Raw genomic sequence first — 57671 nt, forward strand, 5'->3', positions numbered from 1 at the left:
CCAAGAATGTGCTTGTTGAGCAGGATGTAGGCAAAGATCACAGCGATAAAGGCCATGGCAACGCCCCAATGCAGTCCCGTACCTGCGAGGATTTCAGCGTTGTGGCCGCTGGGGTAGTCCTGGAAGTTGCGGCTGCCGGGGAAACCATGCCCCTCTGGATTTCTAAGCAATCCTAGTGACATAGAGGCCAAAAGTTGTTCGGCCACGTAAACCAGCATCAACGACACAAGGATTTCATTGGTGCCGAATTTGACTTTCAACAGTGCTGGGATCATCGACCAAAGCATGCCTCCGAGGAGACCAGCGAGGATCATCAGAGGGAAGATAAAAACGCTTTCACTCGGATAGAATGCAAGGCCGACAGCTGCGCCGCAGATGGCTCCAAGGATGTATTGCCCTTCAGCGCCGATGTTCCAGATCCCTGCACGGAAGCCGAGGCTCAGACCAATTGCGATCAGGATCAGTGGGCCGCCTTTCACCAAAAGCTGTGGGCGGTAGTAGAAGGAGAACTCGCCAAAAAGCGGGTCATAGAAGATCGTGCGGATTGCTTCGAGAGGGTTTTTGCCAAGAGCTGCGAACAACAATCCACCGGCAATCATGGTCACGACCACGGCGATCACCGGCGTGAATAGCGACCAGAATTGGCTGGGTTGTGGGCGTTTTTCCAGGTGGATCATGCGCTTGCCTCCTGAATATGAGCCACTTCCATGCCGTGGCTCCCGCCCATCATCAGGCCGATTTCATCAATGGTGAGACCCGCTGTCGGGCGCAGATCTGAGAGCCGGCCTTCGTTCAGAGCACCGAAGCGGTCTGAGATTTCCATAAGCTCATCAAGGTCTTGGCTGATCACAACGATGGCAGCGCCGTTGGCTGCAAGGTCCATGAGAGACTGCCGGATCGCAGCCGCAGCGGCCGCATCGACGCCCCATGTGGGTTGGTTCACGATCAGGACGTCTGGTTCCTGCAAGACCTCTCGACCAATTACGAACTTCTGCAAGTTACCGCCAGAAAGCGCGCGCGCGGCGCGGTCTGATCCCGGTGTACGTACGTCAAATTCGCTGATGATCTGATCCGCGAACTCCGTTGCACCTTTCCAATTCACAAACCCGTTGTTTGTCAGCTCTTGCCGGATGGCCCCGGTCAGAAGCGCGTTTTCAACAAGGCTCATGTTGGGCGCAGCCGCATGGCCCAGCCGTTCTTCTGGCGCGGCAAGAGTGCCGATGCCGCGGCGCTGGTTCGGGCCGAGATTGCCCACAGCCTCACCGCGGATTTGCACGGTTTCAGCGCTTGTCAGCAGCTCACCTGACAGGGCTGCAAGGAGTTCATCCTGCCCATTTCCTGCAACGCCACCAAGGCCGAGAATTTCACCCGAGCGGACTGAAAAACTGATGTCTTTCAACGATGTGCCAAAAGGATTGCCTGAGGCCGCCGTCAGGTTTTCAACCCGCAAAACCTCTTCGCCACCATCCTGAGCGGTGCGGGTGGGTGTTTGCAGCGTGTCGCCCACCATCAGCTCAGCCATCTGACGTGCAGAGGTTTCCGCGGGCACGCATTCTCCGACATTCTTACCAAGCCGCAGGATAGTTGCATGATCACAAAGCGCACGAATTTCTTCGAGTTTATGGGAGATGTAGAGGATCGAAGTACCTTCGGATTTCAGCTTCCGAAGCGTTTCAAACAGGATCTCGACCTCTTGCGGCGTCAGAACTGAAGTCGGTTCGTCCATGATCAGCAGCTTGGGGTCCTGCAACAGGCAACGGATGATCTCTACGCGCTGGCGCTCACCTGCAGAGAGGTCACCGACTGTGCGTTCTGGATCAAGGGGCAGACCGTAGGTCTCGCTGACTTCCCGAATACGGCGCGCCAGATCGCGCATCTTCGGAGGGTTCTCCATGCCCAAGGCGACATTCTCTGCAACGTTCAAGGCATCAAATAGCGAGAAATGCTGAAACACCATCGCCACGCCACTTGCGCGGGCCACGCGAGGCTCCGCAGGCGCGAAAGCCTTCCCTCGCCAGGTCATCGCCCCACTATCTGGTTTCACCAGCCCATAGATCATTTTGACCAGGGTAGATTTGCCAGCGCCGTTTTCGCCCAAAAGAGCGTGAACCTCTCCCTCCGCGATGTCAAAAGACACGTCATCATTGGCAATGACACCCGGATAGGCTTTGGTCAGCCCCTGAATCGAAAGTAGCGGTGACGTCATGCGGTCCTGTCCCTCCGGGCCGAATAAACTTGCTGTTTGTTCAATAGCTTGGCTGCGACACCAATTGCAATCTCTTGAGGGTGTTTCCCAAGACTTGGATCGCCAATTGGGCAAGTGATCTGTGATATCTGATCAGGGGAGTGACCTAATTCTGATAACCGTTTCTGAAAGCGTGCCCATTTTGTCTTAGAGCCAATAAGACCGATCTCAGAATATCCCTGATGAAGCAATGCATGACATAGGGAGAGGTCCAGGCTGTGAGAGAAGGTTAAAATCAAGTGCTCAGAGTTCGGAGGCGCGTGATTGACAAGATCATTCGGAACAGTCGCGGCAACCCAGTCCACTCCGTCGGCAATTTTCGCTGGAAATCGATCTTTATGGGTATCGATCCAAGTAATCGAAAACACTGGGAGCGGTGCCAAAACATCGACGATTGCGCGGCCCACATGCCCAGCTCCCCAAACCCATAGCTTGCGCGGAGCTTGGTGAATGGGTTCAATCAACCATCCGTCGGTTAGTCTGGCCCTCAAGGCGCATCCCTCTGATCGCGCCTTGGCAATATCTCGCGTGATTGCGAAAGGTTTGTCGGCTGTTCCTTCAACGCGTCTGAGATGGAAGGGGTTCTGAGACAGAGCATCTATATAATCCTGATCGATGCACTCACTCACCAAAGTAACTGCACCGCCACAACATTGACCAAGCTCAGGACCTAAAGGGTGGCGGCTGACCTTGATCGCGATGTCTGATCGGAGTTGTTTGAGTGCCGCCTTTGAGGCCTCAAATTCTAATGTTCCCCCACCGATAGTGCCTTGCTGGGCATCGTTTGCGACTAGCATTGCAGCGCCGATCTCTCGAGGCGTGGACCCTTGCACATCGGCTGTCACCACCCTGATGTAGGGACCATGATCACGCAGGAAGTTTTGCAGTAGCTCTAAATCAAGCATTATGCACCCTCTGAACCGCTTTTAGGACACTTTCGGGTGTCGCAGGTGCTTGCAAGTTCGGGTAGGTCTGGCCGCAGGCAGCAATGGCATCTGAAAGAGCCATAAAGGCCGAAATGCCCAACATAAAAGGTGGCTCGCCGACCGCTTTGGAACGATAAATCGTCTCTTCCGCGTTGCTATTTTCATAAAGCGCGACATTGAAAATATCTGGCCGATCCGAGCAGGCAGGAATCTTATATGTGCTCGGCGCGTGCGTTTGCAGGCGACCAGCATCATCCCAGACAAGTTCTTCAGTTGTCAGCCAACCTGCACCTTGAACATAGGCGCCTTCAACTTGGCCAATATCAAGCGCTGGGTTCAGGGAGCTCCCAGCATCATGCAAAATATCGGCACGCAGAATGCGGTTCTCACCTGTGAGAGTGTCGATCACAACTTCGGTGACGGCCGCGCCGTAGGCAAAGTAATAGAAAGGGCGGCCACGACCTTGGATGCGATCCCACTCCAGGTTTGGCGTCTTGTAAAAGCCGGTTGCTGAAAGGCTGATCCGGTTTTCGTAGCAGAGCTTGGCTGCCTGAGCGAAAGTCATGACATTATCGCCTGCGTGCAGCAGACCTCCTGCGAATGTCACGTCTTCAGGCCGGCACTGATGGTATCCGCCTATGAAATCAGCCATGCGTGCTTTGATCAGGTCGCAGGCATTGCGGACAGCCATGCCGTTGAGATCACTGCCAGAGCTGGCGGCGGTTGCAGATGTGTTCGGGACTTTGTCAGTATCGGTTGCTGTGATGCGCACGGCGGACATAGTGACCCCAAAACGGCTCGCTGCGACCTGAGCGACTTTTTGATTGAGACCTTGACCCATTTCAGTGCCGCCGTGGTTCATGCGGATCGAACCGTCTTGGTATACATGCACCAAAGCCCCAGCCTGATTAAGGTGGGTCAGCGTGAAGGAGATACCGAATTTGACCGGCGTGAAGGCAATTCCCTTTTTCAAAACCGCATTCGCGGCGTTCCACTCTCGGACGGCGTTGCGTCGGGCCTCATAGTCGCACTCTTTGATCAGACGTTCTGTGAGATCGTTTAAGACGAAATCTGTGACCTCTTGACCGTAGGGCGTTTCGTTTGTCTTCTCAAAAGCTTGCCCGCTTTGCTCTGCATAGTAATTAACAAGCCGGACGTCCAATGGGTCCTTGCCAAGGTGATGCGCAATGTGGTCCATGACCCGTTCGACGCCCAACATCCCCTGTGGCCCGCCAAACCCACGGAATGCAGTGGCTGATTGCGTGTTTGTCTTAAGGCGATGGCTTTCAATGCGGATGTTTTCGATCAGGTAAGCGTTGTCTGAGTGCAGCATCGCGCGATCGGCAACGGGCAGGGAGAGGTCTTGTGCCCATCCACAGCGCGCCAGTTGTAGAAAGTCGATGCCAAGTATGCGGCCCTGATCGTCAAATCCAACGTCATATTTGATCCTGAAATCATGCCGTTTGCCGGTGATCACCATGTCATCATCGCGATCATAACGCATCTTGCATGCGCGTCCTGTGATCGAAGCAGCGATTGCACAGGCGACCGCCAAAGCATTGCCTTGGCTCTCTTTCCCGCCAAATCCACCACCCATGCGACGCGTTTCTACGCGAACCGCATGCATGGATTGCCCTATGGCATCTGCGACCTTGTGTTGGATTTCAGTTGGGTGCTGCGTAGAGCTGCGCACCAGCATGTCGCCATTGTCCTGCGGTTGAACCAGCGCCGCCTGACCTTCCAGATAGAAGTGCTCTTGCCCGCCCATTTCAAAGATTTCAACAAGACGGTGCGGCGCGTTTTCAATCGCAGCGGCAGCATTACCCTTGTTCCAAATCCGTGGGCCGTCTTCAAAATGGCTTCCGGCTGCCATGGCGTCGTCGATCGTCAGCAGGGGGCGTGTTTCAGAATAGCTGATTTCCCCAAGTCGTGCGGCTTTGCGCGCGGCCTCATGGCTGTCTGCGACGACCACAAAGAGCGGTTGGCCCATATAATGGACGTTTCCGTCACTCAGCAGGGGTTCGTCATGGATTGAAGGGCTGACGTCGTTTTCAAACGGCAAGTCTTCAGCTGTGAGCACCATTACAACACCTGCCGCATCGCGAACGGGCTGTAGATCCATATTGGTGATTTCACCGCGTGCAATCGTCGAAACACCAAAGGCGAGGTGCAAAGTGCCTGACGGCGTTGGAATGTCATCGACGTATTGCGCCTGCCCGGTGACGTGCAGCTCTGCGCTGTCGTGAGGGAGAGGGTTTGAAACGCTCATGGACTGACCTCCAGAACAGAGGTCGCCGCGCCGAGATCTTCCAAGAAGTAGCGTGTCAACATATTGCGCGCGGCATCTAGGCGATAGTCGGCAGATGCGCGCATATCGCTGAGCGGCGTGAAATCCTGCTCCCAGGCTGACCAAGCCGCGGCAATGGTCTCTTCGTTCCAAACCTGACCAATCAGGGCTTGCTCAACATTAAGCGCACGTTTTGGGATGCCCGCCAAGCCTCCAAAAGCTATACGGGCTGATGTTACGCGATCCTTTTCGATGGCGAGATTGAAAGCGCCAAGGACGGCAGAGATATCTTGATCAAACCGTTTTGAAAGCTTGTAGACACGCAAACGATCGGTCTGACGTGGGATCGAAATACGTTCTAAAAATTCACCCGCGCGCCGGTCTTGTTTGCCGTATTCAATGAAGAATTCTTCTAAGGGGATTGTCCGCCGGTCCTTTCCGCGACGCAGATGCAACTGAGCATTTAGCGCTATCAAGGCAGGTGGCGTGTCTCCTATCGGTGAGCCATTGGCAATATTGCCGCCCAAGGTCGCGCTGTTGCGAATTTGGGTGGAGGCAAATCGGCGCAGCATCTCAGCAAAACTTGGGAAATGGTTCTGAAGAACGCCCCGAAGTTTGGTCAGCGAGACCATTGCTCCCACATCGATATGGGATTTGGTGACATCAATGGTGTCCAAATCTTTGCAACCATCCAAGAACACCACTGGTGAGATGTCTTTTAGACCTTTGGTCACCCAGAGGCCTACGTCGGTTGCGCCTGCCACCAAAGTCGCATGGGGCTCTCCTGCGTAAATGTCAGCGAGTTCATCCGCCGACTGCGGTCGGTATGACTCTGTTGCCAGATCGCTCAAGTCGGGCAGCTCGTCAAAAAGCCACGACGGTTTTGGCGCAGCTGACGCATCTTCAGCAGCGCGAATGATTGGCGCGTAGCCCGTGCAGCGGCAGAGATTGCCCGCCAGTTGGTCATCCCAATCCGTTGCATCGTTCTGATGTGCGGCGACCATGGTTGTAATAAATCCGGGCGTACAGAATCCACATTGGCTGCCGTGATGTCGGATCATGGCCTCCTGAACCGGGTGCAGGGTGCCATCTCGCGACGACATTCCTTCAACGGTGCGCACAGCCTTGCCGTGAAGTTGTGGCAGAAACAAAATACATGCATTGCGGGCGGTCATTCCATTGGCGTCAGTGACAACAACAGAGCAGGCACCGCAATCGCCTTCGTTGCAGCCTTCTTTCGTCCCTTTCAGGTGTTTCTCTTCGCGCAGCCATTGCAAAAGCGTTGTGGTTGGGGCCACGTCGCCGAGGTCCACGGTCTCTCCATTCAGAAGAAACGTGATGTCCATTCAGAAAACCCGTCGCCTTACCGATATATTGTGCCGTGATGCGCTTCTTCGATGCGACGTAGAAAAAACGCGGCTCCCCATTGTTCTGGGTAAGAAGGATAGGGAGCGAAAACGCGATCTGGCAAGGAAAACTTGGGCAGATGTTATGCGATCAAATAAGGAAGGCCTAATTGTTGAGCGATGCCAGACCTTCTTTAAGGTGCTGTAAGTAAAAAGTATTACGTTGATCTATTGGTAAAAATTGAAAGTCTTCAAGGCGTCCCCGACATTATTCAAACCGGGAACGCCAATGACGTACAAAGCTTATTGCTTTGGACGGAAAGGTTCTAGAACCAAGACGTCTACTTTCTTCACACGTGCAAATCGCTCCGAGACGTCGTTTTCAACAATCCACGTATGTTGAGTTTTGGCGACCAAGTGGGTGCCATCGGGCAACAAGCCTGCCCAGTCAAAGATCATAACCGTCTGCCAGTTGTCATCTTCGGTTTTTGTAACCTCAAGGTCATCGATAATATGAGTGCTCGCGGACACCTGGCTTCCCGGACCAGCCAGCCAATTTGCGAGGCCTTCGTAGTCTTTGATCAAGCCTGAAGAGAAGTTGATCTCTGGGTTTTCAGCAAGGATTTCTTTGAAAGGTTCAGGATTTCGGGAAGGATCTTCAATAATCGTGAGCCAGCGATGCACGAGACTCCGTACGCGGTTCTCCGGATACGCATCGTAGTAGTTTTCAGCCACACCCTGAGAAGCGTTTGAAATTTCGACTTTGGCCAGTTTCGGCAAGGTCTCAGGTGTGCCATCAAAGGCCACAGCATAGGAAAGCTCGGCTTGACCAATCACCCCTTCCGGGCCGGCGCCGATGTTTTGATAGGTCACGTCGGCTGTGAGCGAAACTGAGCCAGCGTCGTTAATCTCAACATCAACTGAATTGATCTTGTGACTGTTCTTCCACGTGGTGGGCAGGCTTTCAACGCGCGCTTTGTAGTCGTCTTGTCCATTGGCTTCACCCAAAGTGGACTTCACATAGATGTCCTCTGCGAGGATATCGAGTGCATTTTCGAGGCCGCCCTCGGGACGCTCATAGTACTGGAACCAGCGATAGAACTGGGTCAGCGCCGCGTTGGCTTTATAGCCATCTTTGATGTCTTGAACGGTCATTTCAGCTGTGGCTGTAGTTGCTATCATCAGTGTTGCCCCGCTCACGGCGAGGGCCGAGAGGCAGTTCAGAATTGAGTTGCGCATTTTTGCTCCGAGAATAAATGAGTCAAAGCTCATTTATCAATGGCAGCCACCGAACGCCAACACATTTCTTGGATTTCTTCGAGTAGGTCGGATTCTTGCTGAGCGCCGCCCAATGCAGCCCGTCGCGCAGTATGAATGAGCGGTGAAAGCAACATGATTGCGATCGCAGATGGTGAGGCTGGCTGGAGCGTGCCATCTTTCAGTCCTGAATTGACGAGGGCATAAAGATCGGCATCGATTTGGGCCACGGTCTGGTGATCTTCGGCCGTTAAAATCGAAGAGTTTGCGACCGCTTCCATTAAAATCACATCTCTTGGGTATTCCAGAAGATGTGCTGCGAACCCTTTGAGAGCGCAGCGAATTTTGTGTTCAGAGGTGTCGCTCACTTTGGATGCGCCAAGCATCTCCTCGCTAAGACCGGCTTTGAGACGCAGATAGGCATCGCGATAGATTGCATCTTTATTCGCATAGTAGCGATAGAGCGTCCCCACCGAGAGACCAGCGCGCTGGGCGATCCGGTTAACAGATGCCGAAGCAAGCCCGTACTCAGCCAGTTCATCCACGGCGGCTTTGCGCAATTCTGCGCCTTTATCTCCGGATTTTGTGCGTGCCACGCGGCCTTACTTTCTTCAGGTGACAATTGCTGATTTTCAATCCGATATCAGATTGCCCAAGATGTGTCATTCCATCATCCGGTCTGCTGGGTTAGCTTGTGGCCATGAGCAGCCAAGCACGATTCATTCATCTCCGCGTACACACCGAATATTCTCTGTTGGAAGGGGCCGTTCGGGTCAAAAAGCTTCCTGGCATCTGCGCAGATATGGATATGCCCGCCGTCGCGATCACAGACACAAACAATATGTTTGCCGCGTTGGAGTTTTCGGTAGGGGCTCAGGGCGCAGGCATCCAGCCGATTGTGGGATGTCAAGTCGATCTACAAATGCCGCATGATGATCCGACTGGTCGGACGCAAGCGCCCCCACCTGCGCCCATTGTGCTGCTGAGCCAGCGTGAAGAGGGTTACGAGAACCTGATGAAGCTCAGCTCGTGCCTCTATGTGGCGCATCCTGGACAGGTGCCGCAGGTGACGATGGAAGAGCTGCGCGCGCACTCTGAAGGGCTGATTTGTCTGACAGGTGGTCCCGACGGCCCCATGGGCCGCATGTTGCGTCAAGGTCAGCGCCCAGCTGCTGAAGTGATGATGCGCGAATTCAAAGACATTTTTGCGGACCGCCTATATGTTGAACTGCAACGTCACCCCGGCGAAGGCGGTCAGCCAGAAGCAGAACGCCTGTCCGAACGAGGGTTCGTCGAAATGGCCTATGCTATGGACATTCCGTTGGTGGCGACCAATGACGTCTATTTCCCTAAGTCTGACATGTACGAAGCCCATGACGCGCTGATTTGCGTGGCAGAGGGGGCCTATGTTGATCAAAGCGAAGGGCGACGCCGCCTAACGGCACAGCACTATCTTAAGTCGCCGCAAGAGATGATCACGCTTTTTGCTGACCTGCCGGAAGCCATTGAGAACACGGTGGAAATTGCGCAGCGCTGTGCCTTTGGCGCCTATCTGCGCGACCCAATCCTGCCGAAATTTGCGGATGATGAGGTCGCAGAACTGCGCCGAATTGCAAACGAAGGCCTGCAAGCGCGACTTGCCGTGATCCCGCATGCGGTTTCCGTGGAAGAATACCAAGAACGGCTCGATTTTGAGCTGGGCATCATCGAAGGCATGGGATTTCCCGGCTACTTCCTGATCGTTGCCGACTTTATTCAATGGGGCAAAGATCAAGGCATCCCGGTGGGGCCGGGTCGGGGGTCCGGTGCGGGCTCCTTGGTGGCTTACGCGCTGACCATCACTGACCTTGATCCGCTGCGGTATTCGTTGCTGTTTGAACGATTCTTGAACCCAGAACGGGTTTCCATGCCCGACTTTGACATCGACTTCTGCATGGACCGCCGCGAAGAGGTAATTCGCTACGTTCAGGAGAAATATGGCCGCGACCGGGTGGGGCAGATCATTACATTCGGTGCGCTTCTCTCTAAAGCAGCCGTACGCGACATTGGGCGGGTCCTGCAGATGCCTTATGGGCAGGTGGATCGCTTGTCCAAGATGATCCCGGTTGAAGGCGTCAAACCAGTTTCGATTGAAAAGGCTCTCAAAGATGAACCGCGTCTGCGGGATGAAGCGAAATCCGAACCCGTTGTTGATCGCCTACTGAATTACGGCATGCAGGTCGAAGGATTGCTGCGGAACGCCTCAACCCACGCCGCGGGTGTTGTGATTGGCGACCGGCCCCTGGATGCGCTGGTGCCGCTTTACCAAGACCCGCGTTCTGATATGCCTGCGACTCAGTTCAATATGAAATGGGTTGAACAGGCAGGTCTGGTGAAGTTCGACTTCTTGGGTCTGAAAACGCTGACGGTTGTCCAAAACGCTGTGAACTTAATCAAAGGCGAAGGGCGGGACATCCATTTCAAAGCGGATGGTACCAAGCTTTATGATCCGCCTGAAGGCGCAGTGAATGAAATCAACGCCATTCCTTTGGATGACGAACCAACCTATAAGCTCTACGCCGCCGCCAAAACCGTTGCCGTGTTCCAAGTGGAATCCACCGGCATGATGGATGCGCTGAAGCGCATGAAGCCGACCTGTATCGAGGATATCGTTGCGCTTGTGGCGCTTTATCGTCCGGGTCCGATGGAGAACATTCCGACCTATTGTGAGGTCAAAAACGGACTGCGCGAGATTGAATCCGTTCACCCATTGATCGACCATATCCTTGCGGAAACGCAAGGGATTATCGTTTATCAGGAACAGGTTATGCAGATCGCCCAGGTCATGGCAGGCTATAGCCTTGGCGGCGCGGACCTGCTGCGCCGGGCGATGGGTAAAAAGATCAAAGAGGCGATGGATGCTGAGCGTCCCAAGTTTGAAAAAGGCGCTGCGGAAAATGGCGTGCCTGCCAAAAAAGCCTCGGAAGTATTTGACCTTCTTGAGAAGTTCGCGAACTACGGCTTCAACAAATCCCACGCAGCGGCCTATGCCGTGGTGTCTTATTACACGGCCTGGCTAAAGGCGAACCACCCGGTGGAGTTCATGGGCGGTGTCATGAACTGCGATATCCATCTGACGGATAAGCTGGCGGTCTATTTCGAGGAAGTTAAAAAGGCACTGAAGCTGCCTTACATTCCGCCTTGTGTGAACCGTTCCGAAGCGACCTTTACAGTCCGCAAGGGGCATTTGGTCTACGCGCTGGGCGCTTTGAAAAATGTAGGTGTTGAGGCGATGACCTTGGTCACCGAAGGCCGCAAAGTGGATGGCGCAGAGAAGCCCTTCACCAATCTTTTTGATTTCGCGCGTCGGGTGAACCTGAAAAGGGTCGGCAAACGGCCACTTGAAATGCTGGCGCGGTCCGGGGCCTTTGATGAGCTCGATAAAAACCGCCGCAAGGTTTTCGAAAGCCTTGAAGGTTTGGTGAATTATTCAGCTGCGATTCACGAACAACGGGAAAGCAATCAGGTGTCTCTCTTTGGGGATGCCGGAGACGATTTACCCGAACCGCGGTTGAGCAAAGTGGCCGATTGGTTGCCGGCAGAAAAGCTTGACGAAGAAGCCCGCGCAATTGGCTTCTTTCTGTCAGGTCACCCGCTGGAAGACTACATGCCTGCGCTCAAGCGTAAGAAAATCCTGACTTTGGATGAGTTGACCGACAAGGCGCGGTCCGGACCGTGTGTGGCAAAATTGGCAGGGCGCGTGTCAGGGCGCCAAGAGCGGAAATCCGCGCGTGGCAATCGCTTTGCTTTTGCGCAGCTTTCGGACCCAACGGGAGCTTATGAGGTCACGATTTTCTCAGAAACGCTGGAGAAATGCCGCGAGCATCTGGAAACGGGTTCAAAGGTTGTTGTCACGGTGGAGGCCAATATGGAGGCTGATCAGTTGAAGCTGCTCGCCAAGTCCATCGGGCCAATTGATACGGTTGTCGCTGATGCCGGTTCTGCTGGATTGCGGATTTTTGTTGAGAACTCCGAGGCGGTGCCAAATGTTGCCAGCGTTCTAAACGGCGCGCGGGACGCTGTGAAAACTGGTCCAAAAGGACCTGTGATGTTCAACCTGATGGACCCGGACTTACCGGGGGAGGTTGAAATTGATGTGGGCATTGAGTTCCCAGTAAACCCGCAGATCAAAGGTGCGATTAAATCGCTGCCAGGTGTAATGGCGGTCGAGGACTTTTGATCTCAGTTTTTGGAAACGCATTTTCCAATATTCACCATTGCCGCTGCGCTGGTCTTTGGAAAATGGAACGTTAGGCGTGTTGTTTCGTCGCCAAAGATTGTCAGGAAACCGGTTGAGCCGTTCACCGGTTCGGTCAATACGGTGACTATGCCCAGCTTGCGCTCAAAGCGAAGCACTCCAACTGGGAAACTCTGGCCGGGTGTGCGGAGCAATTTTTCATCAACATCAATGCTTAGTCGGCGTTGGCTACACGGCATTGTTTCTAGGCAAACCGTATCAAAAGAACACGCCCAATTGGCCTTTAAGTCCGATGCTTCTGCTTTGAAGCCGAATATTGCAAACAATGCGATTGCCGCGAGTTTGTTGAATGTTCCCACTAGTCTGAGCCAAGTATAGAAAATCAATAATGCGGTGGCCGTTCATCCCCGATGACAACCCCGCCGCCGCCAGCGGATTCTCGGTCCGCTTCGCGCTCTAAAAGCATCTGCACGCGTCTCTGCAACAATGCGATGTCTGTGTCTTGACGCGCAACCACGTCTGACAGCTCTTCGACGGTTTTCGTTAGATGGGCGATTTGTTCTTCGAGTTTGTCCATCTCTTCGGCCTATGCCCAGTTTGGGCGCGGGTCAAGGGAGGGGCATTGCCCCCGAGTGAACTGCGTTCCTCTCCCCCAGAGTATTTTTAGAAAGGAGGAGGGGTGGCCGGATTGAATAGGTTGGGTTGCTTGCAGGGGTGGGCTGAGGTAAGTGCGGGCCACGTAAATTTACCACCCCAATTGCTAGGGACACATCAGCGATGGCAAAAGTAAAAAAAGCCCCGCGCCCTAAGGCGGTCACGCCGAAGGGATTTCGCGATTATTTCGGTTCTGAAGTCACAGAACGCACCGAAATGCTGCATCAGATTGCAGGGGTTTACCATCGCTATGGCTTTGAGGCTTTGGAAAGTGCTGCGGTTGAAACTGTCGAGGCGCTTGGGAAGTTTCTGCCTGATGTGGATCGCCCAAATGAGGGTGTGTTCGCGTGGCAGGAAGCTGATGACGACGGAAAAGGCGACTGGATGGCCCTGCGCTATGACCTGACTGCGCCATTGGCCCGCGTCTATGCACAGCACAGAAATGACCTGCCGACACCCTATCGCCGCTATGCGATGGGACCTGTGTGGCGCAATGAAAAGCCAGGGCCTGGGCGCTATCGCCAGTTTTACCAATGTGATGCGGATACCGTTGGAACAGCGAGCATGGCCGCGGATGCTGAAATCTGCGCGATGCTGTCTGATACTTTGGAAACCGTCGGCATACCGCGCGGCGACTATCTGGTGCGCGTGAACAACCGCAAGGTTCTCAACGGTGTGTTGGAAGCCATGGGGTTGGGCGATGACCAGGCCGCAAAGGACAACGTGCTGCGCACCATCGACAAATTTGACAAGGTCGGTGAAAGCGGTGTGCGTGAACTCTTGGGCAAAGGACGTCTGGATGCGTCTGGCGCCTACATTGATGGTGTCGGCCTGTCTGATGATCAAGCGGAGCCGGTACTGGCCTTTCTGACCTCGAAAGCGGATGACGTTGCCAAGACATTTGCCAACCTGCGTGAGGCTGTTGGCACCTCGCAAGTTGGCGCGGAAGGTATAGCTGAACTGGAGCAGATCGGCGATTTGCTGGCTGCGGGCGGTTACGGCGCAGATCGGATTGAGATCGATCCTTCGGTTGTCCGTGGCTTGGGCTATTACACCGGACCAGTGTTTGAAGCTGAGCTGACCTTTGAAATCTTTGATGACAAGGGACGCAAGCGTCAGTTTGGCTCTGTCTCTGGCGGTGGTCGCTATGATGACCTAGTGAAGCGTTTCACAGGCCAAGCCGTGCCAGCGACCGGTGTCTCCATTGGCGTTGATCGCCTCTTGGCTGCTCTTCGTGAGAAAGGCCGTATCGGCGGCGTCGCAGCGGGGCCGGTTGTGGTGACTGTCATGGATCGTGACCGGATGGCCGATTATCAGGCCATGGTGGCGGAGCTGCGTAATGCAGGCATCCGGGCCGAAGTCTATCTGGGCAATCCAAAGAACTTCGGTAACCAATTAAAGTATGCTGACAAACGTCAGTCGCCCATCGCGATCATCGAAGGTGGGGACGAAAAGGCGAATGGTGTCATTCAGATCAAAGACTTGATCCTGGGTGCCAAAATCGCCGAAAGCGCCACTTTGGAAGAGTGGAAAGAACGCCCAAGCCAGTTTGAAGTGCCCCGTGGTGATCTTGTTGCCAAGGTGCGGGAAATCCTCGCGAGCCAATCGGAAGGGCAGGGCTGATGCCACAAAAAGCATTGATCCGCGCCCGCGCCGCAGAGCTGCGTGCGCGCTTTGAAGAGGCTGGTGCGTCAGTTGCAGAAACGCCTGTTTTGCAACCCGCCGAAGTCCTGCTTGATCTCTATGGCGAGGACATTCGTGCGCGCGCTTACGTCACTAGCGACAGCCTGCTGGGTGAGCAAATGCTGCGCCCGGATTTCACAGTGCCAGTTGTGCAGATGCATATGGAACATGGAGCAGAGCCTGCGCGCTACACCTATTCAGGTGAAGTCTTCCGTCGTCAGGAAGACGATTCAACCCGCGCAAATGAATACACGCAGGTTGGATATGAGGTCTTTGATCGCAGCAACCCTGCGGTTGCAGATGCCGAGGTTTTTAATCTCGTTTCGCAATCTCTTGCGCATTTGGATTTGCGTGCTGCGACCGGGGATATTGGCCTTTTGGCTGCGGCTGTTCAGGGGCTTGAGACCACGGAGCGCCGGAAGGCTGCTTTGACGCGTCATATCTGGCGTCCGCGCCGTTTCCGGGCGTTGCTCGATCGCTATTCAGGCCGAACACCGGTGCCACCTTCTCGCGAAGCATTGCTTGCTCAGGACGCGCCTATGCAATCAGGTGTGCCATTTATTGGCTTGCGAACACCTGCTGAAGTTTCAGCGCGGATTGAAGCGCTGCATGAAGATGTGAACGCAATGCCAATTTCATCGGCGCAGGTAGAAATGCTGGATGCGCTCTTGGACGTCCGAGAGACCTTGCCATTCGCGCTTGAGCAACTGCGCGATATTGCAGTCGACATGCCTGCGATCACGGATGCTGTGTTTAGCCTTCGTGAACGCATAGAGGCGTTGGATGCCAAGGGTGTCGATGTGGCCAACATCGATTTCGAAGGCAGTTTCGGGCGCACCAACCTTGAATATTATGACGGCTTTGTCTTTGGCTTCTTTGCAGACAATCGTGCTGATCTTCCCGCTGTGGCGACAGGTGGGCGCTACGATGCGCTGACGCGTGTCCTTGGTGGGGGCAATGAAATCCCAGCAGTTGGGGCCATTATCCGCCCGGAAGTGGTTCTGGAACTGGAGGCAGCGGCATGACCATCAAACTCGGAGTGCCTTCAAAGGGCCGCCTTATGGAAAAGACCTTTGACTGGTTTGGTGCACGTGGAGTTTCCTTGGCGCGCACCGGATCAGATCGGGAATATGCCGGTAAGGTCGAAGGTGTCGATGGTGTTGAGCTGGTGCTATTGAGCGCCGGAGAAATCCCGCGTGAGCTGAAGGCTGGGCGCATCCATCTGGGTGTGACAGGTACTGATCTTGTTCAAGAAAAGCTGGGCCTATGGGAGCAGCAAGTCGAAACACTGGCTGAGCTTGGATTTGGTCGTGCTGATTTGATCATCGCCGTTCCGCGGTGTTGGGTGGATGTTGATTTGCTTGAGGACCTCGACGCGGCGGCAGCTGCGTTTCGAAAGGAACATGGGTTCCGCTTAAGGATTGCAACAAAGTTCCACCGCCTGGTGCGTGAGTTCCTACGCGAACACGGTGTTGCGGACTATCAGCTTGTCGATAGTCAGGGCGCGACGGAAGGCACTGTTAAAAATATGACAGCAGAAGCGGTGGCGGATATCACCTCTTCTGGTGATACATTGAGGGCGAACCATTTGAAAATCCTGTCTGATGGTTTGATTTTAAAATCCCAAGCCACATTGTTCCGGTCTCGCAATGCGAAATTGGATCAAGATCAGAAGAAGATTCTGAATGATCTGTTGGATCAGTTGAACTTCTGATTCTTGAGCTGATCTTCGCGGCTTTTATATCCAGAATGTACAGCCTCCACCGCCTCGGTGGGGGCTTTCTATTTGGAGCGCCGTTCAGTGATCAGGTTAGAGAGCGACAGAGGCATCTTCTAGAATTTTGCCCCACGTGAAGATTTCAAACGTCCGGAATTGCTCTTCAAAGAAAGGATCGGCACGGACAAGAGCTTCAACCTCTGACCGCGACTCTGCTTCGACAATCCAAAGTGCACCACAAAACTGCGCGTCTTCTTCGGGTTTCAGCCCGCCTCCAATCAGCAGCTCCGGGTGGGCCTTGGCATATGCGACATGAGCGTCTCTACGCGCTTTGTCTGCCCGAATTTTTAGCATTTCAGGTGTATCTTTGAAAATTACAGCCCAGCGAACCATCAGAAATCTCCTCTCATTGGATGAATGATTGGCAGCGGAAGATGCGGCAACATAGGGCCAGAATTCACATGGATAGACATCCACATGCAGCTTGATTGGTCTCTCACATTCGAACGGTGCTTCGTGAAAGCTGATTGCGAGGTTACTCGGATGCATAGAAAAAGCCCCCGCAGAAATCTGCGAGGGCTTTGAAACAAGGTTATTATCTGTTTACCAGCAGCTCACCAAAACAGTGACTTCACCGGCTAAAGTTGTCAGATCTTCAGGGGCGATGCTTACGGAAGCATTTCCGCCAACCGTGGTGATACCTTCCTCGTTCAACACCGAGCGGATCACATCGCCACTTGCCGCAAAACTTACATCCGGTGGGAGTTGACGACCCGTGCCGCTTGGCGCTGGAAGCAGCATGCCAACAACTGATCCGCCCGTGTCAAAGACAGGGCCACCAGCGTCTCCGGGCAGCGGGGCCAGAGCAAGGCGTGTCATCTCTTCTTCACCCTGAAGACCGGTGAGGTCAGCCAAGGTGCCGTAGGTCACTGTGGGGGCACCCAGGATACCTTCAAAAGAGTAACCGGAAACGGCCACTTCTGATTTCAGGCGAGGGGAGATTTCGCTAAAGGTCGCCACCGACATGGGCGCAAGACCACCTGCCGGACGCAGGACCGCAACACCAAGTTGCTCATTCACGCCAACCAGCTCGGCGTCATACTCACCTTCCAAAGTGATGCGCTGGCAGGAGCCAACCACTTCGGCAGTTGTGACAACTGTACCTTTGTCATTGATATAGAAGCCTGAACGAGACAGTTTTGGACGGCGAATTTCCAATCCCGACAACAGATCGAGATCCTGCAGAGCCTCTGCACCAACGGCCGGGTCCATCACGCCATCGATGCGGGTGAAGGACTTGCGCATTTCGCTGAGAACACGGCGACGACGTTCTTCATCACCAGCCGGCCAAACCAAGGTGAAGCCTTTGATTTCGCCCTTTTTCAGGCTGACTTCGGTGTGGCTAATATGAGCGGCATCTTCACCAACAAGAACAAAACTATCATCGCGACGTTCGCGTGGGCCTTCCAGCGGAACCAATTCGAGCGTTTGCATGATGTCGTACAGGCCAAACAAGGTGGATTGATCGCCTGCCTGACTGATCAGCACAACCTGCGCGTCAACATCACCGGTTGGGGCAAAGTTCACGAACGGGTATTCGGCTGACTTTTTGGCGACAATGCCTGTCGGGATCAGGATCTCGATACCCGCATCCAGACTGGTGTAGGCCTGCAGGTCCAGCCCTTCCAGTACCGCATTATATTGGTCTTTGAGCTGCGCGCGTTGCGCTGTGGTCAAAACACCGGTGGTCTCATGTCCGTTTGCGGATTGCCAAGCGGACATGGATGCGCGTGTGCCGCGGCCAAAGGCACCATCGATTGAGCTGTTGTAGAAACCTGCCCACTGAAGCCAGACCTGCAGCTCTTTCTTTTCATCTCGTGTCAGGCGCGCTTCACTGGCACGTGCTTCGCGAGGCGTCTCATCAGGAAGGGCAACTTCAAGTGTCGGAGTTGTGGACACCTCTGTCACTTCTGGCGTTGGGGTCACATCTGAAGGCGCCACGCGCACATTCAAAAGATTCGCGCCAACAGGCCAGAATTGGCTTTGAAATGTTGAAGTGAAGGTGATGTAGGCATCGCGCGGGATCAGGCCCTGGCGACGATATGCGCTGAGAACCGTTTCAGCATCATCGCGAGTGTAGGGCCCCAAGGCGATCCCATACCAGCCTCCGCCGAGTGTGAAACCGTTCACATCCTCCAACTGGTTCGCATACTTACGAATTTCAGTGTTGGCTTGGGTGAGGCTCGGCTGGGCTTCGATTTGAACCCAGACAACGTCTTCTTGGGCAAATGCCGGGCGGGACAAAATAAAAACCGCACAGAGAACAGACAAAAACAGACGCGACATCGTGACTTGGGCCCTTTGATCGTAAAAAATTTCCTATTCGCTCGCTCTTTTACCAATTCTGCGGCCACATGCACCCTTATTTTGGGGCTGCGTGCAATTGACCCGCCAAGCTGTTGCGCATAGGTACAACGCGCGTTTGAAAAGGGCAGAGCCATGACGAATACGGACAGCAAACCGCGCTCCTTCCAGGAGATCATTCTTCGCCTCCAGAATTACTGGGCGGGTAAGGGTTGCGCGATCCTGCAACCTTACGACATGGAAGTTGGGGCGGGGACATTTCACCCGGCAACGACTCTGCGTTCTTTGGGTCAAAAACCATGGGCTGCTGCCTATGTTCAGCCGTCACGTCGTCCGACCGATGGTCGTTATGGTGAGAACCCAAACCGTTTGCAGCACTACTACCAATATCAGGTGCTGATCAAACCAAGCCCGCCGGATTTGCAGGCTTTGTATCTGGGCTCTCTTGAAGCCATCGGCATCGATATGGAGATGCACGATATCCGCTTTGTCGAAGACGACTGGGAAAGCCCAACGCTTGGCGCTTGGGGTCTTGGCTGGGAAGTTTGGTGTGACGGTATGGAAGTCAGCCAGTTCACATACTTCCAGCAGGTTGGCGGTCATGACTGTCATCCGGTCTCCGGCGAACTGACCTACGGCCTGGAACGTCTGGCGATGTACGTGCTTGGTGTGGATCACGTGATGGATATGCCATTTAACGATCCACAATCTCCGATTGCGCTGACCTACGGTGATGTTTTCAAACAGACCGAAGAAGAATACGCGCGTTGGAACTTTGACGTCGCGAATACCGAAGTCTTGTTGCGCCACTTTGAAGAGGCGGAAGCGGAATGCGAAGCCATTTTGGCTCAGGAACACGTTGATCCGAAAACCGGCAAAACCATCATTATGGCTCACCCGGCCTATGACCAGTGCATCAAAGCCAGCCATATTTTCAATCTGCTCGATGCGCGTGGTGTGATCTCTGTCACTGAACGCCAGGCCTACATTGGCCGCGTCCGTGCTCTGGCGAAACAATGCGCGGATGCCTTCGTGCAAACCCGCGCCGCCACCGGAGAAGCCGCGTGACCGGGAAAATCCTTGCAGGAGTTCTTGTCTTGTCAGCTATCGCGATGGGCATCGGCCTCTGGTACACCCAGATCTACGCCTTTTACGAGCCGGTGAATGCCACTGGCTCTGACGATGTGCAGATGACTTTGCTGGCAACCGGCGAGCCAGAAGTTGTTCTTTATGAAGACTTCGAAGCCATCGACGCGGGCAGCTCCCCAATCCGCTATCGCGCATGTTTCACGACCTCCATGTCATTGCCGTTGATGACGGAAACCTATCAACCGGTTGAAAAGGCGACGCCTCTGAACGCTCCGGGTTGGTTTGACTGTTTCAACGCCGCTGAAATTGGCGGGGCCCTCAAAAGCGGTGAAGCGCTTGCCTTCATGGGCACCGAAAATATCGAATATGGGATCGACCGCATTATTGCTGTTATGCCCGACGGCCGGGGTTTCGCCTGGCACGAAATCAATGAATGCGGAAAGCTCGCCTTTGATGGCGAAGACCTGCCCGCCACCTGTCCGCCCAAACCGGAAGGCCAATAACCCATGCCTGATCTGCTGATTGAACTCTTTTCCGAAGAAATCCCTGCGCGCATGCAAGCGCGTGCGGCGGAAGATCTGAAAAAGCGCGTGACCGATGGGCTGGTGGCCGCGGGTCTGACCTATACGCATGCTTCCAGCTTCTCTACCCCGCGGCGCCTGACCCTCGCGCTTGAGGGGATGTTGGCCGAAAGCCCGACCGTACGCGAAGAACGCAAAGGCCCGAAAGTCGGCGCGCCTGAGAAAGCCATCGAAGGCTTCCTACGTGGTGCTGGCTTGACCATGGATCAGCTGGAAGAGCGTGACACCCCAAAGGGTGCAGTCTATTTCGCGAGCATTGAGAAACCGGGTCGCCCGGCGGCTGAGATTGTCGCTGAGGTTCTGGAAGATACCATCCGCAACTTCCCTTGGCCAAAATCCATGCGCTGGGGCGCGGGTCCACTGCGTTGGGTGCGTCCGCTGCATTCCATTCTCTGCATCATGACAGATGAGGCTGGTACAACAGTTGTGCCGATGGATATTGATGGCATCGCGTCTGACGACACCACCGAAGGCCACCGTTTTATGGGGGCAGGGCGCTTCGCGGTCACCGGTTTTGAAGACTATGCTGCCAAGCTGAAACGCGACCATGTGATCCTTTCAGCAGATGAGCGCGCCGAAGCGATCTGGGCGGATGCAAAGAACCTGGCCTTTGCACAGGGGCTTGAAGTTGTTGACGACAAGGGCTTGCTTGCTGAAGTCGCGGGTCTGGTTGAATGGCCAGTCACTTTGATGGGGGATATCGCAGAGGACTTCCTGAATCTGCCGCCGGAAGTTCTGCAGACTTCGATGAAAGAGCACCAGAAGTTCTTCTCGGTCAAAAACCCAAATACGGGCCGCATCGAGAAGTTCATTACGGTCGCCAACCGCGAAACTAAGGATAATGGCGCGACCATTCTGGCGGGGAACCAGAAGGTTCTCTTTGCGCGTCTATCTGATGCGAAATTCTTCTGGGAAAACGATGTTCGTACAGCGAAAGCTGGGGCATCAGAATGGATTGAGAAACTGTCCAATGTGACCTTCCACAACAAGTTGGGGTCTCAGGCGCAACGTATTGATCGTATAGCAGCACTTGCGCGTGAGATTGCGCCGATTGTAGGAGCTGATGCCGATCTGGCAGAGAAAGCCGCGCGATGGGCGAAGGCTGATCTGTCCTCTGAGATGGTCTATGAATTCCCCGAATTGCAGGGTCTGATGGGGCGCTACTATGCGGAGTTCGCAGGTCATCCTGCGGAAGTTGCTGAATCTGCGACAGAGCATTATTCGCCGCTGGGTCCGTCTGATGATGTGCCAACTGCGCCGGTTTCGGTGGCGGTAGCGCTGGCGGATAAACTGGACCTGCTGACAGGGTTCTGGGCGATTGATGAAAAACCAACAGGGTCGAAAGACCCGTTTGCTCTGCGCCGTGCGGCATTGGGTGTGATCCGTTTGGTGCTTGAGAACAATGCGCGAGCGAATCTCAGATCAATCGTTGATAAAAAGTTGCTGGGCTACAAGTTACAAGAAGCATATGACAACCTGGCTGGTGACGAACCTGAAGTCTTCACCCTGGAAAGCACTTTGAAAGAAATCGCGCACCACGGTGTTTTTGGTGCAGCCTTTGAAACCGTTGTTGAATCCATCAATAAAGATGAGAGCAAGCCGTTTTCGCCGGATATCTCTGAAGGTTCCTTCCTTTCAAAAACAAGAAGTGAGATTGAGGATCGATCTGTCGATCTCCTCTCCTTCTTCCACGACCGCCTCAAAGTCTTCCTGCGCGACCAGGGCATTCGCCACGATGTGATCGACGCCTGCATCGAGATGGACGGCAATGATGACATCGCGCTCTTGGTCAATCGCGCCAAAGCGCTGCAAGCCTTCCTCTCAACAGATGATGGAGAGAACCTGCTTCAAGGGTTCAAACGCGCCAACAACATTCTTTCTCAAGCGGAAGAAAAAGACGGCGTCGAATATTCATTTGGTGCTGACATCAAATACGCTGAGGATGACAGCGAAAAAGCTCTCTTTGCAGCGCTTGAGAAGTTTGAAGAACCAATTGCTGAAGCCATCCGTGGAGAGGATTTTGCCGCAGCAATGGCTGGCCTTGCTGGTCTGCGCGCGCCGATAGATGCTTTCTTTGAGGCGGTGCAGGTCAACAGCGACAACGAGGTTGTGCGCCGCAATCGCCTGAATCTCTTGGCGCAGATACGTAAACTCTGCGCGTCGGTTGCTGATCTTACTAAGGTTGAAGGCTGACACCGACTTTTCGATTTTCTTTTTGGTTTAAATATCTAGCAGACCGGATTTTCCTTGAAAATCCGGTCTCTGTCGTTGCGACAAAGGCAACGGCTTTTGGGTAAGCTTTTCCTTGCCTCAATTCGTCTGGTGCGTATGCTGCACGCCACAGGAGGATGCCGCAGTGCAGAAAAATAACCCGTTTATCACTCTCGTGACCCCTGAGGCGCCAATTACGGTGCAATCTCACGGTGGGCGCGCGAAGTGTCTGCAGCGGCTTGTCCGCCTTGATCTGCCGGTTCCGACAACGGTTGCGCTATCATTCAACGCCGTGCATCGCCTTGCGGGGGGCGACATGCCGGATTTAGATCGATTGATGGAGCCTTTCGCTCAGGATCAACTCCTTTGTGTGCGACCAAGTTCCGAAGATCCTGACTGGGGTGGTCCGGGGGCGGTGCTAAATATTGGTATCAACGATGCGCGCCATGAAGAACTCAGCAAATCCATCGGAAAACCCGCCGCGGATGAGCTGTATCTGCGCTTTATCCAATCCTATTCAGAACATGTCGCTCGGCTTGATCCCGACATGTTTGATGATATCGATCTGTCTGGCCCGAGTGCACTGAAAGAGGCGCTTGAGGCTTATGAAGATGAGGCGGAAGAGCCGTTTCCTCAGGATGTGACAACGCAGTTAGGTGGCGTTTTGCGCTCCATGGCGCGCGCTTGGGAAGGCACCTCCGCGCGGCTATTGCGCATGGCCAAAGGCGCACCAGCTGATGCGGGGCTAGGACTTGTTGTGCAAGCCATGGTGCTTGGTCTGGGGCAGGGTGAAAGCGGCTCGGGTGTATTACAGCTCGTGGATGGCGCAACGGGACACCCTCTGGTGAAGGGGCGCTATCTCTCACAGTCGCAAGGCCGAGATGCCTTGGAAGCAGGTGCGAGCTCTCTCTTTCTTACCAAAGACGAACGCGGTCCATCCCTAGAGGAGGAACTGCCAGAAGCATTTGATCACTTGCTGACCCACGCGCGTCTGATGCGCAATCGCTTGCGTGAAGAGATGCAGGTGGAATTCACTGTAGAAGATGGCACGGTTCATATATTGGATGGCGTCCGCATTCAGCGCAGTGCTCAGGCTGCTGTTCGCATTGCTGTCGCGCTGGCAGAAGAAGGCATCATTAGCCACGAAGAAGCACTGATGCGCATTGAACCGCGGGCATTGAATGAACTTCTCCACCGTCAAGTTGATCCAAATGCCACGCGGGATGTGATTGGATCAGGCGTTGCTGCAAGCCCGGGGGCGGCGAGTGGGAAAATCGTGTTTACCGAAGCTGCCGCGCAAGCCTCTGATGCACGCGGGGAAGCCTGTATTCTTGTGCGCCGCGAAACCAGCCCGGAAGACGTGCGCGGCATGCACGCCGCGGCGGCTGTACTGACAGAGCGCGGTGGCGTCACAAGCCATGCGGCGGTGATCGCGCGCGGTCTGGGCTTGCCTTGCGTGGTAGGTGCCAACAACATCCGCTTTCAGACCAAAGTCAAACAGCTTACTGCTCCCGATGGGCGAGTGTTCAAAGAAGGCGATGTGCTGACAATCGACGGGACAAACGGTGATGTATTGTTTGGCGAGCCGGAAATGTTGGAAGCCAATCTGGACGATAGCTTCAAGCAGTTGATGATATGGGCGGATGAAATCCGCGATATTGATGTGCGCGCCAATGCGGATACACCAACCGATGCGCTGACAGCTGAGAACTTCAAAGCGCAGGGCATAGGTCTCTGCCGCACGGAGCATATGTTCTTTGATGAAGACCGCTTAACGGTCATGCGTGAGATGATCTTTGCGGATGACCCCGAAGATCGCCGCGCTGCTTTGGAACGCCTGCTGCCTATTCAGAGAGCGGACTTTGTTGATCTCTTCAAGATCATGAGCGGCAAACCGGTGTGCATACGCCTGTTTGATCCACCGCTGCATGAATTCTTGCCTGGCAATCGGGCTGGTATGCGTGATTTGGCGGAAGCGCTGGACCTGCCTTTGTCACGTGTGGAACGGCGGATTGAAGCGCTGAGTGAATATAACCCAATGCTCGGTATGCGGGGTGTACGCCTCGGGATCACCGTGCCCGAAATTTACGACATGCAGGCGCGGGCCATTTTCGAAGCCACGATTGATGCGTCAAAAGACGGCGAAGCAGTCGTTCCAGAAATCATGATCCCGCTGGTCAGCGCGAAGCGTGAAGTTGAACTTGTAAAAACACGTATCGATGCGGTCGCGGCAGCGGTGCGCACTGAACGTGGGGCAGATTTTGATTTTCGTTTGGGTGTCATGGTTGAAACGCCGCGCGCAGCGTTGCGTGCAGAAGACATCGCGCCGCATTGCGATTTCTTTAGTTTTGGTACCAATGACCTGACGCAAATGACCTATGGCCTTTCCCGTGATGATGCTGGGCGATTTATGTCGGCCTATGTTCAGCAGGGTGTATACCCTGAAGATCCTTTTCACACGCTTGATGCCGACGGTGTTGGGGAGTTGCTAAAACTTGGCGCTGAGCGCGGTCGAGCGGCGCAGCCGAACCTGACTTTGTCGGTTTGCGGGGAGCATGGCGGCAGCCCCGAATCAATCGCATTTTGCCGAAAAGTAGGGATTGACTACGTTTCCTGCTCCCCATTCCGCGTGCCTGTTGCGCGGTTAGCCGCCGCTCAATTTACAATAAAAGACAAGATCGGGTAGCAGAAAGTCGCATTTCCGCATCATCTTGGTCTTATTTCTGCCCAATTCTGCATTGCGGCGGTTTTTCTAGACCTGTGCATAAAAAATCTATATCTGACCGCTTTGATTTTGCTGGTTGGGGGGCCGGCTCCACCGTAACGCGAGGCTGCCATGCGCACGTTAGCTACTACGATTATCGCCGCTCTTCTGGCGGCTCAGGCCACTTTTGTCGGTGCAACATCCGATCCCGTAAAGCAGGCCATCTCCGCTGAGGAAACTCAGATTGCCGCTCTGGACGGGCAAAAAATCCGTGAACTCTTCACCTTCCGTAAGAAGGCGAAGCCGCTTCAAATCGAACGCTCCCGTGGCTGGGTTGATGCCCAACCTGTTGTGACTGGAGACGAGCAATGGGCCTGCCTCGCGCAAGCGCTTTACTTTGAAGCGCGCGGCGAAAGCGTGCGTGGCCAGTTTGCCGTGGCAGAAGTTATCTTGAACCGTGTTGATAGCGTGCAGTTTCCAAATACGCTCTGCAAAGTGATCCATCAGGGTACAGGGCGCAAATATGCCTGTCAGTTCACTTACACATGTGACGGCAATCCTGAAGTAATTCATGAGAAGGCGGCCTACCAGCGCGTGGGCAAAATCGCCAAACTTATGATCGATGGTGCGCCACGTGATCTGACCGATGGCGCAACCTATTATCACACCAAGGCAGTGAACCCACGTTGGGCACGCAAGTTTGCGCGTACAACCACCATTGGCGTGCACCACTTCTACCGTCCTCACATTCGCATTTCACAAAACTAAGCCTTCTGGCTTTGTGAAAAACACACTGTTATAGCGGCTCGGATAGCAATCCGAGCCGGAGTGTGCCTGTGACCCAAAATACCAGCTCTGCCTTTGATCATCCGGAAGTCCGGGCGGCCTCCATGCCGATGGACAGCGTACATGATCGCCTGTCTCTACGAGATCACATTGTCGAAGTTGAAATCGGCGCCTTTCAGGCCGAGCGGGATGTGACGCAGCGGGTTTCATTTGATGTTGTCGTTGAGGTCTCGGCGTCTGACGCTGATCTGGATGACGATGTTGATCGCATATTGTCTTACGACCGTTTGACTTGGGCCATTGAACATGAGCTGGCCGCAGAACGGCTGAACCTGCTTGAGACGCTTGCCGAACGCATTGCTGATCGCATTTTGGCAGAACCTCAAGCTCTGCGCGTTTTCATTCGAATTCAGAAACTCGATAAGGGCAACGGCAAGCTTGGCGTTGAAGTTGTACGCGTGCCAGGGCAGGGGGCGCAATCGAGTGAAGATGATCGCAATCCTATCGTGGCATTCCTGAGCAATGAGGCGCTGGAAAGCACCGCGCTTCCGGAGGTTCTGTCAAACATAGCTTCTGATGACCCATTGGTGTTGTCTCTGGATTTGCCCGTATTTCGCCCTGCCGCGCCCTCCGAAGCTGCTCAAAAACAAATTGATTTGCTGGCCATCGAGCAAGCGGCTTGGCAATTGGTGGCCCAATTGGATGGGTTCACCGTTGCCGCTACGCGTACCGAACTCGATTGGGTTATGAAGACCGGCCAGCGCTGCATATGGGCGCCGTCAAGATTGATCAATGATGCCACAGATGACATTGGCAGCGACGCTGGTGTCATGGCGGTCTGGTTCGCAGAACAATGGAAAGCCGCCAAGATCATCAATGTCGGCGGATCATTGCCCGCATCTGACACAATTCCGGTGGAGAATGTAACACTGGGTCACGCTGATCGCTGACCTCTTGCCAAGCCCATTTAGATCGCCCATTCACGTTCCATGACGACTTATTATAGAGCTATTCCTCATTCCGATGCGGCCCGCCCCGCCAACGCTTTAACGCTGGCTAGCGGCTGGACGTGGTTCACACATGTGGAGTGCCTTCAGCGCGGCGGCGATGCGCAAATTGTTCCGGCCAAGGACATTCCAACCGACGTTCTGGCCCTGATGACTGGCGACCGCGCAGAAATCGCGGGCCTGCCTATGACGCATCCGCAGATTATGGGCATTCTGAATGTAACCCCGGATAGCTTTTCTGATGGCGGGCAATTCAATGCGCCAGAGCAAGCGATCGCGCGGACGAAGGATATGATCCAACAGGGGGCCTCTATCATTGATATCGGTGGTGAATCGACACGGCCCGGATCAGGTTTTGTCGAAATCGATGAAGAAATCGCCCGGACACAGCCGGTAATTTCGGCAGTGTCGCCCGAAATCGACGTTCCGATCAGTATCGATACACGTAAGGCGCCCGTCGCAAAAGCGGCATTGGGCGCGGGCGCGACAGTTGTAAACGACGTTTCGGGGTTCACCTTCGATGCCGAACTTGGCCCCCTGGCTGCATCAGAAAGGGCTCCAGTTTGTGTCATGCATGCGCAGGGAGACCCTGCGACCATGCAAGATGACCCGAGTTACGATGATGTTTTGCTCGATGTTTATGATTTTCTTGCCGCTCAGGTGGCCCAGCTTGAAGCGCTTGGCATAGCGCGCAACCAAATTATCGTTGATCCAGGTATTGGTTTTGGCAAAACGCTGGAGCACAATCTCGCATTACTGGCTCGTATAAGCCTGTTTCATAGCCTTGGGTGCCCTATTTTGCTGGGGGCTTCCCGCAAACGTCTGATCGGTGCCGTTGCAGATGCACCTGAGACCGCGCAGCGCGTTCCGGGGTCTTTGGCATTGGCGCTCCAATCCATTTCACAAGGCGTTCAATTTTTAAGAGTGCACGACGTCGCTGAGACCAAACAGGCTCTGAGCCTTTGGCAGGCAGCGACCAAAGGAGAATATTATGGCACGTAAGTTTTTTGGGACAGATGGTGTTCGGGGGACCGCGAACCAATATCCGATGACCGCAGAGATGGCGCTGAAACTAGGTGCAGCAGTCGGTCGGTATTTCCGAAATGACGGTGATAATCAGCACCGCGTGGTGATCGGTAAAGATACGCGTCTGTCTGGTTACATGTTCGAGAGTGCTCTGACAGCAGGCCTAACGTCGACCGGCATGAACGCGATGTTGCTTGGTCCGGTGCCGACGCCCGCGGTTGGCCTACTAACGAAATCCATGCGCGCTGATCTCGGCGTAATGATCTCGGCAAGTCACAACCAAGCAGTCGACAATGGCATCAAATTTTTCGGCCCCGATGGCTTTAAGTTGTCCGATGAAGCAGAGTTGGAAATTGAGCAGCTAGTTCTTGAGGGGGTGGAGCCAGTTCAGCCGCAGAACATCGGCCGCGCTGTTCGCGTGGACGATGGTCGTTTCCGCTACATCGAACGTGTGAAAAGTTCCCTGCCAAGTGGCCTGCCTTTCAAAGGTCTGAAAGTGGTAATCGACTGCGCCAATGGTGCCGCTCACCGCGCAGCGCCAGAAGCGCTCTGGGAGCTGGGCGCGGAGGTTATTCCTATCGGGACCGATCCGAACGGGACGAATATCAACCTCAATTGCGGGTCAACCTACACTCAGACTGCTGCGGAGGCAGTGGTCGCCCATGGTGCGGATGTCGGCATTGCGCTCGATGGGGACGCGGACCGGGTGATGATCATCGATGAAACCGGCAAAGTAGCGGATGGCGACCAACTCATGGCACTGCTTGCGAAACGCTGGGCAAAAGCTGGAAAACTCTCAGGTGGCGCATTGGTTGCGACTGTGATGTCCAACCTTGGCTTGGAGCGTTTCTTGGAGGCCGAGGGGCTGCGCCTGGAACGGACCGCTGTAGGTGACCGATATGTTGTGGAACGTATGCGTCAGGGTGGCTTCAACCTTGGTGGCGAGCAGTCCGGTCACATCGTGATGACCGATTACGCGACCACTGGAGATGGCCTGTTGGCAGGTATTCAGTTCCTCGCCGCTATGGTGGAATGTGGCAAGCCAGCTTCAGAGCTCGCGACGAGTTTTGAAACAGTGCCGCAACTTTTGAAAAACGTCCGTTATGGCGTAGGTCAAACTCCGCTTGAGTTGGCCTCTGTGAAATCAGTGATTGCTGATGCCGAAGCACGGTTAAATGGAAGCGGTCGTCTCTTAATCCGCAAATCCGGGACAGAGCCACTGATCCGCGTGATGGCGGAATGCGAAGACGCCGATCTTCTGACCGACGTTGTCGATGGTATCGTCGCCGAAGTTCAGGCGAGCGTCTAAGACCTGTTAAAGAGCCGCTTCAGAGCCCCATATTGGCTGATTGCGATCCCTCCGAGGATCATGATTAGTGCAAATATCAGGGTGGATGGGAGCGGCTCTCCCAATACCAGTGCCCCCATGATGACGGCCCAGACCGGGACTTGATAGTTGGTGAGGCTCATGAACGTGGGGCCTGCCTCTCGCACAACGATCACGCGCAGCAGATTGGCTGCTGCGGTCGGTACAAGGCCTAGAAGCGCAACGACGCCCAGTGTTTGCTGATCAATTGCAGCGGGCACACCTTCCGTGAAATAGGCAATTGGCAGGATAACGATAGCTCCGAAATAAAGAAGGGTCGTCGCCAGTCCTACGGAATCAATTGGTGGTAGGCGTCGTACTAAGATCGAACAGATCGCATAGCTCATCGTGGCACCGAGGATCGAGAGACGTCCCCAAAACTCAAGTGAGGCGCCGCTGCTTGCAAAGGCATCGCCGCCGATCAGAACCGCCACTCCGAAAAAACCCAACAGAAACCCGCCAACTTTGCGAAGGTTCATGCGTTCGCCGGGCACGAAAACATGAGCAAGCGGCAAAATCATCAGCGCAATGGCTGTCATGCAAATACCAGTGAAGCTGGATGTTACATGCAGTTGGCCCCAGCTGATTAAAAAGAACGGTAGGGCAGAGCTGCCTATGCTGGCGATTGCGAGCGGGAAATAGGCGGTTTTATCGTGAAAGAGCTTGAAGCCTCGAAATCCCCAAAACACCGTAAGCAGGATCGAAGCAAAGCCGATGCGCGATGCGGCGAGCCAAACCGGGGTCATGCCCTCTAGAGCAATTTCGATCAGCAAAAAGGTTGAGCCCCAGACGAAACCCAGCGTGGCGATCATGGCCCAATATTTTGGTGCGATTTCTGGCATGTTTGCTCCGGAATTACCGGAGCAATTGACCCGCCTTTTAGGGGCGGGTCAATCAAAATGGCACGGCTTAGCCACGCAATTTATGATGCAGGAGGATTGGCACAACGAGATCTTCCTCATCAGCCAAATGTCGGCCCAGAAATGTCTGAATACCTTCGCTGGTCTTCAGGATATCTGGGATTTCTCCGGTCGCATCCTTTGGCGACATATCCATGAGCTTCAGATAGCGGTTGGCTGATCCTGTCAGACTCTCCAGTATCTGATCCATTTCTTCATGGTCTGCCTCAAGCATCTCAAGCCCGCGCGTGAAACGATCATCTGCGGCCTCGAGTTCCGGGAAGAAACGGTGATCTTCCCAGCCATGGTGCCCATGCAGGTTACGCACCAGCATGTTCCCAAAATGAGCCAAGCGCTGCGCATAGGTCTCAGGGTCGCTCTCTTTTTCCAGCACCTTTTGCGTATCCAAAGTGATCAACTCCGCCAGTTGTCGGAACATGCGATGTGCTCCCATCCAATTGCCAATGGAAGCGGCGAAATTCGGGTGATCCGGCCAAGCTTCGCGCGGATAATCCCGAAGCAGGAGTTGCATATCTTCGGGCAACCCCTGTCTGACGTTGATGTCATATTGAGTCATGGCCAAGAGGTAGAAAGCACCGTGAGCGGTTACAACGCTACCTAGCGTGCGCAGATGCAGGGCGGTTGTTAGGATTTGCACTTCTGTAAGTTTTCACTTACGGTAAGTCATGACTTACCAAGAATCACTTAGCGCTCTTGCCGATCCAACACGGCGTCAAATCTTTGAGCGCGTAGCGCGTGCGCAGGGATCGGTTGCGGAGATATCCGATGGATTTTCCATCAGTCGTCCCGCTGTTTCGCAGCATTTGAAGGTGCTGTCAGATGCCGGTCTCGTCACGGTGGAGCAGAAAGGTACACGGCGTATTTATAGCGCAGCGCCAGAAGGGCTTGCTGACCTACGACGATATCTCGATGGGCTCTGGGGGGATGTGCTGGGTGATTTTGCAAAGAGCTTTAAAGAGGATCACTAAATGACGAACCCAATTGTCAAATCTGTCATTGTACCAGTTACACCAGAGAGGGCCTTTACACGCTTCACCAGCGAAATCATGCGCTGGTGGCCTGTTGGGAAACACTCAGTTTCAGCCGGGCAGGGGCAGTCTGCGCAGAATGTGGTGATTGAGCCTAAAGAAGGCGGGGCTGTTTATGAGATCATGCACAACGGGGAGCGTGCGGAGTGGGGAGTTGTTACGCGCTGGTCACCGCCCAATGGGTTCACTATGACTTGGCACCCTGGCAGCTCATCTGAGGTAGCGACTGAGCTCTCCCTTGGGTTCGAAGCCTCAGAAACAGGCACACAGGTGACATTGACCCATAGCGGCTGGGCTGTGATGGCTGAGAAGGCCGAAGGCATGCGCCAGCACTACAGCAGCGGCTGGGATCATGTGCTTGGTGATTGCTACGCAGGTAATCTGTAGTTCGGTTTCTTATCCGAGCAAGTGATAAATCTCTGTCCGCAACTGATCTTCATCGGTTTCATTGGGGTCATCGATGTAGATTTCCCAAACTGGCATTGCTGAAGCCAAGCCATTGGCTTTTGCGTGTGCCCAGATCGCGCCATGGGTTTGGTTCATGTCGGTAAACGGTCCAACATGAAGCGCGTGCAGTGCCTTCCCCGCAGGGAGCTGATCTGCAGCCACACCGCCTTCTGCTTTGCTTGCGTCTTCCGCGGATACAAAAAAACCACACCGGAAGGTCATCCGCTCGCCCGGCATTTCGGTGTAAACCGAAATCGGAGGGCTCATGGCTGAGATACCGGCAGTACCCAGAAACTCAAATGCTTGCCCAAAGGCGGCTCCCATGGCTTTTGCGATTTCCGCTGGATCTGTCATTGGGGCTTCGCCAGAGACGTAAATATAGTCCTGTGCGTCAAAGGTCTTTTCTTCAATGTCCATTCTCTTACTCCCACCTATCAATCTGAGACAAGCTTAACGCAGAAATGGCATCTACCAACAAAAAAACGCCCCGCAAATTTGCGAGGCGTTTCCAATTAAGGTTGTGAGAAACCTTAGTTCTTTTCTTTGTCGACCATTTTGCCTGCGGAAATCCATGGCATCATGCCACGCAGTTTCGCGCCGGTTTCTTCGATCATGTGCTCGTCGTTTGCGCGACGGGACGCTTTCAGTGTAGGCTGGCCAACTTGGTTTTCCAGCATGAAGTCACGAACGAATTTACCAGACTGGATGTCTTCCAGAACCGCTTTCATGCGTGCTTTGGTTTCGTCGTACTTCAGGATGCGTGGGCCGGTGACGTACTGGCCGTATTCCGCAGTGTTGGAGATGGAGTAGTCCATGTTCGCGATGCCGCCTTCGTAGATCAGGTCTACGATCAGCTTCACTTCGTGCAGACACTCAAAGTATGCCATCTCAGGTGCGTAGCCAGCTTCGACCAGAGTTTCGAAACCGCAACGGATCAGTTCGACCAGGCCGCCGCAGAGAACAGCTTGTTCACCGAAGAGGTCAGTTTCGCACTCTTCACGGAAGTTGGTTTCGATGATGCCGGAACGACCGCCGCCGATTGCGGAGCAGTAGGACAGGCCGATTTCCAGCGCTTTGCCGGTTGCGTCTGTGTCAACAGCAACAAGGCAAGGCACGCCGCCGCCTTTGGTGTATTCGCCGCGAACAGTGTGACCTGGGCCTTTTGGCGCCATCATGATCACGTCAACGCCTTCTTTTGGCTCGATCAGGCCGAAGTGTACGTTCAGGCCGTGAGCAAACGCGATTGCGGAGCCAGGCTTGATGTTGTCGTGAACGTATTTCTTGTAGGTGTCTGCCTGCAGTTCGTCTGGCATTGTGAACATGATCACGTCACACCATGCTGCTGCTTCTGCGATGCCCATAACGGTCAGGCCTTCGCCTTCTGCTTTCTTCGCAGATGGGGAACCTTCGCGCAGCGCAACAACAAGGTTCTTCGCACCGGAGTCGCGCAGGTTCAGCGCGTGCGCGTGACCTTGGGAACCGTAGCCCAGGATGGCCACTTTTTTGTCTTTGATCAGGTTAATGTCGCAATCGCGATCGTAATAAACGCGCATCTTCACGTCCTCTCGTTGATGTTTGAGGTGATCATAGTCAGGTTTTTGCGCGTTTCGACTGTGGTTTCGTTAAAATATCGCGGCTGCGTGATCTTTTCATTCTTATTTTTGTGATATAATGAAAAAAGCATGCTTGATGACCTCGACAGGCGCGTATTGCGCCACATGCAAAGTGACCCTGATCTTGCGATTCCCGAATTGGCAGACCAGCTAGGCCTAACAACCTCGCGCCTGTCGCGCCGCATTGATCGGCTGCGCGAAGAGGGTGTTTTACGAGGCATTCGGGCCGTCATTGATTGGCGCGCATTGGGATATGAGGTCGAAGTCTCTTTGCGGGTCACTTTGGATAAAACCCAAACGCGTGCCTTTGATGATTTTATCGAAGCGGCGCGCGACATTCCTGAGGTCATAGAGATACAGACCTTTCTGGGCCGTGTGGATGTCAGGCTCAGTGTGATAGCACGAGACATGCCGCATTATCAGGACATCTATCGAACAAGCATTCTGAACCTGCCGCACATCGCAGATATCGAAGCGCTGATGCTGGTTTCAAGCGTGAAAGCCAATGAAAGCCTGCCGATATGATTGATCTGGACGATTTGGATCGCAAGCTCCTGAATGCCTTGGCGGAGGATGCGACGCAAAATGCGGGTGCCCTTGGTCGGCGCTTTGGTTTAAGCCAACCTGCCACATGGCGGCGTATCAAACGCTTGCAAGAAGCGGGCATCCTTGCAGGTCGCAAGCTTGATCTCGACAAGGAAAAGCTTGGGTTTGGGGTGACCGTTTTTCTTGGTGTGAAGCTCGCGACAAAGGGGCGGGTCAGCCTAGATGACTTTGAGCGTGCGGTCACTGCGATCCCAGAAGTGCAAACGGCCGAACACGTTCTTGGCATGTATGACTATAGATTGCGCGTCACGGCGCGGGATATCTCTGACTTTGAGCGGGTGCTGCGCCGTCGTATTATGACCTTACCTGGGGTCGGTGATGTAGAGGCCAATGTTCTCTTGAGCGAAGAAAGACGCACCGGACCGCTCTGAAATGGCGCAAAATGAAAACACCGCGCCGTGTCTGGGGTGTTCTTCCAGGAATTTCTGCGGCTAGACATATTGTCAAAGGCAATTTGTTTTCTGGGTCACTCGCCCAGTTCATTAGGTTCGGGTGTTCAGCTCGAAGGAAGGGAGGCCGAAATGGCATTACTCAACACCGTAGACCCAGAGGGTCTGGACGAATTCTCCGTTGTATTCACCGATCGGTCGCTCAACCACATGAGCCAGACCTTTCAACAGGTGATGCGCGACATTTCCGGCATGCTGAAAGATGTCTACAAAGCAGAGGCCGTTGCGCTGATCCCAGGCGGCGGTACCTATGCGATGGAAGCCGTGGCACGCCAGTTTGCACGTGGAGCCAACACGCTTGTCGTGCGCAACGGATGGTTCTCTTACCGCTGGTCCCAGATTTTTGAATCGGGTGCTTTCGCGGCCTCTTCGACAGTTCTGAAAGCGCGTCAGTCAGGCAATGACGTAACAGCAGCGTTCGCTCCAGCGCCGATCGAAGAGGTTGTTGCGAAAATCCAATCTGAGAAACCAGATGTTGTCTTCGCACCGCATGTTGAAACATCCGCGGGTGTCATCCTACCGGATGATTACCTGAAAGCCATGGCGAGCGCCGCGCACGATGTTGGCGCGCTGTTTGTTCTGGACTGCATTGCGTCTGGCTGCGCCTGGATCGACATGGAAGATATCGGCGTTGATGTGCTGGTTTCCGCGCCTCAGAAGGGTTGGTCTGCGTCTCCTTCTGCTGGCATGGTTATGATGGGCGAGCGCGCGTTGGCACGTCTGGAAGAGACAAGCTCTGACAGCTTCGCAATCGATCTGAAAAAGTGGCATTCCATTATGCAAGCCTATGAAAACGGCGGCCATGCATATCACGCGACCATGCCAACCGATGCGCTGAAAGCCTTCCGCGATACAATGCTGGAAACCAAAGACTACGGGTTTGAAAAACTGCGCGATGCGCAATGGGCTTTGGGCAACGGCGTGCGCGCGATCCTAGCTGAGAAAGGCATCAAATCTGTTGCCGCAGACGGTTTTGGCGCACCGGGTGTGGTTGTGTCCTACACATCCGATCCTGCAATCCAAAACGGTAGCAAGTTTGTCGCCGAAGGCATGCAAATCGCGGCAGGCGTCCCGCTGGCTTGTGATGAGCCAGAAGGCTTCATGACCTTCCGACTGGGTCTGTTTGGTCTGGATAAACTCTATAACGTCGACGCGACATTGGCGCGTCTGCAAGGCGTTCTCGACAAGGTGCTCTGAGTTTCACCTTTGCGAAAATACTATGGGGTCCGGGGCAAAGCCCCGGATCTCACAACCTGAGGTGCGGTTTATCTAACGCGCGCCCAACCCCATCTGCATCAGCATTTTGCGCACCGGGGCTAATCCGTAGAGCGCTTGCAGACCCGCCGCGCGTGCATTGCGCAACAAGGGGGTCTCCACCATGGATGCACGGTTAAGCACATCGATCCCTTTGACCCTTAATGCTACTTCTGAGCGGCGTTTTTTCTGATAGGTCTCAAGCATTTGCACATTACCGAGGCTTTCAGGCGAGTCCTTCGCCAGATCCAGCAGTACGCGCAAATCTCCGAGTGATGTATTCAGCCCTTGAGCACCAATTGGCGGCACCACATGGGCGGTCTCTGCGATCAATGCGACACGCTCACTGATGAAGCTATCAGCGATCTGACTGATGATCGGCCAAATGGTGCGGCGAGAGGCTAGTTCCAGTGGGCCAAAAAGCGAGCAGCTGCGCTCTGTCATTTCGGTATTAAAGGCCGCCTCATCCATTTCGAAAAGCTCTTGAGCGCGGGCGGCGCGCTCCATCCAGACAAGCGCTGAGGAAGGTCTGCCCTCGTAGTCGGGCAGGGGTACCAGCGTGAAGGGTCCGCCGCTTCGGTGGATTTCGGTAGAGACATTGTCGTGCGGAATTGGGTGGGTCACCGCTAAAGCCAGGGCCTTCTGACCATAGCGCGTTGTTTTCACACCGATGTCTGCCTTTTCACGAATGGTGGAGTTCCGCCCATCTGCGGCCACCACCAATTGGCAGGTCAGCGTTTCACCATCACTTAGGCGTACGCGCGCCTCGCTCGCGCGGGTCAGCAGATCAGTCGCTGAAACCCCAAGACGCAGGTCCACATTCGGCATGTCATTGAGATGCGCGATGAATTCACGGCGCAAAAGCCAATTCGGGAGGTTCCAACCAAATGGCAGGTCAGAAATATCTGACGCATTAAAATCCTTGATGACGCGAGGTTTTGGTTCTGCGCCACCTGCATCCACAATCCGCATGATTTGCAGGGGGGCCGCGTGATCATTGAGACGCTCCCAAAGACCGGCTTCTTGCAGCAGCACACGGGCCGGCTGCAGGAATGCTGTTGTCCGCAGGTCAGCTCCCTGTTGATTGCGCTCAACAACCGGAGGTGTTGGATCAACGCAGACGACAGAAAACCCGGCTTGCCCAAAGGTTGCCGCGGCCGTCAGCCCAGCGATTCCGCCGCCGGAAACCACGATATCAACTGTGTGCTGCGTCTTATCTTGTGGGGCCATGGCTCTGCCTTTCCTGCCAAATACATACGGGCTGCGGAGGCGCAGTCCAAGAGTGCTTAAAAGAGCGCTTACACAAGCGCGCGCAGGAATCCTGTTAAATCATGGGTGTGATGGTGAATATGATCTGCATCATGTGGTTCTGGCGCGACGTGAACGGTGCGCATGCCCATCGCGTGTGGGGCTTCCAGATTACGAACATCATCTTCAAACATCGCAGCCACGGTTGGTGTCACACCGTCCTTTTCAAACACCTGTTCAAAGGCTGCACGTTCGGGTTTGGGCAAATAGCTTGCATGCTCAATCCCGTAGATCGCATCAAAAAGACCATCCAAACCACGACCAGAGAGCACGTTCTCTGCATAAGGCGCTGTGCCATTTGTATAAACGATCCGTCGACCAGGGAGCGATTTGATGAGCGTTGCCAACTCTGGGTCCGGTGTTAGAGCATCGAAAGAAATATCGTGCACATCCAGCAGGTAAGGGTTTGGGTCGATGTCGTGTTCGCGCATCAAACCAGCGAGTGTCGTGCCGTATTTGCGCCAATAGCGCGCCCTTAGATCATGCGCCTCATTCAGTGACACATTCAGCTCTTTCATCACGTAGTCCGCCATGCGGACTTCGATTTGATCAAAGAGGCGCACTTTGGGGTCGTAAAGCGTATTATCCAGGTCAAAGACCCAGGTCGTGACGTGTGAGAAGCTGTCTTTTACCATGCCGCGCAAGCTAGGCTTAATGCGGGTCAAGTCAATGCTTTGCTTGCAAGTTTACCGAGGGAATGCATAGTCTGATCTTCACAGATCGGAGCGCTCAAATGACCCAAAACCGCACTCAGAACAGAGATGCCTATACAATGATCCTAGAGGCCATTGATCTTGGGGTCTTTAAGCCCGGCGATCGCCTGGTGGAAAGCGATCTGGCGGATCGATTTGGAGTTTCCAGAACACCGATCCGTGAAGCTCTACAACGTCTTGAAACGCAATCCTTGCTTGCGCGCGACGGGCGTAGCCTGATTGTTGCGTCATTGGATCACAATCAACTTGCAGAGCTTTATGCAGTGCGCAGTGAACTTGAAGGGCTCGCGGCCCGTCTGGCGGCGCGGCATGCCACCTTGGAGGAGGTGAGGGTGCTCAAGGAAATGGTCAAAGAAGACTGGCAGTTGATTGGCGATGCACGCGGCCTTGCCAAAGCCAATCGGCGTTTCCACAAGATGATCCACCTCGCTTCGCACAACCGATTTTTGGTGCAACAGCTGGACATGGTGCACCGTTCCATGGCTCTGATGGCTACCACCTCTCTTGCAGCTGAAGGGCGCGGTGAGGTCGCTTTGGGAGAACACCAAGCGATTGTTGATGCCATCGAAGCGCGCGATGATGATGCGGCTTATGACGCTTTGAAACGCCATATTTCTAAAGCCTTTGAAACCCGTTTGAAATTACGCGCCGAGAGCTGAAAACTCTGCTTCGATACCCTCTGGTGTCTGACCATGCGCAGTCTTGTCCCAATAAAATGGACGAACCACCAGTTCATACAGCGCCTTGTAGGCGCCTAATGTTGCCAGGGTGAAATAGATCGGCATGGTAAAGGCCCAGCCCGCCAGCCATTTGCGATTTTGACCTCTTAGCGCATAGATCGCGAGGAAGATATCTAGCAGTGTGATCAGCACAAAGAGCACAGCGACGCTGGCGACCAGCGCTGCTGGTAGCGCTTTGATCCAGCTTAGAGATAGGCCAAAGGCGAGGATCCAGAAGCTCCAGACAAAAGGAGCGAGTAGGAACTGTGAAAGCGTTGACAGAAAGATGGCGTTGAAACCTAGAAATTTCACAAATCCCAGCTCTTTCAGAAGTTTTTGGGGGCTGCGCATATGTACGAGATAGGTCACCATATACCCTTTTAGCCAACGAGATCGCTGTTTCACCCAAGGCCGAAAGCGGCAATTGGCTTCCTCTTGGGTGACTGTTGGGATCAATTCCGTCCTGTATCCGTATCTGTAAAGTCGAATGCCAAGATCCGCATCTTCTGTGACGTTATGCGCGTCCCAGCCGCCAACTGCTTCGATAGCCTCGCGCCGTAGGAACAGGGTTGTACCCCCCAAGGGAACCGCCGCGCCAAGCCGCGACATGCCGCGAATGATCACGCGAAACCACATAGAGTATTCCAATGTAAAACAACGCGAAAGCCAGTTGGTACGCGGATTGTAGTAGTCCAGAATACCTTGCAAGCACGCGACGTCTGGAGCCGCGTTTTCGAATGCGGCAGCGACTTGTTCTAACTGATCCGGGGCAGGGGCGTCCTCTGCGTCCCAAATCCCTACGATGTCGCCCTTACAAAAATCGAGTGCATAGTTCAGCGCGCGAGGTTTCGTTGTTAGTCCTTGCCCTTCAGGAACCTCGATCACGCGGATCCAGTTGGGCAATTTGGTGTGTGAAAGCGTTTCTTTCGTCTGGTCGTCTTTGGCTTCTAGAACCAAGACAATATCGAGCAGCGCACGCGGGTATGTCAGAGCACTTAGCCGACGGATCAACGCCGCCGCTATTTCGGTTTCCTTAAACAGGGGAACCATCACGGATATCTTAGGGTGTCTTTTGCCCTCGATTTCCATGGGGTTCACCGCAGGAGTTTTTCGCTGACTCGCCCAGAAAGCGCAAATTTTCATGGTCGCTGCGAGAAGTTGCGTGCCTAAAATGGCAAAGGCCAATCCTGCCCAGGCGTTCTTTGGGAAAAGGCCAAACAACAGAACCGTTCCAAGAGCAAGGGCGACTGAGATCGCAATGCGCCGATGTGATTGAAGCGCCCATGAACGACAGCTTTCCACTTCTGCAACTCTCGCCTCACATTGTGATGTCAGCGTGCGTTCAGATCGTAGGGCCAAATAGGATTGAAGCTGTGCGCTTTTCACGAGGACGAGCCGAACCCCGTTCGGCCCAGATGGCAGTGATTTTCGCAAACGCTCAAAGAGTTGAGGGCGACTGGTCGCAAAGGCGAGCTGCCCGTTCATACTGATCCAAGGTACGATGGCATGTTTGATACAGAATTGCGGGGACAGAAGATGTGCAAGGCGTGCATCTGGCGGCGCCTTCGAAAGGTCGACGATCTGAGCGAAATAGTGCTTTGACAGGTGTGGTAGCGCCTGCTCTTCAGACAGCCAGCCTTTGCTGATCAAGACGTCGACTAGGCCGCAATTCCATCTCGAAGTTGCTGTGAGTGCATAGAAGAGCTGCCAAGGGGCGATGAGCCCGTCTTCAAGAAAGCGGCGACCAAGGGATAATTGTCGATCAGGAAGGTCTTCCAGTTTCGGCGCAAATAAAGCCGATCCCGTGTGAAACATGTTGCGCCCCTCAAGTTAGAGAGTTGAGGGTGCGCAACCAGGGTTAAATAGTGCTTAACCGTGTTTGATTAGGACGCTTTGCGGGCATCCATGTGAGCCGCGAAGCGCTCAAACAGGTAGAAGCTGTCCTGAGGGCCAGGGCTTGCTTCTGGGTGGTGTTGGACGGAGTAAACCGGACGATCGGCGATGCGGATACCGCAGTTAGAGCCATCAAACAGGGATGTGTGTGTTTCCACAACGCCCTCTGGCAGTGATTGGCTGTCCACGGCAAAACCGTGGTTCATGGAGGTGATTTCTACCTTGCCGGTTTCATGATCTTTTACCGGGTGGTTGGCCCCATGGTGGCCGTGGTTCATCTTGATTGTGGTTCCGCCAAGCGCCAGTGCCAGCATCTGGTGGCCGAGGCAAATCCCAAAGACAGGCAGCTCTTCGTCTTCCAGAACCTTTTGGATCATTGGAACAGCATACTCACCTGTCGCCGCAGGGTCGCCAGGGCCATTGGACAGGAAAACGCCATCTGGGTTATGCGCCAAAATCTCTTCTGCTGTTGCCGTTGCCGGCAGGACAGTCACGTCACAGCCCACGGATGCGAGGCAGCGCAGAATGTTGCGCTTTGCGCCGAAATCGACGGCAACGACCTTGTGACGTGGGTTTTCTTGAGTTGGGTAGCCGTCTGGCCATGCCCAACGCATTTCGTTCCAGCGATAGCTTTGTGCACAGGTCACTTCCTTGGCCAGGTCCAAGCCTTCGAGGCCAGAGAATTCACGCGCCTTGGCAACCAGTGCTTCGATGTCAAACTTGCCCTCAGGGTCATGTGCCAAAGCAACGTGTGGCGCACCCTGCGCACGGATTGCTCGGGTCAGACGGCGCGTATCCACACCGCCAATCGCAATACGATTGCGCGACGCCAGCCAGTCAGAGAGATGACCGGTTGAGCGCCAGTTAGATGGTTCGGTTGGGTCCCACTTCACCACCATGCCTGCGGCCACCGGATCACCGGTTTCATCATCTTCAGGGGTGACGCCGGTGTTGCCGATATGTGGGAAAGTGAATGTCACGACTTGGCCCGCATAAGATGGGTCTGTCATGATTTCCTGATAACCGGTCATCGCCGTGTTAAAGCACAGTTCCGCAACGGTTTCTCCGACTGCGCCAAACCCGCGACCATAGAAAATGGTCCCATCAGCTAAAGCAAGACATGCGGTTGGGGTGTTTGAAGGCACCTGGGCCATGGCAGCGACTCTCCGGGCTGGGGACAAATTGTCGGGAAACTAAGGCGAGGCCGGTTCCTCGTCAAGGGTAATCACATTCATGAAAATTGTTTGTTTTCAATGCTTTGTAATTTTCTCTCTTGAGTTGCGTCCGATTTGAGTATCGCATATGGTCCTAGCTCTTAATTGAACCGGGGAAAATGCACATGAGCTTGCGTGCTAAAATCAATGACTCTTTGAAAGAGGCGATGAAATCGCGGGCCAAAGAGCGCCTGTCGACGCTGCGTCTTGTGAATGCTGCGATCAAGGATATGGACATCTCTTTGCGCGGCGAAGGCAAGGATGAAGGTGCCAGTGAATCCGATGTGCTGCAGATTCTGTCCAAGATGGTCAAGCAACGTCAAGAAAGCGCGAAAACATACGAAGAGGGTGGGCGCTTGGACCTAGCAGAAAGCGAATTGAAAGAGATTGTAATCATCGAGGAGTTTCTGCCTCAAAAGCTTAGCGAAGATGAGATCGTGTCTGCGATTGATGCGGTTATCGCTGAGGTCGGTGCAGAGTCCATCCGCGACATGGGCAAGGTGATGGGGGGCTTGAAGGCCAAGTACACTGGCCAGATGGATTTTGGCCAGGTTGGCGGCATGGTGAAGGCTCAACTTAGCAAGTAAAGTCCTATTGAATGGATTTAAGAAAGAGGGGCCTGTCGGGCTCCTCTTTTGTTTTTGGAAGGCAAAATCGGTCGTTTGAAAAAAAATTGGATTCTGGCAAAAAATTTGCAGATCAGGTCTTGCGCCCCTCAAAGACAAGTCGTATTCAGCCGCTCACCGTTGGGGTGTAGCCAAGTGGTAAGGCAACTGTTTTTGGTACAGTGTACCGTAGGTTCGAATCCTACCACCCCAGCCAATTCTCTCTAAAGTCATTGTATTTGAACGATATTTGACTCTGGTGTCAGCGCCGGGTTCCCCAGTGTGCCACATAGGTGCGATACGATCAGTGGGAACTTATCATCATTCCTAATCTGAGTATGTTAATATGTGGTTTGAGCCATTTATGGCGTCTTGGTGCCGTTTGTGTTTGGCAGTCGCAGACTGCGGTAGTCTCTGGCAAGTACCAAGTTTCTTCAGGTCGGCCTTCGATCGAACAGCCTATTTTGGCACCTTTTTGCTGTTCTTCCATAAGCGACTATCCCCGACATTTTAGCTAGGATTAATATGCTGCCAACTTCAGCAACTGAAACTCGGCAGCTCCTTACGACAGAGGTTGTTTATGCGCTTAGGCAGATTAAACATCGCGACTGCGGGAAGGAATAATTATTGCCAGTTGAGAATTGATCCGTCGCTTTGGGGATGATCGCAGGGCTTATCGTAGTCGTCACACGCGATGCGGTCCCTGGAAATGTGCTAACACCGGTGCCAATAGCATTTAACTGAACTGCTGCGCGATAACGCAACGCTGCTACTGCCCCTCAAGTCATTCGTTGGGCATTTGTACCACCAGATTGAAAACGATTTTCTTGCCGATGACCGGAATTGCACACCACAATTTCGAATTGTGCGTGTGTTACTTACTGCATTCCATGTTAACTACAGCTTTGAACAGGATCCTGGAGAACGTGCATGTTTCGTTTGTTTTTAGTGGCAGCATTCTCAATGCTCGCCTTTCCGCATTCGCTTTTCGCCCAAGACGCGCCAAGCCTTGTGAAGTTGATGAAGGTAAATTCCGGTGTCGAGAAAGTGACCCGTGTTTTCTTTGGGCAGGTCAAAGCAAAAGAGACTGTCGATCTTGCTTTCCAGGTAGGCGGCCAGATTATTGATCTGCCGATCGTAGAAGGGGCCACGGTTTCCAAAGGCTCAGTGATTGCCATGCTGGATCTTGAACCCTTCGAGCTTGCATTGGATCAGGCGGTTGTCCAGAAGCAGCAAGCGGATCGTACAGTGGATCGCCTGACAAAGCTTCAGGGCAATACCGTGAGTCAGGTCACGGTGGATGATGCGCAGACACAACAGCAGCTTGCCGAAATCTCCCAGCGCAATGCCCAGCGATCATTGAACAATGCGACATTGGTTGCTCCTTTTGATGCACTGGTCGCGACGCGCAATGTTGCCAATTTCTCCACCATCAATGCTGGTACGCCGGTTGCGCGATTGCATGACATGTCCGATCTTCGCATCGAAATCGACGTCCCTGAGGTTCTTTTTCAGCGGGCGGGTGAAGATGCGGATTTCACATTGACCGCAAAGTTTCCTGCAAGTGACGAGACATTCCCGCTGCAAGTTCGAGAGTTCAACGCCGAAACGTCTCCTGTTGGCCAAACGTTCCGCATCACATTGGGGATGACCCCTCCAGAGGGGCTGACTGTTCTGCCCGGCTCCTCCGTGACGGTCTTTGCTACACAAGACAATTCCGATGATCGAATTCTAATTCCATCTTCCGCCATTCTGACTGCCAATGACGGCACACCAAATGTATTGGTGTTTGAGCCTGCGGGTGCGGATGAGGGTGCCATTCGTGCGGTTGAGATCGAGATTCTGCCGGACGTTAAAGGGCAGTTCCAGGTGGTGTCCGGATTGAGCAATGGTCAAGAGATCGTTGCAAGTGGTGCAAGCCGCTTAACGGACGGCACCGCGGCTCGTCGCTTCACTGGCTTTGCAAATTGAGGACATCACTATGAATGTAGCGAGTGCATCAATTTCACGGCCGGTTCAGACATGGATCATCATGCTGATCTGCATGATTGGTGGGATTTGGGGGTTCTTTTCCCTCGGTCGTCTAGAAGACCCGGCTTTTACAATCAAAACAGCTGTGGTTGTCACAGAATACCCAGGTGCCGACGCAAAACAGGTTGCGCGTGAGGTCTCCGAGCCTCTTGAATCCGCGATTCAGAAAATGGCTGAGGTCAAAGAAATCCGTTCCATGAACCAGCCGGGTCTGTCATGGATCTCCGTCGATATGCAGGATCAGTATGACGGTAGCGAGCTACCAGAAATCTGGACCAAACTGCGCAATCGCGTAAATAGCGCCCGACTGCCGTCGGGTGCTGAGCGCCCCTTTGTGAACGATAGTTTCGGTGATGTGTTTGGCATATACTATGCGGTCACCGCTCCCGGATTTACGGATGCAGAAATCCATGATTTGGCGACATTCCTGAGGCGAGAAATCCTGACAGTTCAGGGTGTGGCTGACGTCGATATTTCTGGCCTGCCCAATGAGGTGGTCTACGTTGAACCAGATCTTGAGATCACAACAAACCTAAACGTTTCTCCGCTAGCGATCGCGCAAGCCGTTGCGACGTCCAATTCCGTGGCAGATGCGGGATCTATCCAATCGGCGGAGGGCCGCACGCTTATTCAGGGACCGACAGGTTCGGACTCAGTTTCTGACATCGCGGGCCTATCGGTTGGCGTTGGCGGACAGGTTCTGAACCTCTTTGATTTTTCCAAAGTGAGCCGTAGCCGCGAGCAAAATCCTAGCCTCTTAATTCGCCATAATGGCGAAAGCGCTTTCACACTTGGCGTCGCCGGATTAGGCAGTGAAAACATCGTTGAAGTTGGTCACCGTACCGATGCCAAGATCGCTGAACTCGCCCCACAAATCCCTGTGGGCGTCGATCTGCACCCGGTTTATCAGCAACATATCGTTGTCGAAAACGCCTCTAACGATTTCCTTGTGAACCTGGCCATGTCCGTCAGCATCGTTGTGGTGGTGCTAGCACTATTCATGGGCTGGCGGGCGGCGATTGTGGTCGGTAGTACCCTTCTTTTGACAGTGGTTGGTACGCTCTTCTTCATGGCGATCTTCTCAATCGAGATGGAACGTATCTCACTTGGGGCTTTGATCATTGCGATGGGTATGCTGGTCGACAACGCGATTGTAGTTGCGGAAGGTATGCAGATTTCGATGCGGCGTGGGATGAGCTCTCGACAGGCTGCTGAAGATGCCGCTGGCAAGACTCAGATACCTTTGCTGGGCGCTACGGTCATTGGGATCATGGCTTTTGCCGGGATTGGCCTTAGCAATGATGCGACAGGCGAGTTCCTGTTCTCGCTCTTTGCTGTGATTGCTATCTCCCTGATGCTCTCCTGGGTGCTAGCTCTGACCGCAACACCAATCCTGGGGCATTACTTTTTCCGCCAAGGCAGCTCTGACTCTGATGACGCCTATGGTGGGGTCTTATTCCGTGTCTATTCCGGTTTGCTGCGCTTGTGCCTCAAAGTCTGGTGGCTGGTTATCCCAGCGTTGTTGGCCGTGACAGTTGTCTGTTTCGCCCTCTTTGGACAGGTGAAGCAGCAGTTTTTCCCGGACAGCAACACACCTCTTTTCTTTGTGCACTACAAGTTGGCGCAAGGGGCTTCGATCCATGAAACCTCCCGTGACCTTGAAGTTCTGGAAGAGTGGTTGGCCAAGCAGGAAGACGTCGTATCCTCAACCGCCTATGCGGGCCAGGGTGCTGCACGCTTTATGCTGACCTATCAGGCGGAAGACCCGAACCCAAGTTACGGACATATCATTGTGCGTACAGAGACCATCGATGAAATCGCACCTTTGATTGCTGAAATGGAAGTCTTTGCTGCGGAAGCATTGCCGCAAGGTGAATTCCGCGCAAAACGTCTGGCGTTTGGCCCTGGCGGCGGTGACCCAATTCAGGTCCGTTTCTCAGGTTCCGATCCTGAAGTCCTTCGCGACCTCGCAGACCAAGCCAGCGTCATTCTGAGCAACGCTTCAGAGAACATCGTGGCACCGCGCGTAGACTGGCGCGAAATGGAGCAAGTCCTGCGCCCGGTTTATGCAACGGAACGTGCACAGGAAGCCGGCATTACGCGCGACGACATTACCAATGTCATGCGGTTTGCAACCGAAGGCTTTGATGCTGGGGTCTATCGCGAAAGCGATCGCCAGATTCCGATCATTGTACGGGTGGCACCGGAAGATGACCTCTCTTTTGCCGATCAGGTGATTTATTCCTCAACCGGTCAGACCTATGTACCTTTTGAACAGGTCGTAGAAGGCTTGCGATTTGAACCACAAAACACGCTGATCATGCGCCGGGATCGGGTTCTGACCATCACGGTTGGATCTGATGTTACGAAAGGCGTGACTGCAGCGCAGGTTCAAACCGAAGTTCAGGCCGCCATCGAGGCCATGCCGCTTCCTGCCGGATACAAGATGGCATGGGGTGGGGAATACGAGAGCTCACGTGACGCGCAGGCCAGCCTCGGTCGGCAACTTCCTCTGAGCTTGCTGATCATGGTGTTGATTTCGGTCCTGCTGTTTAATGCGTTGCGCCAGCCTTTGATCATCTGGCTGCTGGTACCGATGTCAGTCAATGGTGTCGCTCTTGCGCTGCTTGGTACCGGGATGCCGTTCACCTTTACGGCGCTTCTTGGTCTGCTGTCTCTGTCCGGAATGCTGATCAAAAACGGTATCGTTCTGGTCGAGGAAATCGACCTTGTGCGGGAAAACAAACCTGACCAGCCTCAAGTGGACTCAATTATCGAAGCCTCTACATCGCGTCTGCGACCGGTCATTCTGGCGGCGGCGACAACCATCCTTGGGATGACACCACTGATTTGGGATGCGTTCTTCCAATCCATGGCGGTCACGATCATGGGTGGCTTGGCGTTCGCGTCGATATTGACCCTCATCGCGGCACCGGTGTTCTACCACGCTTTCTTTGCTCGTGGGCGAAGGGCTGCCGCATCCGCGCAGCCTGCCGTGGCCTGATGATGGTGGCTGAGTAAAGCGATTACACACATGCATTGGGGCGGGGGAGGTCACACTATTCTCTCCTCCGCCCCGGCATTTACCGATTAAGAGACAGCCATCTACCGGTTCAGACCGGAAAATCTGACACCGCTCAAATCGGCCATCTCTTTTTTCCATGTCGCGATGTCCTTTTGGGACAAGTCCTGAAGGTTTGAGTGCCCACAGGCGCGGGCGAGGACTTTCATCAGGTCAACACTGGCTCCAAAATATCGGGCAAGCCGTTCTGCCCCGACCTGAACATCAAAACGTTTTCTCAGTTCAGGCTTTTGCGTTGCGACACCTACCGGACAGTTGTTTGAATTACACATCCGCGCAGCGATACAGCCAACAGCCTGCATGGCTGAGTTGCTAACAGCGACAGCGTCCGCACCCAATGCCATCGCCTTAACGAAGTCTTCGGCCATGCGAAGCCCACCGGTGATGACCAGTGTCACGTCGCGCCCCGTCTTGGCGTCCAGATGTGCGCGTGCACGGGCCAACGCAGGGATGGTTGGCACTGAGATGTGATCCCGAAAGATTAGGGGCGCTGCCCCCGTTCCACCGCCGCGACCATCCAAAATTATGTAGTCAGCACTTGCCTCCAAGGCGAAGTCGATATCATCCTCTATGTGATTGGCTGAAAGTTTAAAACCAATCGGAATGCCATTTGATTTTTCGCGCACCTGATCCGCGATGTATTTGAAATCAGCAGGTGTTTTTAGGTCTGGAAAGGTCGCTGGAGAAATGGCGGACTGACCGGGTTCAAGCCCTCGGACTTGTGCAATCTTCCCCTGTACCTTGTCTCCAGGAAGGTGGCCGCCCGTTCCGGTTTTCGCGCCCTGACCGCCCTTAAAGTGAAATGCTTGCACACGTTCCACCAGATCGAGATTCCAGCCAAACTGCGCGCTGGCGAGCTCATAGAAGTATCGATCATTTTCAGCTTGCTCTTCAGGAAGCATCCCCCCTTCACCAGAGCAGATGCCCGTCCCAGCCATCTGGGCGCCGCGTGACAGAGCGGTTTTGGCTTCTTCTGACAGTGCGCCATAGCTCATGTCTGAAACGAAAAGGGGAATATCAAGTGTGAGTGGTTTGGCGGCGCGGGGCCCGATGGTCACCGAGGTGCCCACTGCAGCATCGTCCAGCAGTGGCTTGCGGGCCATTTGGGCTGGCAAAATTTGGATGTCATCCCAATGAGGCAGGTCTTTTCGTGGCACACCCATTGCGCCCATTTCACCGTGATGACCCAGTTTGGACAATCCATCACGTGCGAGCTCATGTATACGAGCCACGGTAGGTTCTTCGGGGGTGGCTTTCGCCTGTGGAATGTCAGATTTCGGAGTGGGCGCAGGATCACCGGGTTTCAGATCGCCCAAGGTTGCATGTGTCCCGTCACAAAAGGGACTGTTTGCGGTGCCTTTACACCGGCACAGCGCTGCGGGGGCGGTCTTTTCAGCCGTGAATTTTAGGGGTTTGATATCTGTTGCCGAATGGGATCCATCACAAAACGGTTGGTTTTTTGATCGACCGCATCGACACCAAAAGTAATCTTTGCCTTTTTCAAGATCGACCTTAGCAGGGCTTTTGGCGGCAATAATCGGAACAGAGTCAGTCATTTGGTGTCTCTCCAAACCTTTGTTTGTTATCGGCGGCAACTGAGCTGCAGAGCACTTTTGGTCAGCAGCTTGTTATTTAGTTAGCGTAAATCCTCGTCTTTCAAATCCGTCTCCAGTCTGCATTCACTGCTGACCTTTGTCGCTATGGCAGCTCACATATTCCCATCTGAGCCATCGCAATCGATGCTTCATCACTTAATACACCCCAAAGTTGCTCAAGACCCTTTTCCCCACCTGCTGCTATTGCAAATTGCAGAATACGTCCAAGGAAGGCGAAATCGGCACCGGCATGAAGCGCTTTGAGGACATCCTCCCCGGATCGTAGCCCGCTATCATAAAAAATCGGGAAATTTGGACCGAGCGCATCCCGGATGGGAGCGATCATTTCGAAAGGCGCAGGTGCGCTTTCTAGCTGCCGCGCACCATGGCTGGATATCTGTATCGCGTCCGCACCCGCCTTTTTTAGCTCAATGGCGTCATTCGTGTCCAAAACCCCCTTGATGACAAGGTTGCCCGGCCAAGCGTCACGCAGCCTGTCAAGGGTTTCCCAAGTCGCCTTCGCTCGGCTTTCTGTACGGTCAAAAGTAAAGCCATCCGATTGAAAATTGGCCATTTCCGGTTTGCCTGCAACCAGTGTCGCAAGCGACCATCTTGGGTGCAGCGCAAAGTCGATGAATTGCGATACTCCAATCTTGAAGGGCATTTTGAAACCATGGCGTAATTCGCGTGGGCGACGGCCGACTTCGGGCACATCGACCGTCAAAATCAAAGTTTCATAGCCTGCTGATTTCGCCCGATCAACGAGCTTGAAAGTTCCTTCTCCATCCCCACTAAAATACAGCTGGAACCAAGCATTGCCTTCTGCCACCTCAATGATTTCCTCCATGGGGGTAGACGCAACGGTCGAAACGCAATGAGGGATTTCATATTTAGCCGCGAGCCGCGCGAGCATCAGATCAGCCCTGGGTGCTGCAAGATTGCAAATCCCCATCGGCGCGATGCCGAAGGGGCGCTGGGTGAGTTTGCCAAAAACAGATTTTGAAAGGGAGCGCTGACTGACATCTCTCAGGATGCGTGGAGATAAGGTGGCATTATCAAGTGCGGCGCGATTGCGCGCCGCACCTGTTTCGGCTCCGGCAGCACCATCGATATAGTCAAACACCATCCACGGCAGGCGCCGTTTTGCGATCCGCCGAGCGTCTGCTGCGCTGTGAATAGCGTTCGAGAACATCAGGCTTTGACTGCTTCCATAAAGCGATGTCGGATCACCACTGGATCCAATGTGATAACTGGCAGCTTGATATTGCCACTGTCACATTTGCACACAATCACAGTCATTTCATCGCTGTTGATTGCATCCTGCAGCACAGGACCAAGGTCTTTGTCCTGAACTTCGATCACGGTCTCACATCCACAGGCCTTTGCCACCGCTGCAAGAGAGGTTTTCTTGCCAGCGTAGGTGGGTTGATCGCCCGTCGAGCCATAGGACCCATTGTCGATGATCAGGAGCGTGAAGTTGCCTGTCGCGTTGTTGGCGATTGTTGGCAGAGTGCCAAGATTGGTCAAAACGGAGCCATCCCCGTCGATTGAGATTACAGGCTTGTCCTGCGCCAAAGCCACACCGAAGCCAATCGAGGACGACAAACCCATTGTGCCCAGCATGTAAAAATTGGTTGGCTGATCGTCTATCATATGCAGTTCCTGGCTTGGCAGGCCAATGTTGCAGACAACCAAGTGATCTCGAATGATCGGGGCGATTTCTTTTAGGATTTCAGAACGGATCATTGGTCGCCATAGCCTCCCCAGAAGTTCGCATCCGTCAGGATTGCGACAGGTTTGTTACTCATGAAAGTGTACTTGAGGATATTGTCGAACTCTTCGACATCTTTCTGCCAATGGAAGTGGTAGGTTGGGATGTTGAGCTGAGCCAGAAGCGCCTTGGTATGAACAGCCATTTCCACCTGACAGGCCACCGGTTCGCGCAGCTCACCGCGGTAGGAAATGATCATCGGCAAAGGCATGCGGTAGAACTGCGTCAGCGTCGCCAAAGTGTTGATTGTCACGCCAATCGCAGTGTTCTGCATGATGATCGCTGGACGTTTGCCACCCATGAAAGCGCCAGCGCAGAGCCCCATGCCTTCGTCTTCTTTATTGGATGGAATGTGGAAGATGTCGTCGCGGTTTTCGATTTCATCGATCACTCCGGCCAGCTGTTTGCAGGGGACCGTTGTGACAAAGGAAACGTCGTTCGCAACAAGATCATCGGCGATCTTCTTGTCGATATTCATTCTACTTACCTTTCTGGGAAGCGCCGGTTTTGCCTAAGCGCGTTGACTTTAATTCCATGGATCAAGGATGATTTTCGGGGTTGCCACTGCACCACTCAGCAGATCGGCAAAGGCCGCGCTCCCTTCCGAAAGGGATCGTGTCTCGGTCCAATCAAGGGCTCCGAGGCGTCCATCGAACATCGCGTGGGTCGTGTCTCTGAAATCCTGCATTGTATAGGTGTAAGTCCCGACAAAGCTGATCTCCTGCAAGGTCATGCGGCGAACATCCAATCCGCCCGTGTCCTCACCCAATCCGATATGAGCAATCACGCCACCGGGGGCGGCATGAGCAGAGGCCGCGGCACGCGTGGTGGCAAAACCGACCGCATCCACGACGACCGGATAGCTGCCTTTGGCCTCCTCGACTGCTGTCTGTTCACATTTCTCCTGCAGAAACCGGCGACGCATTTCGTTGGGTTCTTTGATGGTGACTTGGGTGATCCCCATCGCACGCAGCGCCAGTGCCGCTGCGAGCCCAATGGCGCCTCCTCCGATAATCAGAGCACGTCTGTCCATGCTAGGATGAAGCGTTTCTAATGCCAGCCGGGCCGTATGCCAGCTGACCGCAAGTGGTTCTGCGAGGGCGGCAATGCTCATGGGAATATGACCTGGCACCACAATCAGATTTTGCTCTGGCATGGTCACATATTGTGCAAAAGCACCTTCACGCGGTGGCATGGAAATGATCTGGCGATCTGGACAAAGATTATCTCGACCGGATTGGCAAGCCTGACATGTACCACATGTGACAAGCGGGTTGATCGTGACACGCGTGCCATCCTTGGGGCCTCCAGCGATGGTGCCAGCACCTTCATGACCAAGGATCAAAGGGGCAGGGCGGCGATTGTCGTGGCCAAGGTAGGCGTGCATGTCAGAACCGCAGATGCCCACGGCCTCGATTTTAATCAAATGCTCGCCGTCACGCGGGCTTGGGTCTGGGACGTCGCGAAAACCAAGGGTTTTGACACCGTCATAAACAAGCGCCTTCATTTTGCAGTGAACCCCCCGTCAACCATCAGAACCTGCCCAGTCACGTAGGCCGAAGCATCTGAGCACAGAAACAGCAGGGGGCCGTCCATGTCTTCCATGGTGCCATTGCGCCCGATGCAGGTCTGCGCTGCGTTGCGTGCCACGCGTTCTGGGTCCTCAAAGACGGCTGCCGTCAGTTCCGTTGGGAAAAATCCCGGTCCAATCGCGTTTGCAGTGATCCCATGGGGCGACCAGGCCTCGGCCATTGCGCGTGTCAATTGGCCAACCCCTCCCTTGGTCGCCCCATAGGCAATGCCCCCGGGGAAGGCGCGTGTGGTTTGCAGTGAGGCAAAATTCACAATGCGCCCCCAGCCTTTTTCCTTCATCGCGGGGACCAAAGCCTGCGAGAGAAAAAATGGGGCGGATAGGTTTATCGCGAGTGTCTGATCCCAACCTTGATCCGTGACATCATCTGCGGCTTCACGGGTGTTTAATCCAGCGGCATGGACCACGATATCGGGCGCACCGAAGGGTGAGGACAACTGGGCCGTCAGATCTGACATGGCTGCGCGGTCGGTAATATCCGTCGCTACCGCTGCAGCCTGATCACCGATCTCAGCGCAAAGACTATGCAGCGCGTCTTCTCGACGCGCAACGCCAACCACTTGGGCACCTGCAGCGGCCAGCGCCACTGCAGCTCGTCGACCCAAGCCGGAGCTTGCACCTGTGACGCAGGCAACCTTCCCACTTAGGTCAAAGAGTTGTCGAGGATCGGACATGGCGCCTTATTCCTCGGCAGTCAGGTCAAAATTTTCGTCTGGGAAGTACTTGGCAAGACGCACATCCGCCGCGCGCGCATGCCCTTCCATGCCTTCTAGGCGTGAAATCCGGGCCGTGGCCACAGCCACGTTTTTGGATGCTTCTCGCGTAGAGCGCTGCCAGGTCACGATCTTCATGTACTTGTGCACGGAAAGCCCCCCCGTGTAGCTCGCCGCGCCCGAGGTTGGCAGAACGTGATTGGTGCCAGTGGCTTTATCACCATAAGACACGGTGGTTTCTTCACCCAGGAAGAGCGAGCCATAGCAGGTCAGACGGTCCAGCCACCAATCCAGATCTTCAGCTTGAACCGTTAGATGCTCGGGCGCGTAGTCATCAGAACATGCTGCCATTTCTTCGCGATCTGTGCAGAGGATGACCTCGGCATAGTCGCGCCAAGCAGCAAATGCGTTTTCACGATTCAGCTCTGGCAGATCATCGATCAGTTGCGGGACGATTTGCATGACCCTTTCCGCGAGCGCGTGGTCATCGGTGACGAGCCATACGGGTGAGTTGTAACCATGTTCGGCCTGAGACACCAAATCAGTCGCCACGATATGCGCGTCGGCGGTTTCGTCGGCAAGGATTAGGCTGTCGGTTGGGCCAGCGATCATGTCGATGCCTACGCGGCCAAAAAGAATGCGCTTGGCTTCCGCCACAAACTGGTTGCCCGGTCCCACAAGGATGTTGGCTTTTGGCAGGCCAAATAGGCCATAGGTCATGGAAGCAACGCCCTGCACGCCACCCATCGCCATAATCTTGTCCGCGCCGCATATGTGGGCCGCGTAGACAATTGCTGGCGCGATTCCGACGCCCGGACGGGGGGGAGAACAGGCGGTTATATGGCGACAGCCGGCGACCTTAGCGGTGGTTACGGTCATGATTGCGCTGGCGATGTGACTGTAACGACCGCCTGGGACGTAGCACCCTGCGGCATCAACCGGGATGGCTTTCTGGCCAGCGACAAATCCCGGTTCGATTTCCATCTCAACTTCCGAGAGGGTCGATTTCTGTGTTTCGGCAAAGCGTTTCACATTGTCATGGGCAAAGCGAATGTCCGCTTTCAGCTTTTCTGGCACCAGTGCGATCGCCGCGTCGATTTCGTCCTGGGTGAGCAGCACGTTGCCGTCGTATCGGTCGAACTTCGCCGCATATTCCATCGCTTTTGCGTCTCCGCCTTCGCTGATGTCGTTCAGGATATTCTTGACCGTCTCATGGACTTCAGAGGCATCTGATTTCGCAGTGAGCGTTGCTTTTTTAAGGTATTCGATGGCCATTTCTTCGGGCTTTCTATTTGTCGGTGTGTTCCACCATGAGCTTCAGGATATGAGCGAGTATCGCGAAGGCTGGGGTGCGAAATGCATCGCTGGAGCACTTGGCTGAATGATTCTTGACTGAAATGTAAGCGCTTACATTGCTTATGTGCAAGCGCTTACATTTTGAAGGATTTAGATTGCGGGGTATGTTTTGTTTTTCTTCATTGTGGTATTTGAAACTTGGAAACTCAGAGAATTGGCAGGCAATGCAGAAGAGAGTGATTGTTCCTAAGCTGGATGATGTTGCACGGGTTGCGGGTGTGTCGACGGCAACGGTTTCACGCTGTTTGAATACGCCTGATCGGGTCGCAAAGACCACGCTCGACAAGGTCATGAAAACCGTCGAAGAGCTTGGATATACGCCACATTTTGGCGCGCGGGTGATGGCTGCAAAACGGTCGTCCACGATCGGGGCGATCATTCCGACAATGGAGAACGCAATCTTTGCGCGAGGGCTCCAGGCCTTCCAGGAAGAGCTGCACAAAAGGGGCTACACGCTTCTGGTTTCCAGTTCGGCCTATCAGCCGGAAATCGAAAAAGAACAAATCCGCACTCTCGTAGCGCGCGGTGCGGATGCGCTGCTCTTGATTGGATATGATCGCGATCCTGAGATCTATGAGTATCTTAGAAAGCGCAACGTGCCGGCGATTGTGGCATGGGCCTATGTACCGGATAATGATCTTCCTTCGATTGGATTTGATAACCGTAATGCGATGTGCCGTCTGGCCCAGAAAGTTATTGAACTTGGTCACAAGGACATCGCTGTGATCTCTGGCGTCATTGAGGGCAATGATCGCGCCTATAGCCGGCTGGAAGGTATCAAAGATGCGGTCCGGCAAAATGGGCTGGATGTAGATCGCTTGAAGGTCGTTGAGACAGACTATGGGATTGAAAATGGTGAAAGGGCCTTAGAACAGATCCTGACCGGGTCCACGCGGCCGACAGTGGTCATGTGTGGAAATGATGTTCTCGCTGTTGGAGCATTGAGACATGCGCAAAACGCAGGTCTAAGGGTGCCGGACGAACTTTCCATTACAGGTTTTGATGACATCGAACTGGCTGGTATTGTTACACCAGCACTGACAACGGTTCACGTCCCACATCGTGAAATGGGGAGCAAGGCGGCGACAGAACTCGCTAATCTGGTGGAAGGGATTACCGGTAGCGGCTCGGTAGAATTGGAAACCAAGCTTCAGCTTAGAGGATCCCTGGGTTCACCGGTTCGGTGATATAGGTTTGGTTTTGAGACTCCGTACTTTACTGGCACACGCATTAATTCGCTCACGCCCATAATGAAAGATCGGCGCACCAAAACTCGTATGCATGGTCTCCATTCCCTCGGTCATTGAATAACTCAGGCGCTTCTAAGAAACCTGTGTCTTCAACCAGTTAATGAATTCTTTAATCAGCGGAGCTCGTGGTGTGAGCGGTGTTACAATCACATAGCCGCGCATGTCTTTGACGGGAACATCTAAGAGCTTCACGAGGCTGCCATCCTTAAGTTCAGATTCAATGAGATACGTCGGTAGGATCGCCGCCCCCATTGCCGCCTTGGCAGCGGCAATCACGAGGCTGAACTGGTCGAAATATGACCCGCTGCCCACAGGCTCATCTGTTAGATTGTAGGCCTGTGAAACATCGTTCCATAGATCGGGTCTGCTTTGCATGTGAAGTCGCGGCAAAGGTTTCAAATGCTCAACAGGCGATTTCGTACTTGGTTTCAAAAGTGTGGGCGCGGCTACAACCACAAGGCTTTCAAAACAAAGGGTTGTCAGCTGGGAGTGAGGCCAATCTAACCCACCAAAATGGATGGCGAGATCATCACGCGCTTCGGTCAGATCATAAGGCCCCGCTCGACTTGAAACGATGAATTCGATTTCTGGATGTAATTCTTTAAAAGCGGGCAATCGCGGCAATAGCCAGCGGCAGGAGAACGTTGACGGAGCTGACATTCGAATGACCTTGCGGTCACCACCGGCAGCAATTGCGTGATCGAATGTGCTGCGCAGGCGATCAAGATCCGCAGATACATCGCGCGCCAAAGAGGTACCAGCTTCCGTTAACCGGACGCCGCGCCCTTCGCGGCGAAAAAGGGCAGTTCCCACAAATGCTTCAAGATCTTTGACGTGACGGCTTATGGCACCTTGAGACAGGTTTAATTCATCGGCCGCGGCCGAAAAACTTTCGTATCGGGCGGCCGCCTCGAAGCATCTCAAGAGCGAAAAGCTTGGTAATGAACGGGTACTGCTCATGGAAAGACTATACTTTAGTAATACTCACAAGAAAATACGCTTTTTGTGTGTTTTATTTAATAAATAGCACGATAGAATCCTTAGAAATTCGTTTCGCCCTAATTGCTGGTTGAGGAGGCACGTGGGAATACATGCGCTCCATTGCGCAGAATATGGAGCTGGCGAAACCGCTTAGATGGCAAGGTTGAATATCCGTCTGGCGTCAGACGGTCTTTACAGAATTTTCTAGAATTCAAACGTGAACGGCGAACAGGAGATTACATGGAACACGCGGAAGTTCTTAAAGTGAACGGGTTTTCCCATGCCGAGCTGGTGGGGGGAACTCTGGCTGTTAAATCCCCCATTGACGGCGCGACGGTCGCCACCATTGCCGAAACACTCGCAGAGGATATGGAGGCCATCATTGCAAAGTCTCAACAGGCTTTCAAAACATGGCGCAATGTTCCTGCCCCACGCCGGGGTGAGCTGGTACGTCTTTTGGGGGAAGAACTGCGTGCTGCCAAAGATGAACTTGGCGCATTGGTTACGCTTGAGGCGGGCAAAATCACCTCGGAAGGGCTTGGTGAAGTCCAGGAAATGATCGATATCTGCGATTTTGCGGTTGGTCTATCTCGTCAACTATACGGGCTTACCATCGCGTCAGAACGTCCGGGGCATCATATGCGAGAAACCTGGCAACCGCTGGGTCCGGTTGGGATCATTTCTGCGTTCAATTTCCCTGTTGCTGTCTGGTGTTGGAATACTGCATTGGCTCTGGTTTGTGGCGACCCAGTCATCTGGAAACCGTCGGAAAAAACACCACTGACGGCACTTGCGTCTATGAAGGTTCTGGAAAAAGCTCTGGCCCGCTTTGGTGATGATGCACCAGAAGGCTTGGCGCAGATTGTCATTGGCGGTGCAGACATTGGCGCTGCGCTGGTGGATAGCAAAGATGTTCCGATTATCTCGGCGACGGGCTCAACCCGCATGGGGGGAATTGTCGGGCCAAAGGTTTCAGCGCGTTGGGGGCGTCCAATTCTGGAACTCGGCGGAAATAACGCCATGATCGTCGCGCCGTCAGCTGATCT

50 protein-coding genes and 1 tRNA gene (2 of these 51 cut by a window edge) are annotated in these 57671 nt (G+C 54.0%); 24 read left to right on the plus strand and 27 right to left on the minus strand.

Annotated features, from left to right (window positions below; genetic code table 11):
* The 7 genes from M0D42_RS01965 to M0D42_RS01995 form a co-directional block, all read right to left on the minus strand.
* A protein-coding gene (locus tag M0D42_RS01965) for an ABC transporter permease (protein WP_265019937.1) crosses the window boundary here: on the minus strand, nt 1-677 show its 5' portion. Its footprint begins 406 nt before the window's first position; 677 of the gene's 1083 nt are visible here — the first part of the coding sequence; the start codon lies at nt 675-677; its stop codon lies beyond the left edge, outside the window.
* Nucleotides 674-2206: an ABC transporter ATP-binding protein gene (locus tag M0D42_RS01970; RefSeq protein WP_265019938.1), complete on the minus strand. Its 1533-nt coding sequence runs from the start codon at nt 2204-2206 to the stop codon at nt 674-676. The genes M0D42_RS01965 and M0D42_RS01970 overlap by 4 nt, the downstream gene beginning before the upstream one ends.
* Nucleotides 2203-3150: a xanthine dehydrogenase accessory protein XdhC gene (xdhC, locus tag M0D42_RS01975; RefSeq protein WP_330221185.1), complete on the minus strand. Its 948-nt coding sequence runs from the start codon at nt 3148-3150 to the stop codon at nt 2203-2205. The genes M0D42_RS01970 and xdhC overlap by 4 nt, the downstream gene beginning before the upstream one ends.
* Complete coding sequence (gene xdhB, locus M0D42_RS01980) at nt 3143-5440, minus strand: xanthine dehydrogenase molybdopterin binding subunit (protein ID WP_265019939.1); 2298 nt, start codon at nt 5438-5440, stop codon at nt 3143-3145. Before xdhB ends, xdhC begins: the two co-directional genes overlap by 8 nt.
* Complete coding sequence (gene xdhA / locus M0D42_RS01985) at nt 5437-6804, minus strand: xanthine dehydrogenase small subunit (RefSeq protein WP_265019940.1); 1368 nt, start codon at nt 6802-6804, stop codon at nt 5437-5439. The genes xdhB and xdhA overlap by 4 nt, the downstream gene beginning before the upstream one ends.
* Before the next feature lie 303 nt (nt 6805-7107).
* Nucleotides 7108-8043 (minus strand): hypothetical protein, encoded by a 936-nt coding sequence (locus tag M0D42_RS01990; protein WP_265019941.1) that lies wholly within the window; start codon nt 8041-8043, stop codon nt 7108-7110.
* A gap of 29 nt (nt 8044-8072) precedes the next feature.
* Nucleotides 8073-8657, minus strand: a complete 585-nt coding sequence (locus M0D42_RS01995; protein WP_265019942.1) for a TetR/AcrR family transcriptional regulator — start codon at nt 8655-8657, stop codon at nt 8073-8075.
* Nucleotides 8658-8761: 104 nt separating this feature from the next.
* Between M0D42_RS01995 and dnaE the strand changes: the two genes are divergently transcribed.
* Entirely contained in the window at nt 8762-12280 is a 3519-nt protein-coding gene (gene dnaE, locus M0D42_RS02000; protein WP_265019943.1) for a DNA polymerase III subunit alpha, read from the plus strand.
* Between the two features lie 2 nt (nt 12281-12282).
* Here dnaE and M0D42_RS02005 read toward each other — a convergent pair whose 3' ends face one another.
* The gene (locus M0D42_RS02005; RefSeq protein ID WP_265019944.1) at nt 12283-12657 is read right to left on the minus strand and encodes a hypothetical protein; all 375 of its coding nucleotides are present in this window, start codon (nt 12655-12657) and stop codon (nt 12283-12285) included.
* A gap of 23 nt (nt 12658-12680) precedes the next feature.
* On the minus strand, nt 12681-12875 hold the full coding sequence (locus M0D42_RS02010; RefSeq protein WP_265019945.1) for a SlyX family protein: 195 nt from the start codon (nt 12873-12875) through the stop codon (nt 12681-12683).
* 200 nt (nt 12876-13075) lie between these two features.
* Here M0D42_RS02010 and hisS point away from each other — a divergent pair, with 200 nt between their 5' ends.
* The 3 genes from hisS to hisG are packed head-to-tail and all read left to right on the plus strand — an operon-like array spanning nt 13076 to nt 16349.
* Nucleotides 13076-14575, plus strand: coding sequence for a histidine--tRNA ligase (gene hisS / locus M0D42_RS02015; protein ID WP_265019946.1), 1500 nt, complete (start codon nt 13076-13078; stop codon nt 14573-14575).
* Entirely contained in the window at nt 14575-15660 is a 1086-nt protein-coding gene (locus M0D42_RS02020; protein WP_265019947.1) for an ATP phosphoribosyltransferase regulatory subunit, read from the plus strand. Before hisS ends, M0D42_RS02020 begins: the two co-directional genes overlap by 1 nt.
* Entirely contained in the window at nt 15657-16349 is a 693-nt protein-coding gene (hisG, locus tag M0D42_RS02025; RefSeq protein WP_265019948.1) for an ATP phosphoribosyltransferase, read from the plus strand. Before M0D42_RS02020 ends, hisG begins: the two co-directional genes overlap by 4 nt.
* Before the next feature lie 96 nt (nt 16350-16445).
* On the opposite strand, the gene M0D42_RS02030 is transcribed toward hisG, so the two are convergent.
* Nucleotides 16446-16745 carry a YciI family protein gene (locus M0D42_RS02030; RefSeq protein ID WP_265019949.1) on the minus strand — a complete coding sequence of 100 codons (300 nt, stop codon included), beginning with the start codon at nt 16743-16745 and terminating at the stop codon, nt 16446-16448.
* A 210-nt stretch (nt 16746-16955) separates the two neighbouring features.
* Entirely contained in the window at nt 16956-18698 is a 1743-nt protein-coding gene (locus M0D42_RS02035) for a serine protease (protein ID WP_265019950.1), read from the minus strand.
* A 153-nt stretch (nt 18699-18851) separates the two neighbouring features.
* On the opposite strand from M0D42_RS02035, the gene M0D42_RS02040 reads away from it, so the two are divergent.
* From M0D42_RS02040 to glmM, 8 genes are all read left to right on the plus strand, one after another.
* Nucleotides 18852-19784: a glycine--tRNA ligase subunit alpha gene (locus tag M0D42_RS02040; protein WP_265019951.1), complete on the plus strand. Its 933-nt coding sequence runs from the start codon at nt 18852-18854 to the stop codon at nt 19782-19784.
* Nucleotides 19781-20308, plus strand: a complete 528-nt coding sequence (locus tag M0D42_RS02045) for a DUF6446 family protein (RefSeq protein ID WP_265019952.1) — start codon at nt 19781-19783, stop codon at nt 20306-20308. The genes M0D42_RS02040 and M0D42_RS02045 overlap by 4 nt, the downstream gene beginning before the upstream one ends.
* Nucleotides 20309-20311: 3 nt before the next feature.
* Nucleotides 20312-22579 (plus strand): glycine--tRNA ligase subunit beta, encoded by a 2268-nt coding sequence (glyS, locus tag M0D42_RS02050; RefSeq protein WP_265019953.1) that lies wholly within the window; start codon nt 20312-20314, stop codon nt 22577-22579.
* Nucleotides 22580-22742: 163 nt separating this feature from the next.
* On the plus strand, nt 22743-25283 hold the full coding sequence (ppdK, locus tag M0D42_RS02055) for a pyruvate, phosphate dikinase (RefSeq protein ID WP_265019954.1): 2541 nt from the start codon (nt 22743-22745) through the stop codon (nt 25281-25283).
* 150 nt (nt 25284-25433) lie between these two features.
* Complete coding sequence (locus M0D42_RS02060) at nt 25434-26069, plus strand: cell wall hydrolase (protein ID WP_265019955.1); 636 nt, start codon at nt 25434-25436, stop codon at nt 26067-26069.
* A gap of 68 nt (nt 26070-26137) precedes the next feature.
* Nucleotides 26138-27037, plus strand: a complete 900-nt coding sequence (locus M0D42_RS02065) for a dihydroneopterin aldolase (RefSeq protein WP_265019956.1) — start codon at nt 26138-26140, stop codon at nt 27035-27037.
* 39 nt (nt 27038-27076) lie between these two features.
* Entirely contained in the window at nt 27077-28096 is a 1020-nt protein-coding gene (gene folP / locus M0D42_RS02070) for a dihydropteroate synthase (protein ID WP_265019957.1), read from the plus strand.
* On the plus strand, nt 28086-29429 hold the full coding sequence (gene glmM / locus M0D42_RS02075; protein ID WP_265019958.1) for a phosphoglucosamine mutase: 1344 nt from the start codon (nt 28086-28088) through the stop codon (nt 29427-29429). The genes folP and glmM overlap by 11 nt, the downstream gene beginning before the upstream one ends.
* Here the strand turns inward: glmM and M0D42_RS02080 are convergent.
* Both M0D42_RS02080 and M0D42_RS02085 read right to left on the minus strand, forming a co-directional pair.
* Nucleotides 29426-30328: a DMT family transporter gene (locus M0D42_RS02080; protein ID WP_265019959.1), complete on the minus strand. Its 903-nt coding sequence runs from the start codon at nt 30326-30328 to the stop codon at nt 29426-29428. The two genes, glmM and M0D42_RS02080, sit on opposite strands and share 4 nt — an antisense overlap.
* A gap of 67 nt (nt 30329-30395) precedes the next feature.
* Nucleotides 30396-31043 (minus strand): hemerythrin domain-containing protein, encoded by a 648-nt coding sequence (locus M0D42_RS02085; protein ID WP_265019960.1) that lies wholly within the window; start codon nt 31041-31043, stop codon nt 30396-30398.
* A gap of 28 nt (nt 31044-31071) precedes the next feature.
* Here M0D42_RS02085 and M0D42_RS02090 point away from each other — a divergent pair, with 28 nt between their 5' ends.
* Nucleotides 31072-31374, plus strand: a complete 303-nt coding sequence (locus M0D42_RS02090) for an ArsR/SmtB family transcription factor (protein ID WP_265019961.1) — start codon at nt 31072-31074, stop codon at nt 31372-31374.
* Nucleotides 31375-31821, plus strand: a complete 447-nt coding sequence (locus M0D42_RS02095) for an SRPBCC domain-containing protein (protein ID WP_265019962.1) — start codon at nt 31375-31377, stop codon at nt 31819-31821. It abuts the gene before it with no gap.
* 9 nt (nt 31822-31830) lie between these two features.
* Here the strand turns inward: M0D42_RS02095 and M0D42_RS02100 are convergent, their stop codons facing one another.
* Nucleotides 31831-32298, minus strand: coding sequence for a GyrI-like domain-containing protein (locus tag M0D42_RS02100; RefSeq protein WP_265019963.1), 468 nt, complete (start codon nt 32296-32298; stop codon nt 31831-31833).
* Between the two features lie 113 nt (nt 32299-32411).
* The gene (gene ilvC / locus M0D42_RS02105; RefSeq protein WP_265019964.1) at nt 32412-33440 is read right to left on the minus strand and encodes a ketol-acid reductoisomerase; all 1029 of its coding nucleotides are present in this window, start codon (nt 33438-33440) and stop codon (nt 32412-32414) included.
* A 123-nt stretch (nt 33441-33563) separates the two neighbouring features.
* On the opposite strand from ilvC, the gene M0D42_RS02110 reads away from it, so the two are divergent.
* The 3 genes from M0D42_RS02110 (at nt 33564) to M0D42_RS02120 (ending at nt 35746) form a co-directional block, all read left to right on the plus strand.
* The gene (locus M0D42_RS02110) at nt 33564-34019 is read left to right on the plus strand and encodes an Lrp/AsnC family transcriptional regulator (protein WP_265019965.1); all 456 of its coding nucleotides are present in this window, start codon (nt 33564-33566) and stop codon (nt 34017-34019) included.
* A complete protein-coding gene (locus M0D42_RS02115) occupies nt 34016-34471 on the plus strand; it encodes an Lrp/AsnC family transcriptional regulator (protein WP_265019966.1) in 456 nt (151 codons plus the stop codon). Before M0D42_RS02110 ends, M0D42_RS02115 begins: the two co-directional genes overlap by 4 nt.
* 150 nt (nt 34472-34621) lie before the next feature.
* Entirely contained in the window at nt 34622-35746 is a 1125-nt protein-coding gene (locus M0D42_RS02120; protein WP_265019967.1) for an aminotransferase class V-fold PLP-dependent enzyme, read from the plus strand.
* A gap of 72 nt (nt 35747-35818) precedes the next feature.
* On the opposite strand, the gene M0D42_RS02125 is transcribed toward M0D42_RS02120, so the two are convergent.
* Together M0D42_RS02125 and M0D42_RS02130 are read right to left on the minus strand one after the other, a co-directional pair.
* The gene (locus M0D42_RS02125) at nt 35819-37033 is read right to left on the minus strand and encodes a UbiH/UbiF family hydroxylase (RefSeq protein WP_265019968.1); all 1215 of its coding nucleotides are present in this window, start codon (nt 37031-37033) and stop codon (nt 35819-35821) included.
* A 68-nt stretch (nt 37034-37101) separates the two neighbouring features.
* Nucleotides 37102-37746: a pyrimidine 5'-nucleotidase gene (locus M0D42_RS02130; RefSeq protein WP_265021080.1), complete on the minus strand. Its 645-nt coding sequence runs from the start codon at nt 37744-37746 to the stop codon at nt 37102-37104.
* Between the two features lie 98 nt (nt 37747-37844).
* On the opposite strand from M0D42_RS02130, the gene M0D42_RS02135 reads away from it, so the two are divergent.
* Nucleotides 37845-38483, plus strand: a complete 639-nt coding sequence (locus tag M0D42_RS02135) for a GntR family transcriptional regulator (protein WP_265019969.1) — start codon at nt 37845-37847, stop codon at nt 38481-38483.
* On the opposite strand, the gene M0D42_RS02140 is transcribed toward M0D42_RS02135, so the two are convergent.
* Both M0D42_RS02140 and carA read right to left on the minus strand, forming a co-directional pair.
* Entirely contained in the window at nt 38466-40358 is a 1893-nt protein-coding gene (locus M0D42_RS02140) for a glycosyltransferase family 2 protein (RefSeq protein ID WP_265019970.1), read from the minus strand. The genes M0D42_RS02135 and M0D42_RS02140 overlap by 18 nt on opposite strands.
* Nucleotides 40359-40426: 68 nt before the next feature.
* Nucleotides 40427-41590: a glutamine-hydrolyzing carbamoyl-phosphate synthase small subunit gene (carA, locus tag M0D42_RS02145; protein WP_265019971.1), complete on the minus strand. Its 1164-nt coding sequence runs from the start codon at nt 41588-41590 to the stop codon at nt 40427-40429.
* A 185-nt stretch (nt 41591-41775) separates the two neighbouring features.
* Here carA and M0D42_RS02150 point away from each other — a divergent pair, with 185 nt between their 5' ends.
* The 4 genes from M0D42_RS02150 to M0D42_RS02165 all read left to right on the plus strand — a co-directional run bounded on the left by M0D42_RS02150 (nt 41776) and on the right by M0D42_RS02165 (nt 47290).
* The gene (locus M0D42_RS02150) at nt 41776-42237 is read left to right on the plus strand and encodes a GatB/YqeY domain-containing protein (RefSeq protein WP_265019972.1); all 462 of its coding nucleotides are present in this window, start codon (nt 41776-41778) and stop codon (nt 42235-42237) included.
* A 160-nt stretch (nt 42238-42397) separates the two neighbouring features.
* Nucleotides 42398-42472 (plus strand) — tRNA-Gln (locus M0D42_RS02155).
* Between the two features lie 713 nt (nt 42473-43185).
* Nucleotides 43186-44226: an efflux RND transporter periplasmic adaptor subunit gene (locus tag M0D42_RS02160; RefSeq protein WP_265019973.1), complete on the plus strand. Its 1041-nt coding sequence runs from the start codon at nt 43186-43188 to the stop codon at nt 44224-44226.
* A gap of 10 nt (nt 44227-44236) precedes the next feature.
* A complete protein-coding gene (locus M0D42_RS02165; RefSeq protein ID WP_265019974.1) occupies nt 44237-47290 on the plus strand; it encodes an efflux RND transporter permease subunit in 3054 nt (1017 codons plus the stop codon).
* A 101-nt stretch (nt 47291-47391) separates the two neighbouring features.
* Here the strand turns inward: M0D42_RS02165 and M0D42_RS02170 are convergent, their stop codons facing one another.
* The 7 genes from M0D42_RS02170 to hisD all read right to left on the minus strand — a co-directional run bounded on the left by M0D42_RS02170 (nt 47392) and on the right by hisD (nt 54313).
* Nucleotides 47392-48924 carry a glutamate synthase-related protein gene (locus M0D42_RS02170; protein WP_265019975.1) on the minus strand — a complete coding sequence of 511 codons (1533 nt, stop codon included), beginning with the start codon at nt 48922-48924 and terminating at the stop codon, nt 47392-47394.
* A gap of 142 nt (nt 48925-49066) precedes the next feature.
* Nucleotides 49067-50155 carry an alpha-hydroxy acid oxidase gene (locus M0D42_RS02175; RefSeq protein WP_265019976.1) on the minus strand — a complete coding sequence of 363 codons (1089 nt, stop codon included), beginning with the start codon at nt 50153-50155 and terminating at the stop codon, nt 49067-49069.
* Nucleotides 50155-50709 (minus strand): sulfopyruvate decarboxylase subunit beta, encoded by a 555-nt coding sequence (gene comE / locus M0D42_RS02180; protein ID WP_265019977.1) that lies wholly within the window; start codon nt 50707-50709, stop codon nt 50155-50157. The genes M0D42_RS02175 and comE overlap by 1 nt, the downstream gene beginning before the upstream one ends.
* Nucleotides 50706-51212, minus strand: a complete 507-nt coding sequence (gene comD, locus M0D42_RS02185) for a sulfopyruvate decarboxylase subunit alpha (protein ID WP_265019978.1) — start codon at nt 51210-51212, stop codon at nt 50706-50708. Before comD ends, comE begins: the two co-directional genes overlap by 4 nt.
* A 48-nt stretch (nt 51213-51260) precedes the next feature.
* The gene (locus M0D42_RS02190) at nt 51261-52241 is read right to left on the minus strand and encodes a zinc-dependent alcohol dehydrogenase (RefSeq protein WP_265019979.1); all 981 of its coding nucleotides are present in this window, start codon (nt 52239-52241) and stop codon (nt 51261-51263) included.
* Nucleotides 52238-52999 carry an SDR family NAD(P)-dependent oxidoreductase gene (locus M0D42_RS02195; protein ID WP_265019980.1) on the minus strand — a complete coding sequence of 254 codons (762 nt, stop codon included), beginning with the start codon at nt 52997-52999 and terminating at the stop codon, nt 52238-52240. Before M0D42_RS02195 ends, M0D42_RS02190 begins: the two co-directional genes overlap by 4 nt.
* Nucleotides 53000-53005: 6 nt before the next feature.
* Nucleotides 53006-54313 (minus strand): histidinol dehydrogenase, encoded by a 1308-nt coding sequence (gene hisD / locus M0D42_RS02200; protein WP_265019981.1) that lies wholly within the window; start codon nt 54311-54313, stop codon nt 53006-53008.
* A 245-nt stretch (nt 54314-54558) separates the two neighbouring features.
* Between hisD and M0D42_RS02205 the strand changes: the two genes are divergently transcribed.
* Nucleotides 54559-55581, plus strand: coding sequence for a LacI family DNA-binding transcriptional regulator (locus M0D42_RS02205; protein ID WP_419195955.1), 1023 nt, complete (start codon nt 54559-54561; stop codon nt 55579-55581).
* A gap of 135 nt (nt 55582-55716) precedes the next feature.
* Here M0D42_RS02205 and M0D42_RS02210 read toward each other — a convergent pair whose 3' ends face one another.
* The gene (locus tag M0D42_RS02210) at nt 55717-56604 is read right to left on the minus strand and encodes a LysR substrate-binding domain-containing protein (RefSeq protein WP_265019983.1); all 888 of its coding nucleotides are present in this window, start codon (nt 56602-56604) and stop codon (nt 55717-55719) included.
* Nucleotides 56605-56865: 261 nt separating this feature from the next.
* Here M0D42_RS02210 and M0D42_RS02215 point away from each other — a divergent pair, with 261 nt between their 5' ends.
* On the plus strand, nt 56866-57671 hold the 5' portion of the coding sequence (locus M0D42_RS02215; RefSeq protein ID WP_265019984.1) for an aldehyde dehydrogenase family protein. Its footprint extends 694 nt past the window's final position; only the first 806 of its 1500 coding nucleotides appear in the window; its start codon is at nt 56866-56868; its stop codon lies off the right edge, out of view.

Source organism: Cognatishimia activa (assembly GCF_026016445.1).
In the GTDB taxonomy this organism is placed as follows: Bacteria; Pseudomonadota; Alphaproteobacteria; order Rhodobacterales; family Rhodobacteraceae; genus Cognatishimia; species Cognatishimia activa_B.

Excerpts from the sequence above, each read along its gene's own strand:
- M0D42_RS02110 (WP_265019965.1), top strand. The coding sequence starts at position 33,564 with ATGCTTGATGACCTCGACAGGCGCGTATTGCGCCACATGCAAAGTGAC.
- dnaE (WP_265019943.1), top strand. The coding sequence starts at position 8,762 with ATGAGCAGCCAAGCACGATTCATTCATCTCCGCGTACACACCGAATAT.
- hisS (WP_265019946.1), top strand. The coding sequence starts at position 13,076 with ATGGCAAAAGTAAAAAAAGCCCCGCGCCCTAAGGCGGTCACGCCGAAG.
- M0D42_RS02205 (WP_419195955.1), top strand. The coding sequence starts at position 54,559 with ATGCAGAAGAGAGTGATTGTTCCTAAGCTGGATGATGTTGCACGGGTT.
- M0D42_RS02175 (WP_265019976.1), bottom strand. The coding sequence starts at position 50,155 with ATGTTCTCGAACGCTATTCACAGCGCAGCAGACGCTCGGCGGATCGCA.
- M0D42_RS02040 (WP_265019951.1), top strand. The coding sequence starts at position 18,852 with ATGACGAATACGGACAGCAAACCGCGCTCCTTCCAGGAGATCATTCTT.
- comD (WP_265019978.1), bottom strand. The coding sequence starts at position 51,212 with ATGAATATCGACAAGAAGATCGCCGATGATCTTGTTGCGAACGACGTT.
- M0D42_RS02190 (WP_265019979.1), bottom strand. The coding sequence starts at position 52,241 with ATGAAGGCGCTTGTTTATGACGGTGTCAAAACCCTTGGTTTTCGCGAC.
- M0D42_RS02090 (WP_265019961.1), top strand. The coding sequence starts at position 31,072 with ATGACTTACCAAGAATCACTTAGCGCTCTTGCCGATCCAACACGGCGT.
- comE (WP_265019977.1), bottom strand. The coding sequence starts at position 50,709 with ATGATCCGTTCTGAAATCCTAAAAGAAATCGCCCCGATCATTCGAGAT.
- M0D42_RS02115 (WP_265019966.1), top strand. The coding sequence starts at position 34,016 with ATGATTGATCTGGACGATTTGGATCGCAAGCTCCTGAATGCCTTGGCG.
- carA (WP_265019971.1), bottom strand. The coding sequence starts at position 41,590 with ATGGCCCAGGTGCCTTCAAACACCCCAACCGCATGTCTTGCTTTAGCT.
- M0D42_RS01990 (WP_265019941.1), bottom strand. The coding sequence starts at position 8,043 with ATGCGCAACTCAATTCTGAACTGCCTCTCGGCCCTCGCCGTGAGCGGG.
- M0D42_RS02010 (WP_265019945.1), bottom strand. The coding sequence starts at position 12,875 with ATGGACAAACTCGAAGAACAAATCGCCCATCTAACGAAAACCGTCGAA.
- M0D42_RS02080 (WP_265019959.1), bottom strand. The coding sequence starts at position 30,328 with ATGCCAGAAATCGCACCAAAATATTGGGCCATGATCGCCACGCTGGGT.
- M0D42_RS02150 (WP_265019972.1), top strand. The coding sequence starts at position 41,776 with ATGAGCTTGCGTGCTAAAATCAATGACTCTTTGAAAGAGGCGATGAAA.
- M0D42_RS02020 (WP_265019947.1), top strand. The coding sequence starts at position 14,575 with ATGCCACAAAAAGCATTGATCCGCGCCCGCGCCGCAGAGCTGCGTGCG.
- hisD (WP_265019981.1), bottom strand. The coding sequence starts at position 54,313 with ATGGCCATCGAATACCTTAAAAAAGCAACGCTCACTGCGAAATCAGAT.
- M0D42_RS02100 (WP_265019963.1), bottom strand. The coding sequence starts at position 32,298 with ATGGACATTGAAGAAAAGACCTTTGACGCACAGGACTATATTTACGTC.
- M0D42_RS02095 (WP_265019962.1), top strand. The coding sequence starts at position 31,375 with ATGACGAACCCAATTGTCAAATCTGTCATTGTACCAGTTACACCAGAG.
- M0D42_RS02160 (WP_265019973.1), top strand. The coding sequence starts at position 43,186 with ATGTTTCGTTTGTTTTTAGTGGCAGCATTCTCAATGCTCGCCTTTCCG.
- M0D42_RS02170 (WP_265019975.1), bottom strand. The coding sequence starts at position 48,924 with ATGACTGACTCTGTTCCGATTATTGCCGCCAAAAGCCCTGCTAAGGTC.
- M0D42_RS02210 (WP_265019983.1), bottom strand. The coding sequence starts at position 56,604 with ATGAGCAGTACCCGTTCATTACCAAGCTTTTCGCTCTTGAGATGCTTC.
- M0D42_RS02195 (WP_265019980.1), bottom strand. The coding sequence starts at position 52,999 with ATGTCCGATCCTCGACAACTCTTTGACCTAAGTGGGAAGGTTGCCTGC.
- M0D42_RS02120 (WP_265019967.1), top strand. The coding sequence starts at position 34,622 with ATGGCATTACTCAACACCGTAGACCCAGAGGGTCTGGACGAATTCTCC.
- M0D42_RS02135 (WP_265019969.1), top strand. The coding sequence starts at position 37,845 with ATGACCCAAAACCGCACTCAGAACAGAGATGCCTATACAATGATCCTA.
- M0D42_RS02130 (WP_265021080.1), bottom strand. The coding sequence starts at position 37,746 with ATGGTAAAAGACAGCTTCTCACACGTCACGACCTGGGTCTTTGACCTG.
- xdhA (WP_265019940.1), bottom strand. The coding sequence starts at position 6,804 with ATGGACATCACGTTTCTTCTGAATGGAGAGACCGTGGACCTCGGCGAC.
- glmM (WP_265019958.1), top strand. The coding sequence starts at position 28,086 with ATGGCACGTAAGTTTTTTGGGACAGATGGTGTTCGGGGGACCGCGAAC.
- M0D42_RS02125 (WP_265019968.1), bottom strand. The coding sequence starts at position 37,033 with ATGGCCCCACAAGATAAGACGCAGCACACAGTTGATATCGTGGTTTCC.
- xdhC (WP_330221185.1), bottom strand. The coding sequence starts at position 3,150 with ATGCTTGATTTAGAGCTACTGCAAAACTTCCTGCGTGATCATGGTCCC.
- M0D42_RS02030 (WP_265019949.1), bottom strand. The coding sequence starts at position 16,745 with ATGGTTCGCTGGGCTGTAATTTTCAAAGATACACCTGAAATGCTAAAA.
- M0D42_RS01970 (WP_265019938.1), bottom strand. The coding sequence starts at position 2,206 with ATGACGTCACCGCTACTTTCGATTCAGGGGCTGACCAAAGCCTATCCG.
- folP (WP_265019957.1), top strand. The coding sequence starts at position 27,077 with ATGACGACTTATTATAGAGCTATTCCTCATTCCGATGCGGCCCGCCCC.
- M0D42_RS02035 (WP_265019950.1), bottom strand. The coding sequence starts at position 18,698 with ATGTCGCGTCTGTTTTTGTCTGTTCTCTGTGCGGTTTTTATTTTGTCC.
- M0D42_RS02165 (WP_265019974.1), top strand. The coding sequence starts at position 44,237 with ATGAATGTAGCGAGTGCATCAATTTCACGGCCGGTTCAGACATGGATC.
- glyS (WP_265019953.1), top strand. The coding sequence starts at position 20,312 with ATGCCTGATCTGCTGATTGAACTCTTTTCCGAAGAAATCCCTGCGCGC.
- xdhB (WP_265019939.1), bottom strand. The coding sequence starts at position 5,440 with ATGAGCGTTTCAAACCCTCTCCCTCACGACAGCGCAGAGCTGCACGTC.
- M0D42_RS02140 (WP_265019970.1), bottom strand. The coding sequence starts at position 40,358 with ATGTTTCACACGGGATCGGCTTTATTTGCGCCGAAACTGGAAGACCTT.
- M0D42_RS02060 (WP_265019955.1), top strand. The coding sequence starts at position 25,434 with ATGCGCACGTTAGCTACTACGATTATCGCCGCTCTTCTGGCGGCTCAG.
- hisG (WP_265019948.1), top strand. The coding sequence starts at position 15,657 with ATGACCATCAAACTCGGAGTGCCTTCAAAGGGCCGCCTTATGGAAAAG.